Consider the following 57,671-nt stretch of genomic DNA (forward strand, 5'->3'; position numbering starts at 1 on the left):
CCTGGGGCCGCGCCTCGGGCGGGCGGCTCGGCTCGGGGGATGCGGGTGACGGGGGAGTCCCCACCCTCCTGCCCACTTTCGACGGCGGTGACGACGCGGCCCGGGTGGTGGACATCGCCGCCGGGGCGCGGAGTTCGTACGCCGTGACCGCCGACGGCAGGGTCTGGGCGTGGGGCCGCGACGACCACGGCCTGGGCAACGGCAGCACGCGTAGCGACCATCCTGCGGCCTTCGACCTGCCGGAGCCCGCCGCGCAGATCTCGGCCGGTCACCACACGACGGGCGCGGTCACCACCGGCGGCAACGTCTACGCCTGGGGTGAGAACACCCACGGGCAGGTGGGTGACGGCACGACCGCGGACCGGGACACGCCCGTCGCGGTGGACGTGTCGGGGGTCGAGCAGCTGTCGATGGGGCATCGCGCGGGTGCGGCGATCACCGGCGACGGTGGACTCCACACGTGGGGTTCGGACGGCCACGGACTTCTCGGCGACGGCACGGATTCCCACGGCGACACCGCGAACCCGCCGACGAGGGTCGACCCCCGTGGCGCCGGGTACAGCATGGTCTCGATGGGCAGGCTGCACGCGTTGGCGATCACCGGTGAGGGCGTGGTCCACGGCTGGGGTCACGACGGCGCGCACCGCATCGGCGGCAGCGGTGACCGGGACGAACCGACCGCACTGGGACTGGACGAGTACGGACCGGCCAGGCACGTGACGGCAGGCTACGACCGGTCCTGGGTGACGTTGAGCGACGGCCGCCTGGTGACGGCGGGCGCGAACGAGCACGGGGAGCTGTTCACGGGAGCCGGGTCGGCGCACGGTTTCGACACGGCGACCGACGTGCACGCCAACTCCGTCGTGATGGCGGCGGGCGGCCGCGACAGCGCCCACGTGCTGCCGGTGGACGGCCACGTGTACTCGGTCGGCCGGAACGACCACCATCAGCTCGGCGACGGCACGACGACGTCGACGACGAAGTCCGTGAAATGGGGGTTCGACCCGCCCTCGGTGCCGTGACCCGTGCGTGCTCCCTCCTGCGCATTGGACACGGTCGTTTCCGCAGGTGGCGAAGCACTTCTCGGCGTCGTGAGCCCTTGACGCGCCGTGGGGCGCGGCGCATGCTGACAGCACGCAGTTTAGTAATGCAGAACTCGTTGCGAATGACACAACCGGCATCGGTCGCCGGTGCGACTGCGTGAACGGCAACGAGGCGGCGGGCGTTCGCCCATTCTCACGACATGCATCGGACGGGTCGGAGAACCGAGGTGGCCCTCATGACGGATGTACTCAACACCGCCGCCCGGCCGGACATCGCGGGGGACTCGCCCGCGATCGTGGACCGGCCCGCGGTGATGCTCTACACGCGGCTGCGGAAGTCGCCGTATTTCTGGAAATCCCGGGCCTGCGGCGCTGCGGTCTACAGCGTGTACAACCACACCTACCACCCGCGCCACTACGGCGACCCGGTCGGCGAGTACTGGGCGCTGCTCGACGGCGTCACGATCTGGGACGTCGGCGTCGAACGCCAGCTCGAGATCTCGGGCCCGGACGCATTCGACTTCACCAACATGCTCGTGCCACGGGACCTGACCAAGTGCGAGGTCGGGCAGTGCAAGTACGTGTTCGTCACCGCGCCCGACGGCGGGATCGTCAACGATCCGGTCCTGTTGCGACTCGAGGAGAACCGTTTCTGGCTGTCGCTGGCCGATTCGGACGTCGGACTGTGGGCCATGGGCCTGGCACACGCGGGCGGCTGGAACGTCCACATCGCCGAGGCCGATGTCGCACCGCTCCAGGTGCAGGGGCCGCGGTCCAGGGAGGTGCTGCGCGACCTGTTCGGCGACGCCGTGCTCGACGTGCCGTACTACCGGATGCGTGAGTTCACCGTGGACGGCATGCGGGTCGTCGTCAGCCGCACCGGGTACTCCGGCGAGCTGGGCTACGAGCTGTACCTGTACGACGCGTCCCGTGACGCCGAACGCCTGTGGGACGCGGTGTGGGAGGCGGGCAGGCCGTACGGCATGCGCCCGATCGGGCCGTGCCACATGCGCCGTATCGAGGCGGGCATGCTCGCCTACGGCTGTGACATCACGCTCGACACCAATCCACTGGAGGTCGGCTACGACTACCGGTGGATGGTCGATCTCGACCAGGAGGCCGACTTCATCGGCAAGTCGGCGCTCGCGCGGGCTCGGTCCGAGGGGATCTCCCGCCTCATGGTCGGACTCGAGATCTCCGGCGAACCCCTCGGCACCTACAACGACGGGTCGATGATCGAGCCGTTCACCGTCCACGACGGATCGCACGCGCCGGTGGGCCGCGTGACCAGTGCCTGCCGCTCGCCGCGACTGGAACGCAACATCGGGCTCGCGATGGTGCCGATCGAACTCAGCGAGGTCGGCACGACGCTCCAGGTCCGCACGCCGGACGGCGTGCGCGAGGCCACGGTCGTCGAGAAGCCGTTCGTCGATCCGCGGAAGGAGACCCCGAAACGATGAAGCGCAGGCGGGAGTCCGGGAAGGCGGCCGTGCCGGCAGCGGCGCGGGCCGGCATCCTGGCGCGCCCGCGCTTCGAGGTGCTGCCGCTGCGCGGGGTGCTCGAGGAAACAGGCGGGCTGCCCGAGCACACGGTCGTCACGGTGACGGCCTCCCCGCGCCGCGGGACCGGCGCGACCGTCGAGCTGTGCGAGAAGCTCGCGGCACAGCGCCTGCGCCCGGTGCCGCATCTCGCGGCCCGGCAGCTGACCGGTCGCGGCGAGCTGATCGACGTGCTCGACCGGCTCGCCGGCGCCGGAGTGGCCGACGTCTTCGTCGTCGGAGGCGACACGGCCTCGCCTGCGGGGCCGTACCCCGACGGGGAGGCGCTGCTGCGGGAGATGGCCGACCTCGGCAGGCTGCCCGCGGAGGTCGGCGTGCCGTCGTACCCGGAGGGTCATCCGTCGATCGACGACGCGGCGCTGTGGGCGTCGTTGCGGTCCAAACAGGACCTGGCGACCTACACGGTGACACAACTGTGCTTCGACCTCACCGCGATCCGCGACTTCCTGCGGCGTGCCGGTGAGGAAGGGATCGTGCTTCCGGTCGTGGTCGGCGTACCGGGCGCCGTCGACGTCGCGACGCTGGCAAGGGTCGGTGCCCGCATCGGGGTCGGCGACTCGTTGCGGTTCGTCACGTCCCACCGGTCGCTCGTCGGACGGCTGCTGCGTCCTCGGCGCGGCCGCGACGCCGTCCTGCGTGGAGTGGCCGACCTCGGCTCGCGGCCCGGTGAACCCGGTCCCGCGGGTGTGCACTGCTACACGTTCAACAAGGTGCGGGCGACCGCCCGCATGCTCGCCGAGTTGCCCGCCGCGACCCGCGGTGGGGGCGGATCGGCGGGACAGCCACGAGGGGAGGGGTGAGCCATGCCGTCGATGCCGTCGGACCTGGAGATCTCCCGCGCGACGCTGCGCAAGCCGCTGGCGGACGTGGCAGCGGACATGGGGATCGAATCGCGGTTGTTCGAGCCGTACGGACACGCCGCGGGCAAGATCTCCCTGGAGGCGGTCGACGAGTTCGCCGATCGCCCGCGGGCGAAGTACGTCGTGGTCACGTCGATCACCCCGACCCCGCTGGGCGAGGGGAAGACCACCACGACGGTCGGCCTGGGCCAGGCGTTCGGGCACATCGGCAAACGCGGCGTGATCGCGGTCCGGCAGGCGTCGATGGGGCCCACGTTCGGCATCAAAGGCGGCGCGGCGGGCGGCGGCTACTCGCAGGTGGTGCCGATGGAGGCGGTCAACCTGCATCTGACCGGCGACCTGCACGCTGTCACTTCGGCGCACAACCTGCTCGCTGCGATGGTCGACAACCACCTCCACAAGGGCAACGAACTCGACATCGACCCGCTCGCCGTGGCGTGGCGCCGTGTCCTGGACGTCAACGACCGTGACCTGCGGCAGATCGTCACCGGCCTGGGTGGGCGGCAGGACGGGCTGCCTCGGCAGACCGGCTTCGACATCACGGCCGCCAGCGAGGTGATGGCGGTGCTGGCGCTGTCGTCGTCGCTGTCGGACCTGCGCGCACGGCTGTGTCGCATGGTCGTGGCCTACGACCGGCGGGGCGAGCCGGTGACCGCCGAGGACCTGCACGCCGCGGGCGCGATGTGTGTGCAGTTGCGCGAGGCGCTGAAACCCAACCTGCTGCAGACGACCGAGCAGACGCCGGCCCTCGTCCACTGCGGACCGTTCGGCAACATCGCCCACGGCAACTCCTCGGTCGTGGCCGACCTGATCGGCATCCGCTGCGGCGACTACCTCGTCACCGAGGCCGGGTTCGGCGCCGACATGGGCGCGGAACGGTTCTTCAACATCAAGTGCCGTACGTCCGGACTGACCCCGGACGCGGCGGTGGTGGTGGCGACGGTCCGCGGACTGAAGGCGCACACCGGGCGCTACCGGGTCGTCGCGGGCAAGCCGCTGCCGGAGGAGATGCTCGCCGAGAGTCCCGACGACGTCCGGGACGGTGCGGCGAACCTGCGCAAGCAGATCGCGAACGTGCGCGCGCACGGCGTGACCCCCGTCGTGGCCGTCAACGCGTTCCCCGGCGACCACGACAGCGAGAAACAGGCCATTCTGGACGTGGCGGCGGAGGAGGGGGCGCGGGCCGCCGTCACGACGCATGCCGCCCGCGGCGGCAAGGGCGCGGCCGAGCTGGCCGAAGCGGTCGTCGAGGCCTGTGCCGAACCGGCCGCGTTCGCACACCTGTACCCGGACGGCGCCTCGCTCACCGAGAAGATCGAGACGATCGCGCGGCGCATGTACGGCGCCGACGGCGTCGAGCTCAGCGCCACCGCGCGCAGGCAGCTCGACGACTACGAGCGGCACGGATTCGCCCGCCTGCCGGTGTGCGTGGCGAAGACGCACCTGTCGCTGTCGGCCGATCCGTCGCGCAAGGGTGCACCGGTCGGCTGGACGTTGCCGGTGCGCGAGGTGCGCCTGTCCGCGGGCGCGGGGTTCATCTACCCGATCTGCGGCGACATGCGCACCATGCCCGGTCTGTCGTCGCAACCGGCGGCGGAGCACATCGACATCGACGAAGCGGGTCAGGTCGTGGGGCTGTCGTAGAGGAAGTGATCGAGATGACCGAGATTCCCGAACGCGCCGACGTCGTCGTCATCGGAGCCGGCATCGTGGGCAACGCGGTGTGCCACCACCTCGCCGAACTGGGGTGGCGCGACATCGTGCTGATCGAGAAGGGGCCGCTGCCGGACCCGGGCGGGTCGACGGGACATGCGTCGAACTTCATCTTCCCCGTCGACCACTCCCGCGAGATCACCGCGCTGACGACGGACTCCATGCGCCAGTACGAGAAACTGGGCACCCTCATCACCTCCGGCGGTGTCGAGGTGGCGAGGCAGCCGCAACGGGTCGAGGAGCTCAAACGGCGCATGGCCTCGGCGCGTGCGTGGGGCGTGGACGCCGAGCTGATCACGCCGCGCCGGGTGGCCGAGCTCGTCCCGTTCGTCGATCCGGACATTCTGCTCGCCGGGTTCTGGACCCCGTCGGTGGCCGTCGTCGATCCGCTGCGGGCGGGGGCGCTGATGCGGGAGCAGGCGATCGCCGACGGCGCGCTGACCGTGTCGGCCAACACCGCGGTGACCGGTATCCGCACCGACCGGGGACGGGTGCAGGCCGTGTGCACCGACGCCGGGGACGTCGAGACGCCGGTCGTCGTCGTCGCCTGCGGGGTGTGGAGCCCGCGGATCGCGCGGCTGGCGGGCGCGGAGATCCCGTTGACGCCCGCGGTGCACCAGATGATGGACGTCGGGCCGATTCCCGAGCTCGAGGCGACCGGCACGGCCATCGCCTATCCGATCGTGCGGGACATGGACGCGCTCATGTACGAGCGGCAGAGCGGTGCCGACCTGGAGATCGGCTCCTACGCGCACCGGCCGATCCTGCACGAGCCCGACGACATCCCGTCGCTGGAGTCGGCGGCGCTCTCGCCCACCCAGCTGCCGTTCACCTCCGAGGACTTCGACCCGCAGCTGGAGCAGGCGCTCGAACTGTTCGGCAGCATCCTCGACCGGCCCGATGCCGGCGTGCGGCACGCCATCAACGGCCTGCTGTCCATGACCCCCGACGGCGCGCCGGTGCTGGGGCCGTGTCCCGAGGTGGCCGGGCTGTGGTCCGCGGCGGCCGTGTGGATCAAGGAGGGTCCGAGTGTCGGGCGGATGCTGGCCGAGTGGCTCACCCATGGCGACTGCGAGTTCGACATGCACGGCGCCGACATCGCCCGATTCTACCCGCACCAGCGCACCCGCGAACACGTGCGGGCCCGCGCGAACGAGGGCTTCAACAAGACGTACGGCATCGTGCACCCGCGCGAGCAGTGGGAGTCCTCGCGCGGCCGGAAACTCTCGCCGTTCCACACCCGCGAACGCGAGGCCGACGCGGTGTTCTTCGAGGTCGGCGGCTGGGAACGGCCGCACTGGTACGAGTCCAACCGCGCCCTGCTCGACGAATTCGGCGACCGGGTCACACACCGTCAACACGAGTGGGACGCCCGGTGGTGGTCGCCGATCGTCGAGGCCGAGCATCTCGCCATGCGCGAGCGCGCCGCGATGATCGACCTCACGGCGTTCGCCCAGTTCGACGTCCGGGGACCGGGCGCACTCGACTACCTGCAGCGCATGGTCGTGGCCCAGCTCGACCGGCCGGTCGGCAGGCTCTGCTACACCCCGGTGCTGACCCCGGGCGGCGGGTTCCGCAGCGACCTCACGGTCGTGCGGCTCGGCGAGGACCGCTTCCGCGTCATCACCGGCGGCGCGGACGGGGCCCGTGACCGGTCCTGGTTCGAGAGTCACCTGCCCGCCGACGGATCGGCGTCCCTGGTGGACGTGACGTCGGCCGTGTGCACGCTCGGCCTGTGGGGTCCGCGCGCCAGGGACGTCCTGGCCGCGACGACCGAGGACGACGTGTCCGGCGAGGCGTTGCCGTTCGGCACCGCCCGGTGGATCGATGTCGCGGGCATCCCGGTGCTCGCGCTGCGCGTGTCCTATGTGGGCGATCTCGGGTGGGAACTGCACGCGCCGTTCGAACACGGACAGGCGCTGTGGGACGCGATCGCCGAGGCCGGGCGGCCGCACGGGATCGTCCCCGCGGGCATCGGCGTCTACGGCACGACCGGCAGGCTCGAGAAGGGCTACCGGCTCATGGGCGCCGAGCTCGACGGCGAGTACGACCCCGTGGAGGCCGGACTCGCGCTGCCCAAGGTCAAGGCCGCGGACTTCGTCGGCAAGGACGCCTACCTGGCCGCACGTGAGGGCACGCCCGCGGCGACGCTGTGCACTCTCACGCTGGGCACCCTCACGGTCGACGACCACACCGGCACGGACGGCATCGCACGGTATCCGCAGGGCGGCGAGCCGATCGTGACGACGGCCGGGGAGCGCATCGTGGACCGCAAGGGCCGCGGCTCGGTCGTCACGAGTGCGGGGCCCGCACCGTCGCTGGGCGCCCACCTGCTGATGGCGTACCTGCCGCCGGAATTCGCCGTCGAGGGAACGTCGCTGCAGGTGGAGTACATGGCCGAGCGGTATCCGGTCACGGTGGCACGGGCGGGCCGGACGCCGCTGTTCGACCCGGAGGACACGCGCATGAAGGCGTGAGGCGGCCGGACGACCGGAGCCGGGCCGCCGGAGGGAGGCGGACGTCGTGGACATCGTGGTCTGCATCAAACGGGTGCCCGCGTTCGGAGCGCAGGTACCGCTGACCGACGACGGGAGCGCCGTCGACACGCGGCACCTCGGCTTCACCATCGGGCCGCACGAGGAATGTGCGGTGGAGGAGGCCGTACGGCTCGTGTCGGCCCACGGCGGACGTGTCACCGTCCTGACGGTCGGACCCGAGGAGGCGGGCGAACAGCTCCGCTACGCGCTCGCGATGGGAGCGCACCGTGGCGTGCTCGTCGACACCGGCACGACCGATCTCGACCCGGAGGCCACCGCGACGGCCGTGCTCGCGGGACTGGCCGACGAACCGGAACCGGACCTGCTGCTCTTCGGCGACGCCTCGGCGGACGCGGGCCACGGCCAGGTCGCAATCCGGGTGGCCCTGGCACGCGGCCTGCCCGTCGTCGGCGGGATCACGGGCATGGACGCCGACGCCGGGGGAGGGTTGCGTGCGACCCGCGAGACCCCGGCAGGCACCGAGGTGTTCCGGGTGCCGATGCCTGCGGCCGTGACGGTCAAGGAGGGCCTGAACCTGCCGCGGTATCCGACCCTGCCGGGGCGGCTGAAGGCGAAGAAGGCGGAGCTGCGGACGGTCTCGTGTGCCCCGGAGCCGGGCGGCCTGCGCACCGTCGGACTGCGCAGGCCCGCCGACGACCGTGCCGGAGCGGTTCCATTGGGCCGCGGCGCCGCCGCGGCGCCCGCTGTGGTCGACATCCTGGCCGAGCTGGGGAAGGTGTGACGACGATGAAACTGGTCGTGGTGACCGACGCGACGGTGCCGGCCGAGCTGCCCGCGGTGGCGCGCTCGCTCGCGGGCAGGGACGAACCGGTCGAGGCGGTGACGTTCGGCGGAGCAGGGACCGAGACGGGCGACCTGGCCCGCGTACTCGGCGGCCACGGGGTCGGCAGGCTCCACGTCGCGCGGCACGCACTGCTCGACGACTACGCCCCCGAAGCGTGGGGGAACGCGTTGGCGGCGGTGATCGACCGGCTCGGACCGTCCGGTGTGCTCGCATCCGCGGGTGACCGCGGCGCCGAGGTCCTGGCACATGCGGCCGCGCGTGCGGACCTGCCGCTGGCGACCGACTGCGTACGCCTCGCGGGCGACGAGGACGGCACGTGGCACGTGACCCGTACCCGCAGCGGTGGCGTGCTGCTGGAGGACGCCGAACTGAGGGCGCCGGTGACGCTGGCGACGATCGCCCCGGCGGTCGAGGTTCCGCAGGTGCCGCTCCAGCCCGCGGGCGAGTGCGAGGTCGTCGAGTCCGCAGTGGACGTTCCGCCGGAACTCGCCCGGACCCGCGTGGTCGAGCACGTCGCGAGCGAGACCGGGTTGTCACTGGCGACGGCGCCGGTCGTGGTCTCCGGCGGCCGCGGTGTCGGCGGCGCGGAGGGGTTCGCCGTGCTGGAGGAACTCGCGGAGCGGCTCGGCGGCGTCGTCGGCTGTTCGCGGGTGGCCACGAACAACGGGTGGCGCCCGCACCGTGACCAGGTGGGTCTCACCGGCACGAAGATCGCTGCCGACCTCTACATCGCCTGCGGGATCAGCGGCGCCACCCAGCACTGGGTGGGGTGCATGGACTCGGCCGTGATCCTGGCGATCAACACCGACCCCGAGGCGCCGATGATGCAGCGCGCGACGTACGCGGTCGAGGGCGACGTCCACGAGGTGTTGCCCGCGGTGCTCGCCGAGATCCGCAGGCGCGCCGAGGAACCGGCCGTGGCCGAGTCGGTCGAGCGGCAGGTGTGATCCGCCGCACCCGCGGCCTGCGGTTCTCGGACGCCGCATGCGGGCGACGACCCGACGTTCGCCCCGGTCGAGTGGCGTTTCGGCACGCGGTGTGACCGATCTGCGGGGCATTCGCTCCGTCGGGGATCGCACTTTCGGGTCATGTACGATGGGCCGCACGCCGTAAGATACGAGCCGTATCTTACGGCGGGGTGGTGACCGAGGCGCCCGCCGACGTCGCCGGCCGGGGGATCCGCCGTGGCACACGCGTGGCCGAACCGCGCTGCCCGTGTCCGGAACCGCGCTGTGGCCGTGGCCCGTCCGCGGGAGTGCCGCGCCACGTCGGGTGTTCGTCCTCCGCGGCCGGTGTCCTCGCCGGCGCGGGTGTGCGGGAACACCCGCCCCGAACCGACCGCATGCGGCAGCAGCGGGCCGATTCGTGCCGACCCGTCCGGCAACGGAGCCGGTGATCGTGCGGCACGAGCCCCAGTCCGTCACGTATCCAGGAGCCGAAACCGCGCATGGCCAAACTACTTTTCCGCCTCGGCAGGACCGCGTACCGCCGGTGGCCGTTCTTCCTGATCGCCTGGCTCGTCGTGCTCGCGGGCGTGGGCACGTTCTCCGCCACGCAGTCCCAGCCGATGTCGGATCAGTTCACGATCCCCGGCATCGAGTCGGTCGAGGCGGCGGAGACGCTGCCGGAGATCATGGACGGCCAGTCCTCACCGATGGACGAGGCGAACGTGCAGGTCGTCGTGCAGGCGCCCGAGGGTGAACAACTGGCGGCGCCGCAGCACATGCAAGCCGTCAACGAGCTGATCGCCGACCTGCGCGGCATCGACACCGTGCCGCAGGGCGAGCAGGCGATCGTCGGCCCGGTCCAGGCGGACGCGGGCCTCGAGCAGCAGGCGCTCCAGCAGGCCCAGCAGCAGGCCGAGGCGCAGGGGCAGCCGTTCGACCGCGAGGCCGCGCTGCAGCAGGTCGAACCGCAGCTGGCCGCGTCGTCGCCGCTGTCGGAGGACGGGCGCACCGGCCTGGTCGACTTCGCCCTCGACGTCGAGCAGGTCACCGACGTCGAACCCGAAACCCAGCAGCGGATCCTCGACGTCGTCGAGCAGCACGCCGAATCCTCGGATCTCGCCATGGAGGTCCGCGGCTCGGGCATGCAGGTGATGGAGATCGGCGGCGCCACGGCCGAGATCATCGGCATCGTGATGGCGCTGATCATCCTCGCGCTGACGTTCGGTTCGCTCGTGTCGGCGGGTATGCCGGTCGTGACCGCGGGCATCGGCGTCGCGATGGGCACGATGGGCATCACGGCCATGACCGTGTTCACCGACATCTCGACGACCACGCCGATCCTGGCCACCATGATCGGGCTGGCCGTGGGCATCGACTACGCGCTGTTCATTCTCGCGCGCTACCGCAGCGAACTCGACCACACCGACGACCGCTCCACCGCGCTCGGCATCGCCGTCGGCACCGCGGGCTCGGCCGTCGTGTTCGCGGGCCTCACGGTGATCATCGCGCTCGCCGCGCTGAGCGTCGTCGGCATCCCGTTCCTCACCACGATGGGCCTGGCCGCCGCGGCCACCGTGGCCATCGCGGTGCTCGTCGCGCTGACGCTGCTGCCGGCCGTGGTCGGCATGCTGAAGGGCAAGACGTTCGGGCTGACGTTCCGCAAGTACGACCCCAAGCGCGAGGACTCGGGCCTCGTGCTCAACAACGGGGTGCGCTGGTCGCGGTTCATCGGCAAGAAGCCGCTCGCCTGGACCCTGCTGGTCGTCGTCGCGCTCGGTGCGCTGGCGATCCCGTTCAAGGATCTGCGACTCGGCATGCCGAGCGACTCGACGGCCCCGTCCGACTCGTCGCGCAGGCAGGCCGCCGAGATGATCGGCGACGCCTTCGGTCCGGGCAAGCTCGACCCGCTGATGCTCGTCGTCGACGCGCGGGAGATCTCGGACGACCCGCAGGCCCAGCAGACCGCCTACCAGGAGGCCCAGCGGTGGGCCGCCGAACAGGACGGTGTTCGCCACATCGTGCCCGCGCCCGGGAACGACAAGGGCACGATGGTCATGCTGCAGCCCGAGTTCGGGCCCGACGACCCGCGTACCGCGCAGTTGCTGGAGAGCCTGCGCGCGGGCGAGGCCGGGTTCGAGGACCGCACCGGCGTGGACCTCGGCATCACCGGCACCGTCGCGATCATGGAGGACATCTCCCAGCAGCTCAACGACGCGCTCGTGCCGTACCTGGCCACCGTCGTCGGCCTGGCGTTCGTGCTGCTCGTGTTGGTGTTCCGCTCGCTGCTCGTGCCGTTGACCGCCACCCTCGGCTTCCTGCTGTCGGTGCTGGCCACGCTCGGCGTGACCGTGGCGCTGTTCCAGGAGGGCTGGTTCGGCATCTTCGAAGGCGGGCCGATCATCAGCTTCATGCCGATCATCCTGGTCGGCGTGGTGTTCGGATTGGCGATGGACTACCAGGTGTTCCTGGTGACCCGGATCCGCGAGGCGCATGTGCACGGGGCGTCGTACAAGGACGCCATCGTCGACGGCTTCCGCAACTCGGCCCGTGTCGTGACCGCCGCCGCGCTGATCATGACCTCGGTGTTCGCCGGCTTCATGCTCATGGACGACGTGATGATCAAGTCGATGGGCTTCGCGCTCGCCGTCGCGGTCGTGTTCGACGCGTTCGTGATCCGGATGCTGCTCATCCCGTCGCTGATGTACCTGATGAAGGACACGGCGTGGGCCATGCCGAAGTGGCTCGACAGGATCATCCCGAACGTCGACGTCGAAGGGGAGAAACTCGAGCGGCCCGGCGCCGCACGCGATCGCGCCGACGCGGAGCGCGAACCCGCGAACGTCTGACGCCGCGGTACGCAGAACAGGAGCCCCTCGGGCACGTCGGTGTCCGAGGGGCTCTTCCGTGTCCGGGGAGTAGCCGTATCGGGGGAGCGTCCGAGCCAAGGGATCAGACGCGGCGCGTCAGCAGGGGCAGGCAGATGCGATCGACGATGTCGGCCACGGCGGCCTCGTCGACGTGTCCGATGAAGAGCATCTCGTGGTGCCACAGCGCCAGCGGCAACATCGCGATCCGCTCCGGCAGGGGCTCCGGACCGAGCTCGCCGCGCGCGCGTGCCGCATCCAGCACCCGCTGCAGCGCCTGTTCCGCCGGGGCGGCGGCGAGCTCGGCCAACTGCGGCAGCAGGTCGTCGTCCACGTCGGCGATGAGCCGCCGCACGGTGGTGATGCCGATCTGCTCGAACCGTCTGCCGAGCGCGACGCCCAGCGCCATCAGATCGGAGCGGAGATCGCCCGCACTGTCCGAGGGCAGATCGGCGGGCGCACGCCGGATGAGTGCGTCCAGAACCATCTGCGCCCGCGTCGCGTACCGGCGGTAGATCACCGGCTTGCTCGTGTGCGCGCGGTGCGCGACGCCGTCGAAGGTGAGGCCTGCGTACCCGCGGTCGGCCAGTTCGCACAGCACGGCGTCGAGAATCGCCTCCCGCAGCTCCTCACCGCTGCGGCGGGTCGCGCGCGCCGGATCGCTGTGCTCACTCATGCCGACCCTGCACTGTACCGGGCCGCGGGCCGTGCGCGCCCCGGACGGCCCGGCGGGGCGTTGTGGCCTCCCCACCGGGCCGTCCGGGACCGCCCGGTGACGCTCACATCCGCGTCTCGCCGTCCCGGATGGCCTCGCGAATGCGCGTGTAGGTGCCGCAACGGCAGATGTTGCGGATGCCGTCGAGGTCGGCGTCGGTGATCGTCCTGCCCTCGTCGCGGACCTTCCGCACCAGCGCGACCGCGGCCATGATCTGGCCCGGCTGGCAGTAGCCGCACTGGACGACGTCCCGCTCGAGCCACGCCTCCTGCATCGGGTGCAGGCCGTGCGGCCCGCGGGCGTCCTCGGCGGTCTGCGCAGGCAGACCCTCGATGGTGGTCACCTCGTCGTCGGCGGACAGCTCGCCGACCGGTACGGCGCACGGGTTGAACGCCTTGCCGTTGATGTGCGACGTGCACGCCTTGCAGACGTTGATGCCGCAGCCGTACTTCGGGCCGGTGACGCCGAGCAGGTCGCGCAGCACCCACAGCACACGCACGTCGTCTTCGACGTCGACCGTCACCCGCTCACCGTTGACGACGAAAGTCTGTTCAGGCATCTGGGGTCTCCGTGTTTCCCATCGGTACTGGAAGGAAGGTGGTGGTCAGTAGGTGTGGTCGAGACCGTCGGTCGGCGACTGCGGCACAGGCGGGCTGTACGGCTTAGGCTCGAACGACAACGTCCGGTGGTTGATCGGGAACTCCGTCGGCATCGCGGCGGTGGCGCGGGCGTAGGCGCACGCGGCCGCGGCGGCCGACGCGGCGACGCCCGCCTCGCCGACCCCGCCCGGCGGTTCGGTGGATTCGAGCACGACGACGTCGAGTTCGGGCGGGGTGTTCCACTGCCGGGTGTAGAAGTAGTTGTCCCAGCTGGCTTCCTGGAAGTGGCCGTCGCGCAGATGGAGGCTGCTGGTCAGGGTCATCGCGATGCCGTCGTTGACGCAGCCCTGCATCTGCGCCTCGACCCCGCGCGGGTTGATCACCCTGCCGCAGTCGATCACCATCGTCGCCTTCGTGACGCGCGGTCCGGTCACGGCGTTGCGGACCTTGCGGCCCACCGTCTCCGGGCGGCAGTCGATCTCCATGATGCAGGCGGTGACGCCCTTGTACTCGACGTGCACGCCGATGCCCTGCGCCATGCCTTCCGGCAGCTCCTTGCCCCACTCGGCCTTCTCGGCCGCCGTCTCGAGCGCGGTGCGGAGTCGGCCGTTGCGCAGGTGCGCGAGCCGGAACTCGAGCGGGTCGGTGCCCATGCGCTGCGCGAGCTGGTCGACGATCAGTTCGTTCGCCGTGCGGACGTCGGGGGAGTAGATGTTGCGCATCGAACTGGTGTTGAACCGCGTGTCGGTCTCGACCAGCGACTGGCCGACGGCGCCGAAGTCGTACGGCAGGATCGTCGTCAGCTGGAAGATCACCTGGGCGAACGGCATGTTGCCCAGGCCCGCGGGCAGGTCGGCCGCCTTGGCGGTGATGATGTCGCCGAGACCGTGCCGGAAGTCGGTCTCGATACTGGTGTGCGCCTGCTGGAAGCCGAGCACGGTGTCACCCGCGTAGCAGGCGCGGATCCGGGATGTGGCGAGCGGGTGGGTCCGGCCGACCCGGGCGTCGTCGGCGCGGTGCCACATGAGTTTGACGGGCACGCCCATGGCCTGGCTGATCCGCGCCGCTTCGATCGCCGGTTCGTCGAACAGCCGCCTGCCGAACGAGCCGCCACCCTGGACCACGTGGACCGTCACGTTGTTGAGGGGAATGCCGACGGCCTCGGCGATGCGGCCCTGGGCGACGTTCGGGTTCTTCAGGCTCGCCCAGATCTCGGCGCGGCCGTCGCGCACGTCGGCGACCGCACTGTTGGTGTCCATGGCGGAGTTGCTGCGGAACCAGAACGTGAAATCGCCCGAGACGGTCTCGCCCGCGGGAAGTTCGGGCGCGGGTGCCTCGGCGGCGCGGACACCGGCGAGCGCGTCCTCGTCGGACATGCCGGCGACCGGCCCGTCGTTCCAGGACACGTCGAGCGCGCGGACCGCGTCGATGCACTGGCCGAACGTCGAGGCCCGCACCGCGACGCCGGTCGGGACGATGGCCACGTGCGTGACCCCCGGCATGTTGCGGACCTCGTCCGCGTTGTTCACCGCGTTCGGCGTGCCGTTGAGCGTCGGGGCTCGGCACACCATGGTCGGCAGCGCGTCGGCGACGTCGAGGTCGGTGGCGAACTGCTTGGTTCCGGTCACGGCGTCGAGCGCGTCGATGCGGTTGACCGGCGTCCCGACGATGCCGTGGGAGTTCTCGTCCTTGAGTTCCACCTCGACCGTTTCGGGCTGCTCGTTCGCCGCGAGGGCGGAGAGCCTGCCGTAATCCACGCGCCTGCCGTCCGGCGCCACGATGTGACCGAGGTGCGAGGTCAGCTTGTTCGCGCTGTCGCCGAGCACGGTCGCCGCGGCCTGCAGCAGTGCGCCCTTCGCGACCGCGGCGGCCACGCGGATCGGCGTGTACATCGCGTGGATCGTGTTCGACCCGCCGGTGATCTGGTTGAACAGCAACTCGGGCCTGGCGGGCGCCAGCGTCACGTGGACCTTGTCGACGGGCAGGTCGAGCTCTTCGGCGATGAGCATCGCGGCAGCCGTCGTGATGCCCTGGCCGACCTCGGTGCGGGGCAGTTCGAACGAGGCCGTGCCGTCGTCGTTGATCGTGACGGTGATCAGCTGCGACGTCGGGGCGGCGGCGAGGGTGAGCAGGTCGCTGAGATCGGCGATCTCCGCGGGCTGGGGGAGGGTCGGCAGTTCGCCGGCGTCGGCCGTGGCGCCCCGGCCGACCATTCCGAGATCGGCGGCGGCGACGACGGTCGCACCGCCGAGCAGATACCCGATGAACTTGCGTCGGTTGACCGTGTGCGGGCCGTCCGTGGTGGTCACGAGGCACGCTCCTTTGCGTGGTTTCGTGCGGCGGAGCGGTGGGTACGGGAACCGGACGCGGCGCGTGTCGGGCGCCGTCCCGTGATCCACCGTTCGTGGTACGCCTGTGTACCGGAGCGGGACGGTACACAGGCGTACCATCGAGGGGCAATGACCGTCATCCGTTAGGGGACATGAACTGTCGTCCAGCAGCGCGGCCCCCGGCGACGCGGCCGCAGTCAACGCGCCCGCACCGGGATCCGCGACATCGACCTCCGCGACGCCGACCTCTGCGACGCCGACCTCCGCGGCCACCGACGGGGCGCGGGGAACCCGCGGCGCCGGTGAGCGGCGCTCCGGTCCCGCGGACTTCCGCAGGCGGCTCCTCGACGGACTGGCGGCCGAGCTCGCGGACGGCAGTTACCGCAGTGCCACGGTCGCCGGCATCGTGCGCCGCGCCCGGACGTCGCGCCGCACCTTCTACCAGCACTTCGCCGACCGCGACGAGTGTTTCGTGACGCTCATGGCCGAGACCACGGGCGAGATGGTCCGCCACGTCGCCGAGGCCGTCGACGAGACCGCGCCGTGGTCCGAGCAGGTGCGCAGCGCCGTCGAAGCGTGGTTCACCTATGCCGAGGCCGAACCTGCGATCGTCGTCAGCTGGATCAGGGACGTGCCCGCGCTCGGAGACAAGGCGCGCCAGCTGCAGCGGATGCAGCTCGACGGATTCGTGACGCTGGCGCAGCGGCTCGGGCAGCGTGCGCAGCTCCGCGGCGCGGGCACGCCCGTGCCGCGGGAGAGTGTGATCATCCTGCTCGGCGGGCTGCGGGAACTCGTGGCGACCACCGTCGAGGACAGCGGGAGCCTCGACGCCGTGGTCGACTCCGCCGTCCACGCGGCCGTGTCGTTGCTGACTCCCCGGTGACGCCTCGTCGCGCCGGCGGCACGATGACGGCCGGAGGCGGCACGACGACGTCCGCACCATGACGCCCGTCAGGGGACACCCCGCGACGCAGACGACGAGAGGATCCGCATGCCCGGCACACAGACACCGCTCGGCCTGTTCGGCACCGAGGACCTGATCGGCGAGGACGACAGGGCCATCCGCGACACGGTGCGGGCGTTCACCGCGGATCGGATCCGCCCGCACCTGGCGGACTGGTTCGACGAGGCGTCGATCCCGGCGCGCGAGCTGGCCCGTGAACTCGGCGACCTGGGTGTGCTGGGGATGCACCTGGAGGGCTACGGCTGCGCGGGCACCACCGCCACCGCCTACGGACTGGCGTGCATGGAGCTCGAGGCGGCCGATTCGGGTCTGCGGAGCCTCGTGTCGGTGCAGGGGTCGCTGGCCATGTTCGCGATCCGGCGCTGGGGCTCGGAGGAGCAGAAGCAGGAGTGGCTGCCGCGCATGGCCGCGGGGGAGGCGATCGGCTGCTTCGGCCTCACCGAGCCGGACTTCGGGTCCAACCCGGGCGACATGCGCACGTACGCGCGGCGCGACGGGGACGACTGGGTGCTCAACGGCACCAAGATGTGGATCACCAATGGTTCGGTGGCCGACGTCGCCGTCGTGTGGGCCCAGACCGAGGACAAGATCCGCGGCTTCGTCGTCCCCACGGATTCGCCAGGGTTCTCCGCTCCGGAGATCACGAAGAAGCTGTCGCTGCGCGCCTCGGTGACCAGCGAGCTCGTGCTCGACGACGTCCGGCTTCCCGCGTCGGCGATGCTGCCCGAGGCGCGCGGGCTGTCGGGGCCGCTGTCGTGCCTGAACGAGGCCCGCTACGGGATCGTGTTCGGCGCGCTCGGCGCGGCCAGGGACTGTCTCGAGACGGCGATCGCCTACGCGCAGGAACGCGACATCTTCGGCAAGCCCCTGGCCTCGTACCAGGCCACGCAGCTGAAACTCGCCGACATGAGCCTCGAACTCGGCAAGGGCATGCTGCTGGCGCTGCACCTCGGCAGGCTCAAGGACGCGGGAACGCTCACGTCCGAGCAGGTCAGCACCGGCAAGCTGAACAACGTGCGCGAGGCGATCGCCATCGCGCGCGAATGCCGAACGATCCTCGGCGCCAACGGCATCAGCCTCGAATATCCCGTGCTGCGGCACGCCAACAACCTCGAATCGGTTCTGACCTACGAAGGCACCTCGGAGGTGCACCAGCTCGTCATCGGACAGACGCTGACGGGGCAGTCGGCCTTCCGGTGACGAGGCGGGCCCGCGGGTGAGCCGGAACCGCGTGTGAGCGAGGTCTCGACCATCGCAGGCGCCGCAGGCGGGCGCCGGTCGGCGGGGCGCGCCGCGGGCCGGGCGGTGCCGGCGGTCCACGCGGCGGTGGCCCGAGCGGGGATAGGGTGGCGGTGCTGGTGGTTCACCCGCGCGGCCCGACCGGGCCCACGGGTGAGGCAAGAGGGAACCCGGTGCGAATCCGGGACTGCCCCGCAGCGGTGAGCGGGAACGACCGCCGTCAACGGCACTGGACCGTGAGTCCGGGAAGCGACGGCCAGTAGGAACCCCCGGCCACGGCCGGGATCGCCCGCGAGTCCGAAGACCTGCCACCGGCGCGCGCACCACCCGGTGCGCGCGGGTCCGAGGTCTCGCGGGTGGACCGGGCGGACGGGCCGGGCGGCTGCCCGGCCGGACTGCGCAGCTCCCTCGAGACCGTCGGCGCCCGTGTCGACGAGCTCGCGAGGAGAGAGCATTGACCGGCAGTATCGGTTCCACCGTCCTGGGATATCCCCGCATCGGCCCCGGCAGGCAGTTGCCGCGGGCACTCGAACGCTACTGGACCCACCGCACCGGCGAGTCCGAACTCCGCGCCGTCGCCCGGGAACTGCGGGCTCGCACGTGGCGGGAGTTGTCCGCCGCGGGGCTCGACTCCGTGCCGGGCGGTACGTTCTCGTACTACGACCACGTGCTCGACACCGCCGTGATGGCGGGCGCGGTGCCGGACCGGTTCCGCGCACTGGGACTCGGCCCGCTGGACACCTACTTCGCCATGGCGCGAGGGACCGACGCGGTGGCGCCGCTGGCCACGGCACCGTGGTTCGGCACGCGGTACCACCACGTCGTGCCGGAGATCGGCCCCGAGACCCCGCTCACGGTCGCCGACAACACGCCGGTGCGGGACTTCCTCGAGGCGCTACGGCTGGGTGTGACCACCCGTCCGGTGCTGCTCGGCCCCGTGACGTTCCTGCTGTCGTGTGCCCCGGCACCGGGTTCGCCCGCGGGGTTTCGCCCCCTGGACCGACTCGGTGACCTGCTCGGCGTCTACGCCGTGATGCTCCGCGAACTGCACGCGGCCGGAGCGGAGTGGGTGCAGCTCGACGAACCCGCGTTCGCCACCGACCGGACCGGGGCCGAGTGCGACGCGTTGCGCGACGCCTACGACGTCCTCGGCGCGCGGGACCGCAGGCCCGCGATGCTGACCGCCGTGCCGTACGGCGACCCCCGCGAGGCGTTCGGCGCACTGGCCGCCACCCCGGTCGAGGGCATCGCGGTCGACCTCGTCTCGGAGACGTCCACGGCGAACACGGTCGTCGGCACACCGGGACTGTCGGACAAGACGCTCGTCGCCGGCCTGGTCGACGGGCGCAACGTGTGGCGCACCGACCTCGACACGGCGTTGGTCACGGCGGCCACACTGCTCGGCTCGGCACGGGAGGTCGCGGTGGGCACGTCCTGTTCGCTGCTGCACGTGCCCCACGACGTGGACCTGGAGCCGGCGTTGGACCCGCAGGTCGCGCCGTTGCTCGCGTTCGCCCGACAGAAGGTGCGGGAGGTCGTGACCCTCGGTGCGGCCCTACGCCGCGGTCCGGACGTCGTGGCACGGGAGTTGACCCGCGGACGCGAGGTCCTCGCCGCGCGACGGGCGTCACCGCCGACCGACCGCGGTGTGCGGGCCCGGCTGGCCACGTTGCGGCCCGCGCATCTGCGGCGGCCCGCGTACGCCACCCGGCGGGCCGCACAGGAGCGGACCGGACGGTCACCGGAGGAGCCGATCGACCCGCTGCTCGATACGGTCCACGAGTGGGCCGGCACGGGCGTGATCGACGACGAACGCTACCGGGAGCGGATGCGTGCGGGGGTGGAGGACGTCGTGCGCCTGCAGGAGGCGCTCGGGCCGCAGGCCGCGGAGCTCGCCGCGCCGTCGGTGGCCGAGCGGCGCGACGACGGACTCGTGCGCTTCGTCGCGGGTCTGTTGGAGGGCGTGGTGTCGACCCGGCACGGCTGGGTGCAGCACGGCGGCGCCCACTGTGTCCGGCCGCCGATCGTGGTGGGGGACGTGAGCAGGCCGGCCCCGATGACGGTCGAGTGGGTCACCGGGGCCCAGCGGCTCACCACCTCCGCGGTGAAGGCCGTGCTGCCCGGACCTGCGACGATGCTCGCCTGCGCGTTCCCGCGCGACGACGTCCCCGCGGTCGACACGGCGGCGCAGCTGGCACTCGCCCTGCGCGACGAGGTGCGAGACCTCGAGGCGGCGGGGATCCGCGAGATCCAGGTGGACGAGCGCGCGTGGTGGCGGCGACTGCCGCTGCGGGAACGCGCCCGGCGCGACCATCTGACGTGGGCCGCCGAGGCGTACCGCGTGGCGACCTCGGGCGTGGCTGTGTCGACGCGGATCCGCACGGACCTGGGCGATACGGGTCTCGACGAGACGCTCGAGGCGACCGCCGCGCTCGACGCCGACGTGACGAGCGGCGCCGGGACGGCAGGCGTGACCCGCACCCACGCCGACGTTCTGGAGATGTGGCGCAACGCCGTGTCGGACCCGGAGTCGGCGGACCGGCCGTCGTCGTAGCCCGGGCGGGCGTCCGGTTGCCGGCCTCGCGTGGGTGGCCGGACGTCCGCCGCTGCGGCCGTGTCCTCGGCCGTCAGCCGGGCGTGCTGCGGCGTGCGGTCGCCACGGTGGTGAGCACCGCGGCGAGCGCGAGCGCGACGACGATGCCCTGCACGGCCGGGATACCCACGTCGAGCAACGAGCCGCCCAGCGCCACCAGGGTGCCCCCGAGGTAGGCGAGCACGCCCGGCCACACGACGAGCGGCACGTCGTCGACCGCGGTACCGGGATCGCGCCGCTTCCACGAGAAGAGGAACGTGCCGATCAGTACCCCGCCCAGCGGCGGGACGAACACGCCGAGCAGCGTGAGGAACGACGTGATCGCCTCGTCGATTCCGGTCAAGGCCATGACGATGCCGACGGCGACGCCGCCCACGATGAACGGCCGCTTGTCGGGTTTGCCGAACAGTTCCGCACCCGCGACGCCGAACGCGTACGCGGTGTTGTCGTTGGTGGTCCAGAGGTTCGCGATGATGAGCAGCACCGCCAGGCCGGTCGAGCCCAGCCCGAGGAGCACGTTCGCGAAGTCCGGTTCGCCGTACCCGATGGCCCCGAGCCCGCCGAAGGCGAGGAGTCCGAACTGGACCAGCAGCATCGTCGCGGCGGTCATCGCGAATGCGAGCGTGCTGCCGGGGGCGAACCGCGTCCAGTTGCCGATCTGTGAGCCACCGCTGACGAACGTGCCGATCATCATCGTCAGCGCCGCGCCCGCGCTCATCGCACCCGTGCCCTCGTAGGCGAGCACCGCGTCCCATCCGCCCGCTTCGTCGACCGCGGAGACCGCGATCCACAGGCACAGCGCCGTCATGAGCGGCACCGACAGCCACGACAGCAGTTCGATGCCGCGGAATCCGGTGTAGGCCGTCACGGCCATCGCGATGCCGCCGACGAGCACGAGCGGCCACGTCACCGACAGGCCGAACGCGCCACCGAGCAGTGTCGCGAGTACCCCGACCGTGATGCCGTACCACCCGACCTGCGTGCCGCCGAGGAGCATGGACGCCCACTTGCCGCCGATCCGGCCCAGCGCGAGCCGCGCCAGCAGGACGGTCGTCAGGCCCGTGCGGGCGGCGGCGAGGCCGAGGGTCGCGATGTAGCAGGCGAGCACGAGCGCGGACACGAGCGCGAGCACGACGAACGTCGAGAACGGGAACGCTCCCGCCACCTGGCCGCCCGTCGCCATCGTCGGCGTGAAGAACCCGAAACCGGCGATCACCACCGCCAGCGAGGCGACGCCCTTCCTGGCGTGGGCGGGGACTCGCCCGAGCGGGTGGTCGCGGTCGACCGGCGTCGCGGTGGCCGGGGCCGGGTCCGCAGCGCCGGGTTCGGGCGGTGTCTGAGACGTCGTCACGGAGCACCTCTCGGGAGGGGACGGGGAGAGGGGAGCGCCACTCCACGGCGACGGGGAGGGTACGTGCGCCGGAGGCGGACGTTAACCCGAGAGCGTAACCGCCGTGTTTCCGGCGTCGGGCAGTGCTGTTGCGGGTCCGCTCGTCTCGGCACCGGGTCCGTGCTCGGTCGTTCGGGGGTGACCGAGCACGGACGTACGCCGGTGCCCGGCCCTGCGCCTGTCGGGCGCGGGGCCGGGCACCGGGGGAGCGGGGAGTGCGGGTGCCGGCCTCAGCGCCGCGAACGGGCGGGCGCGCGGGTGAGCGTCAGCACGATCAGGCCCAGCACGATCAACGCCGCGGCGAACACGATCATCCGGGGCAGGTCCTGCGCCGCGCCGGTCTCGGCGAGCTCGTCCGGACCACCGTCCTGTGCGGTCACGTCGCCGCCCGACTTCTGCTGCGGCTGCTGGTGCGGTTGCGGCGACTGCTGCGGAGCCTGTTCGGCGGCCCGCTTCGGCTCCTCGTGCACCGCGAGCCGGTCGGTGCCGTCCGATTCGGACGCGGCGTCGTCTCCGGATGCGGCCTCGTTCTCGGATGCCGGGTCGTTCTCGGTGCCGTCCTGGCCGCCGCCGTCGCCGTTGCCCGCGACGGCATTCGGCTGGTGCGTGGCCGTGCCGTCGTCCCCGGCCTCGGCATCGTCGGTGTCGTTGCCGCGTCCCTGGTCGCCTCCGTCGTCCTCGGCCTGCGGATCGGCCGGCTCCTCGCGGCCCGCCGAGTCGTCCTCGGCCGGGGCGTTCGGGCTGTCGGCCTGCTCCGACTCGGGAGTGGACGGTTCCGGGGCCGCGTCGGACTCGGGTTGCGGCGAGGGCTTCGGGCTGGGCTCCGGTTTCGGAGACGGTTCGGGTTCGGGCTCCGGTTCGGGCTCCGGCTTGGGCTCCGGCTCCGGCTCCGGTTTCGGTTCGGGCTCGGGCTCGGGCTCGGGCGAACGGTCCGCTTCGCCGGCCGCGAGCCGCTTGAGCTGGTCCATCGAGCCGTTGAACGTGTTCTGGTCGCCGGGCATCGGACCGTGGTCGTTGTACTGCCAGATCGTGTAGTGCCCCCAGCCGTTGGGCAGCTCGCCGACGCGCTCGTTGTAGCGGGCGATGAACAGCGGATGGTCGCTGCCGAAGCGGCCGGTGTTGCCTGTGCAGGTCTTCCACCAGCTCGTGGTCGTGTAGATCATCGGCCACCGGCCGGTCTTGGCGTGGATCCGCTCGGAGAAGTTCTCGATCCACCGGACCATGCTGCCGTGCGACCGGCCGTAGCAGGGGTCGCTGCCGTACGGGTTGTACTCCATGTCCAACAGTGGCGGCAGCGTCTTGCCGTCGGCCGACCAGCCGCCGCCGTTGGCGACGAAGTAGTCGGCCTGGGGCGCGGCGGCACCGACGTCCGGGCGCGCGAAGTGGTAGGCGCCGCGGATCATGCCGACGTCGTAGGCGCCGTTGTACTGCTGGGCGAAGTACGGGTTGATGAACCCGGTTCCTTCGGTGGCCTTGATGTAGGCGAACCGCGCGCCGGTGTTCCACGCGTGCTTCCAGTTCACGTTCTGCTGGTGCCCCGAGACGTCGATCCCGGGCACGCTCTCGGGCGCGGCGGCGGCCCGCGAGCCGCTCAGCAGCGTCAGGGAACCGAGCAGCATCGCCCCCAGCGCGGCCAGGGTCAACGAGATCCGCGAGGCGGTGCGCAGGCCGTTCGCCGGCATCGTGTTCCTCCCACGCCGCGCGCGGGCGGGCCCGGGCGCGGTATTCGGTTCGGACCGCTCTCGACATACGCGCGGCCCTGGTCTGCACAAGCGCCCCCAGGATCGGTTCACCTGGTGCCGGTGTAAACATGTGGGTCGGGTGTGGCGCATGTGACTTCTGAGGTTTACGCAGGTCAGGTGACATCCGGCGACGTCGCAGTGCAGCCGAAGTCACCTCCGTGGGGGACGCCTACGAGGGGATGGTCTGTCGTCTCGTCGGCGGTACGGGCCGGGCCGTTCCGCGGGACGGTTCTGACGGATTCGTGACATCCGGACCGGCGTGGGCGCATCGCCGGGCGGGCGCTCCTACGGTGGCGGCATGCGTGTTCTCATCACCGGTGGCGCAGGCTTCGTCGGATCGCACGTGGCGGACGTCCTGACCGAGCGTGGCCACGAGGTCCGGCTGCTCGACGCGCTCGTCGACACGGCCCACGGCGGTGACGAGCCGCCCGCCTGGGTGCGCGGGTACGACACGATGCTGGGCGACGTGCGCTCGGCAGAGGTGCTCGACTCCGTGTTGTCCGATGTGGATGTCGTGTGCCACCAGGCCGCCGTCGTCGGGCACGGGCTCGATCCGTCGGACGCGCCCCGCTACACCGGGCACAACGACCACGGCACCGCGGTCCTGCTGGCCGCGATGTACCGGGCCGGGGTTCGGCGGCTGGTGCTGGCGTCGTCGATGGTGGTCTACGGCGAGGGCCGGTACCGCTGTCCGGACCACGGCCCGACGCCGCCGGGGCCGCGGGACGCCGAGGCGGTCGCCGCGGGCCGGTTCGAACCGCCGTGCCCCCGATGCGGCGCCGACCTCGCACCCCTGCTCGTGCCGGAGGACGCCGCGCTGGACCCGCGCAGCGTGTACGCGGCGTCCAAGGTGGCGCAGGAACACCTCGCGAGCGCGTGGGCCCGGCAGACCGGCGGCGACGTGTGGGCGTTGCGGTACCACAACGTGTACGGCCCCAGGATGCCGCGCGACACCCCGTACGCGGGCGTGGCGTCGCTGTTCCGGTCCTGGCTCGAACGGGGCGAGGCTCCCGTGGTGCTGGAGGACGGCGCGCAGCGGCGGGACTTCGTCCACGTGCGGGACGTGGCGCTCGCCAACGCGCTCGCGGTGGAACGGCCGGCCGCGGCGGGCCTCACCCCGGTGAACGTGTGTTCCGGCGAACCGCACACGGTGGGCGAGCTCGCGGCGGAGCTTGCTCACGTCATGGGCGGTCCGGAGCCGCGGATCGCGGGCGGGGCGCGGCCCGGCGACGTGCGGCACGTCGTCGCGGACCCGGCGCGGGCGGAGGAACTGCTCGGCTTCGCCGCGGCCGTGTCGTTCGCGTCCGGCGTGGCGGCGTTCGCCACGGATCCGCTCCGCGCGCCGGCGGACCTTGGCCGGTCCGCGCCGCGGCGGTGAGCGGGTGCGGCTCAGGTCGCGAGCGGCAGCCGGATCTCGAACCGGCAGCCCGGACCGTGGTTGCGTACGTCGATGCGGCCGGAGTGTGCTTCCACCAGCCCCTTCGCGATGGCGAGCCCGAGTCCGGCTCCTGCGGGCTGGTCCCCGGACTCCGGCGTGCGCGCGGTGGTGCCGCGGTAGGCCACGTCGAACACCTTCGGCAGGTCGGCTTCGGTGATGCCGCCGCAGGCGTCGTCGATGGCCAGCACGCCGTGCCTCTCGTCGACACCGGCGTGCACGACGACGGTGCCGTCGTGCGGGGTGTGGCGGATGGCGTTGGACAGCAGGTTGCGCACGACACGGCCCAGTTCGGAATCGCTGCCGAGCACGACCGGCCAGACCGGCGCGTCGGTGTGGACCCGGATCCGTTTCCGCCGGGCGACCGGCCCCTCCGCGGCGAGTGCGTCCCCGACGACGTCGTGCAGCGGTACCGCCGCGAACGTGAGCCGGAGCGCGCCTGCCGTGATCCGGGACAGTTCGAACAGGTCGTCGACCATGCCGGACAGTGGGCTGCGCAGGTCGTGACTGATCCACGCCACCAGCTCGCGGCGCGACTCCTCCGCGGCGCGTTCCCGGCGGCGGGCCTCGCGTTCCCACACGCTGCGCCGGGCGATGAGGCGTCCGAACAGGACGGCCAGGGGCACGGTCACCAGCGCCACCAACAGGCAGACGAGCCACATCGTGGCGAGGGTGGCGTCGAACATGAAGCCGCTGACGCCGAGCACACCCGCGAACATGGCCGACACCGGGATCAGCACCAGCACGGTCATCGTCGTCGCCAGCGCGCGGCGGCGCACGGCGCGGAGCACGAGCGCGCCCGCGAGGACCACGGGAACCACCAGCGCGAGCGCCACCGGCAGGATGTGGAGCGCGTGCTCCAGCATCGCCGCGAAGGACTCGTCCGCCGTGATCATGCGCCGAGGCCCGCGTCGTAGCGGTAGCCGACGCCCCACACGGTGGCGATCCGGGCGGGTTCGGCGGGGACCCGCTCGATCTTCTCCCGCAGCCGTCGCACGTGGACGGTCACAGTCGACTGATCGCCGAAGTCCCAGCCCCACACCCGTTCCAGGAGCTGCTGCCTGGTGAACGCGGTGCCCGGGTGGGTGAGGAAGAACCACAGCAGGTCGAACTCCCGCGTGGTCAGCGCGAGCCCGGTGCCGCGCAGCGTGGCGGTGCGGGCGGCCGGGTCGAGCGTCAGCGGTCCGTCGGTGACCACGGACGCGGACCCGTCGGCGTCGGCCTGCGGCGCCGCCCGCCGCAGCACCGACGCCACGCGCAGCGCGAGCTCGCGCGGGCTGAACGGCTTCGTCACGTAGTCGTCCGCGCCGAGTTGCAGCCCCGCGATGCGGTTCTCCTCCTCGCCGAGAGCGGTGAGCATGACGACGGGCACGTCGGAGGCCTCGCCGCCCGCGCGGATGCGGCGGCACACCTCGAGCCCGTCGAGGTCCGGCAGCATCAGGTCGAGCACGACGAGGTCGGCAGGCCGCTCCCGGTGGGCTCGCAGCGCCTCGCTCCCCGTGCCCACCTGAGTGACGGTGTAACCGGCCAGTTCGAGATACCGGCGAACCACGTCGCGGACGGTCTCGTCGTCGTCGACCACGAGCACCGTGCCCGCGGCCCCTGCCGGCGAACCGGCGTCTGCCGGGCAGCTCCTGGTGGTGGTCATGGCACTCCTCGGTCGGGTCACGCGCGGCGGCGTCACCAGTTCGTCAGGAACAGATGATTCACCGCGAGTGCGGTCGCGGCCTGCACCGTCAGCCACCAGCGTGCGCTGCGCGCCGGGAGGAACGCCGCGGCGGCGAGCAGCCAGACGGCGAAGGGCAGCCAGATCCGTTCGACCTCGGCCTTGGACAGCCCCGACAGGTCGGCCACCACCACGGTCACGACCGCGCCGGCGACCACGGCGACGAGCCGGGGTGCGGTGCGCACGGCACCCGCGGCCCGGCGGAGCGCCGGTCCGACCGCGGGTCCGGTGGCGAGCGCGAGACAGCCCAGGTTGGCCCACACCCAGAACGAGTACGGCCGGTCCGCGGCGATGCCCTCGTAGTACCGGTCGACGACGGCATGGTAGCCGTCCAGCCACCAGAATCCGGCGAGCGCGAACACCCCGACGACGGCGAGCGCGGCGGCCACGGCCAGGCCGAGCGCCCGCCACGCGCGGGTCGCGACCACGACGGCCAGTGCGACGGCCCCCAGGGTGATCAGCCCGTACGAGAGGAAGATGCCGAAACCGAGGATCGCGCCCGCGGGCACGGCCCACGCCGTGTGGCGCACCGCGGCGAGCGCCAGCAGCGCGATTCCGGTGGCGGTCGCACCGGCGAACAGGGCATCGGCCGACACCCCGAGCCACACCGCGCCGGGCAGCAGCACCAGGAGGGGGAGGGCGACGCGGGCGCGGTCGGGATGGCCGAGCAGCGATACCGTCGCGGGGACGGCCACCGCCACGAGCGCACCCGCCAGCACGCACACGGTGGACGCGGCGACACCGCCGCCGAGTCCGATGCGGTCGAGCCAGACGAACACCAGTGTGGCGCCGGGTGGGTGCCCTGCCACGTGCACCGTCCACGAGTCCGGTTGGCCGTGGGCGATGCGGTCGGTGAACCCGGCGAGCATCGCGGGGATGTCGGTGATTCCGGGGACTTCGGCGAGGTACTCGGTGCCGGGCGTGAGCCGCTTCGCGAAGCCCGTCCGCCAGCCGTCCACGAGCGCGAGCGACGTGATCCAGCCGACCGATACGACGTACCCGAGCAGCAGCGCTCGCCGCCACGGCAGCCTGGCGGCGAGCGAGGGGCCGTAGAGGACGGCGAGGAGCGCCAGCAGGACGGCGGGGATCGTGCCCGGTCCGGTGTGCACGTACGGCGTGCCGATGATCGGCCACTCGCCGAAGTTCTCCGGCGCGCCCTTGAACGAGCTCGGTCCGAGCTGCCGTGCCGGGTTCCACCAGAGCGTGCCCACTACCGACACCCCGACCAGCGCGACGACGGCCGCGGCGGCGACGAGGTCGGCGGGTGGCACGGCCCGGCTCCGAGTGGGGGAGCCGGGCCCCTCGGCACGCGGGTCGGCGGTCATCGCCGTCGAATCTAACGGTGCGGACGCGGGCGGCCCAGTCGGCGTGGCGGGACGTCAGGACTTCGTAAGACGTCGGTCCGGCCGTGGACACGTCAGCCTTTCGTAAGCCGCCGCGTGGTTCTCACATGCCGCCCGGGCGGCCTAGCGTCGCAGAGGTGGACGACGACAGAGGTGAGACCGGCGCGCGGGGCCCGGCCGGCCCCGCGGACGCCGGCGACGGAGGTGACCGGCGCGGCGACCGGTCCGGGACCGTGGACGTGGTGCTGCCGTGCCTGAACGAGGCTGCGGCGTTGCCGCAGGTGCTGGCCCGCCTGCCTGCCGGCTACCGCGCGCTCGTGGTGGACAACGGCTCCACCGACGACTCGGCGTCGGTGGCCCGCGACCACGGCGCGACCGTCGTCACCGAGACCCGGCCCGGCTACGGCGCGGCTGTCCACACCGGACTTCTGGCGGCATCGGCGGACATCGTGTGCGTGATGGACGCCGACGGCTCGCTGGACGCCGCGCGGTTGCCCGACCTGGTGGCAGACGTGGCTCCCGACCGGCTGGTCGTGGGAGCACGACGACCGGTGACCGCGGCGGCCTGGCCCTGGCACGCGCGCGCGGGCAACCGGCTGATCGCCGCGGTGCTCCGGCGGCGCGGCGTGCCCGTCACCGACCTCGGCGCGGTCCGCGCGGCGCACCGGGAACCGCTGCTCGGGCTCGACGTGCGGGACCGGGCGTTCGGCTACCCGCTCGAGGTGCTGTTGCGCGCCGCGGAGGCGGGCTGGACGGTGGTGGAGCGGCCGGTCGACTACCACGAACGGGCCGCGGGGACCCGCAGCAAGGTGACGGGGTCGGTGCGCGGCACCTGGCGCGCGGTCCGCGACATGGCGAGGGTGCTGTGAGCGGCGGGGTCGTGCTCGTCGTCGCGAAAGCGCCGGTCGCGGGCGCGGCGAAGACGCGGCTCGCGACGTCCGCCGGTGCCGTCGCCGCGGCGCGCGTGGCGGCGGCGTCGTTGCTGGACACGCTCGACGCGGCGGTGCGCACCCCGGCCGCGACGACCGCTGTCGCGTTCACCGGAGATCTCGACGCCGCGGAGGAGCGCGCCGAGCTGACGGAGCTGTTGGACCGGTGCGAGGTCTTCGGCCAGCGCGGCTCCGGGTTCGCCGAACGGCTTGCGGCGGCCCACGCCGACGTGGCCGAGCGGCACGCGGGCGCGCCGGTGGTGCAGATCGGGATGGACAGCCCGCAGGTCACCCCGGCCCTGCTCGCCTCGGCGCTGTCACGGTTGGACGCCGCAGGTGCCGCGCTCGGCCCCGCGGCGGACGGTGGGTGGTGGGCGCTCGCGCTGCGGGATCCCCGGCACGCCGCTGTCCTCGTCGACGTCCCGATGTCCACGGCGGACACGGCGCGGGCCACCCGCGCGGCACTGGCCGGCCGCGGTCTCGACGTGGCGTCCCTGCCCATGATGTCCGATGTGGATACCGTCGACGACGCCCGCGCGGTCGCACGCACGGCGCCGGACGGCCGCTTCGCGCGTGCCGTGGCGGCCGAACTCGGAGTGCCACCGGGGGACGGGACACGGTGAACGGATTCGAGACCGGACTGCTGGGCGGACGGGCGTGGTTCGACGTGGCCGACGGCACCCGCATCCCGCTGCCCGCCGAACGCTGGCACGCGACGACGGCAGGCGGCGACGAACTGTTGCTCGCCGGGTGCTCGGGGCCGACCGTCGACGTGGGCTGCGGTCCGGGCCGGCTGAGTGCGGCGCTCGGCGACCTGGGTGTTCCGGTTCTGGGTGTGGACTCGTCCCCGGTGGCCGTCGAGCTGGCCCGGCGCCGCGGCGCGCCCGTCGTGCAGCGCAACGTCTTCGAGCGGCTGCCCGGCGAGGGCCGATGGCGGCACGCACTGTTGGCGGACGGCAACATCGGGATCGGCGGCGACCCGGTCGTCCTGCTGCGCCGGGTCGGGCGGCTACTGGCACCCGGCGGCAGCGTGCTCGTCGAGCTCGACCCACCCGGCGGTGGAGTGCGCCGCGGCCGCGCGCGGATCGCCACGGGAGGCGCCGCGCCCGGAGCGTGGTTCGACTGGGCCTGGGTCGCGGCCGACGCCGCGCCCGAGGTCGCGTCCGAGGCGAGCCTGCACCTGGACTGGGTGGTCGGCCACGCCGGCAGATGGTTCGCCGAACTGCGGAAACCCCGCCGGGATCGGCGGTGGGCGAGGAGTGTGGGACACGACCGGACACCTGACCGCCACGGGAATCCGGACTCCGACGGGGGAGTGGGCGCCCCGGCGTGAGGCGCCGGCGCGGCGCTGACGAGGCGGCCGATCGGGATGAGGGTGCCATCCAGGATTACAGGGTCCCACCGTCGCCGGCGGACTTCCCGTCACGCCGTGCGCAGCGTCGGGGCGCGGCGCGCGAGAAGGTCAACGGCCTCGTGCACGTAGGGCCAACAGGTCGTGGTCGACACCCCGAAACCCGCCGCGACCTCCGCGAACGGCTTGCCGTTACGCAGATTCACCAGCACCAGCACCAGCACCAGCACCAGCACCAGCACCAGCACCAGCACCTGCTCCGGGGGATCCAGCGCCCGCGACGGCGACCCCGGACCCCGACGGTGTGCCCTGATCAGGCGTGACACGAAAACCAGGTCGCTTCCGACAACGGCAGCGCGGCACGGTACCCGGCCGCGCACGAAAACCCTGACACCCCAACGCGTGCCGGCCGGGATGAGAACGCTCCACTGTCTCACCCTATCGTGTGTCGAGTATTCGACCACAAGTTCGATAGTATCGGTGTTGTGGATGACATGGGGGACGGCGTTGGAGCCATGATCGAGCGGGTGCGGGAGGTCCGTGCCCGGCGCGCGCGGCTCGATGCCGAGGAACTGACACTGCTGGCCGACATTGCGGCGGTGGTGGGTGATGACCGGGGGTTGGCGGAGGAGTTGACGCCGGTGCTGCGGGTCTCGACCCGTGAGGTGGAGCGGCGTATCGACGCTGGCCGGTCGGTGGCGGGGCGGATGCCGTGGTTGCTGGCTGCGATGCGGGCCGGTGAGGTGGAGTCGTATGGGGCCAGGCGGGTGTTGGCGGTGGTCGGCCCGCTCGACGACGACGCCGCCCGGACGGTGGACGCGTTGCTGGCGGAAAGGCTGGCCGATGCGCCGGAGACGGCGTGGCAGCCGGGGAACCTGGCCCAGCGGGCGCGCCGGTTGGTGGAGAAGGTCGACCCCGACGGGCAGGCCGAGCGTGCGCGGCGAGCCCGGGCGGAACGGAAGCTCGAACTCGCCCCCGGCGAGCATGTGATGTCGTCACTCGAAGCGCAGCTGCCGGCGGAGGTGGCGAGTGCGTGCTACTCCCGTGTGGATGCGATGGCGCGGTCGCTGCGCCGCAGCGGCGACGGCCGCACCCTGGACCAGCTGCGGGCGGACGTGACCGCCGACCTGCTCCTGGGACGCGACCCGGGCGTGGCGCCGTCGGAGGCGGCGGCCACGGTGTACCTGCACGTGCCGGTCGATGCGGCTCTGACGATCTCCGACCAGGGGTGCGAGCTGGACGGGTACGGGCCCATCCCGGCCGCGGTTGCGCGGGAGATCATGACCAACTCCCGCAGCGTCTGGCGGGCCGTGTTGTGTGATCCGGGCACCGGCGAACCGGTCGACCGGGGACGCACCCGGCGACGACCCAGCGCGACACCCGAGCACGTCACGCACCGAGGTGTGGCGCCCCGACCCGCGACACCCCGGCACGCGACACCCCGGCACGTGACGGCCACTCGCGCCGCGATGACGACAGGCGACGGTCCACCGCGGCGACCTCGGACACGGCGACGCCCCCGCCCGGCGTGGAGCGGTAGGCGGCGTCGTCCTGCCGTATGGGCCGGACGACGGCGACCCGGCGTCCGGCCCATACGCAGCGCAGTCCGGACGCTTGCCGTTCCCGGCGCCGTCGCCGTGAACATCGATCGCCGGCGCGGTTGCGTTCGAGTGCGCTCACACCTCTAGCGTCCTCGTTCATGGAACCGGACGAGACGTTGCGCGAAGCACTTCGGCTGGCGGTGGATCCGCCGGGCGGGGTCTCGGTCGAAGCGTTGCGTGAGCTCGCTCGTGACGACGACTCGACCGACTGGGACATCGCGACCACGGCTGCGCACCTCGGCGTGAATCCTCACACGCTGCGCTACTACGAGCGCATCGGCCTGGTCCGCGTGCCTCGCGACGGTGCCGGCCGTCGTCGCTACGACGCCGCCGCGATTCGCCGTCTCGTGTTCCTGGTACGGATGCGGACCTCCGGTATGCCGATCAGCGACCTGCGCCACTACGTGGACCTCGCCGACGCGGATCGGGACACGGTGTCCGAACGCATGGACATGTTGCTGGAGCACCGCGACACCCTGCGCACCCAGATCGCGCAGCTTCAACTCGCCCTCGCCGCCACCGAGTACAAGATCGCCACCTATCAGGAAGGTCCCCGGCCATGACGGACACCTCCGCTCGCCACCACGACATCGACAGCACCGAGCAGCTCGCTCGTCGCCGTCACGGCCAGGCGGTGCTGTCGCGGATCGACGGCCACGCCGGTGAGGCGGTGATCGACTCACTCGCCGACATCAATCCCGCGCTCGGACACCACATCGCGGCGTTCGGATTCGGCGACGTCTACGACCGTCCGGGCCTGGATCCGCGAAGTCGCCAACTCGTCACCCTCGGCACCTTGATCGCGCTCGGTGGTTGCGAGCCGCAGCTCAAGGTCCACATCGGTGCGGCACTGAACGTGGGCCTCAGCCGGGAAGAAATCACCGAGGCCATCCTGCACGCCGCCTGCTACTGCGGATTCCCCCGCGCCGTGAACGCCACCTTCGCGGCGCGTGAGGTCTTCACCGAGCGCGACACCGCTGCCGCCGACTGACACCCGGCGGGTTCGCGGGTGAGGTCGCCGGAGGGGTGGCGAAACGGCCGTCCGATGTCGCATTCTCGATCGTCGCCGCGCCCCGCCCGCAGGGCGAGGTGCGGCGACGCCGGCAGGCGACCGCCTCCCCGGCACGGTTCGAACAACGGAGTTCACATGGAACCGCAGTCCCCACTGCAGGGGGCCGCACCGGCCGGTGACCGCCGGCAGGCCCCGCGGAAGTTGACCGCCGGCGAACGGAAGGTGCTGGCCAGCACCCTCGCCGGCACCTCCATCGAATGGTTCGACTTCTTCATCTACGCCCAGGCCGCCAGCCTCGTGCTCGCGCCGCTGTTCTTCGGCCCGCTCAGCGAGGACTCGCCGGGGCTCGCGGCGGTCGTGTCGCTGGCGACGATCGGGATCAGCTTCCTGTTCCGCCCGCTCGGCGCGATCGTCGCCGGCCGCTACGGTGACCGGCTGGGCAGGAAGAAGATGCTGGTGCTGACGCTCGTCACGATGGGCGGAGCGACGTCGCTGATCGGCCTGCTGCCGACCTACTCCGAGATCGGCGTCGCGGCGCCCGTCCTGCTGATGCTGCTGCGGATCCTGCAGGGATTCTCCGCGGGCGGGGAGTGGGGCGGCGCCGCCCTGATGTCGGTCGAGCACGCACCCGTCCACCGGCGTGGGACGTTCGGCGCCTACCCGCAGATCGGTGTGCCCATCGGCCTGATCCTCGCCACCGGGATGCTGTGGGCCATCACCGCCGTGACCACCCCGGAGCAGTTCGAGACCTGGGGCTGGCGGATCCCGTTCCTGTTCTCGGTGGTGCTGGTCGTGGTCGGCTACCTGATCCGGCGGGCCGTCGAGGAGAGTCCCGTGTTCCAGGAGATGCTGGAACGGCGGAAGGAGTCGTCCGCACCGCTGCGCGATCTGATGCGCCGCAACAAACGCGAGGTGCTGCTGACCGCGCTCATCTTCGTGGGCAACAACGCGGCCGGCTACCTCGTCATCGCGTACTTCCTCAGCTACGGCACCAGCGTGCTCGGGCTGGAACGGTCCGCGATCCTGACGGTGATCGTGATCGCCTCCGTCGCGTGGCTGGCGTCCACGCTGTGGGGCGGCATGCTGTCCGACCGCATCGGCCGGGTGCGGACGTTCCAGTTCGGGTACGCGTTCATGTTCCTGTGGATGCTGCCGATGTTCCTGCTGGTCGACACCGGTGACCTGGTGCTGTTCGGTGCCGGGATCGTGATCCTGGCCCTGGGGTTGGGCTTCTCGTACGGGCCGATGTCCGCGCTGTACGCCGAGATGTTCCCGGTCAGCGTGCGCTACTCGGGCGTGTCGATCGGGTACGCGCTCGGCGCGATCCTCGGCGGGGCGTTCGCACCCACGATCGCCGAGTTGCTCGTGCAGGGCACCGGCTGGGGCGGCTCGGTGGGCCTGTACATCATGCTGCTCGCCGTCATCTCCGGCGGCGCGGTGTCGCTCGTCGCCGAGCCCAAGGGCGTCGATCTCGGCGTGGGAGCAGCCGACCGGGGCTCGGCGGACCGGGACGCAGGCGGCCGGGACTCGACCGACCGGGGCTCGGGCGGACAGGATGCCGCCGATCGGACGGGTGCCTGACGCCGGTTCCGTGCCCTGACCCCGTGTCCCCGTCCGGTGGCCGTGCCGGCCGGACGGGGACACGGGTCGCTCCGGTCAGCAGACGCCGTCGGTACGGCGCGGAACGCCGAGGCCGAACAGCGGCCGGAGCTTGATGCCGACCCACGTGCCGAACAGGGCGAACGCGCCCCACAGCCAGCCGTGGAGGCTGCCGGTCGAGATGCCGCCGAGGTAGGCGCCGATGTTGCAGCCCGCGGCGAGGCGGGCGCCGAGCCCCATCAGGATGCCGCCGAGGACGGCGGCGACGGCGGTGCGCCACGGAATCTCGGAGCGGATCTTCCACGCGCCCGCCGCGGCGGAGGCCACTGCCGCGCCGAGGATGATGCCCACGTTGGTGAGCGTGGTCTTCTCCGTCCACACCGAACTGTCGAGCATCTCGGCGAACCGCGGCTGTTGCCAGAAGTCCCAGGTCTCCGGGTGCAGGCCGATCAGCTGCAGCAGTTTGGCTCCCCACAGCGCGAACGCCGTCGTCACGCCCCAGATGCCGCCGGAGACGAGCATCACGGCGCCGGCGAGGACGCCGAGCACGACCGCGCCGACCAGCATCGGCCAGGAGCCGCGGAACACCCGGGCGATGCCGGTCGCGGTGGGTGGGGCCCCGACGGGCGGCGGATTGCGGCGGGCCTGCACGATCCGGGTCGCCACGACGATGAGCAGCAGTACGGCGATCGTGATCGCCCACGAGCCGAACCAGCCGACGTGGTCGGACAGCAGCACCCCTGGCACCGCTGGCCAGCCGTCGAGCACCGGGAAGGCGAACGTGTACAGCACCGAGCCGATGACGAAACCGCCGAGCGTGAGCACGATCGTCGACTGGCCGGAGCCGACGGCGAACAGCGTGCCCGAGGCGCACGCCCCGCCCAGTTGCATGCCGATCGCGAACAGGGTCGCGCCCACGAACAGTGCGATACCGATCGGGCCGGCGCTCGCCTCCGGGGTGGTGCCGAACAGGCCGGTGCCCGTGCCGATCACGAGCGCGATGAGCGTGGCCGCCGTGCCGAGCAGCAACGTGTGGGCACGCAGCCCCTCGCCGTTGCCGACACCGATCAGCTGCCGCCACGCGGAGGTGAAGCCGAACCGGGAGTGGAAGAGCCCGACGCCGAGGAAGAGGCCGATGACGAGCAGTGCGCCGAACTGCGCCCCGTGCACCGCCCAGACGTACCAGGCGAGGGCGACGGCCCCGATCCCGGCGATGACGAGCGGTGCCACGCGCACGGGCTCCTCCGGCTGCCGGCGGGGCGCCGTTCCGGAGGTCGGTGACGTGGTCAGGAAGTTCCGCACGCTGGTCGGGTCGGTGTCGGTGGACACGGTTGCTCCTGCTTCGCTGAGGTGGCGTGCTCGGCGGTGATCCGCAGTGGAATCCCGGGACGCCGGTGGGTGGGTCGCAGGCCCGCGACGATGCGGCGGCGGTCGAGTCCGCGGTGGACGACCACGCGGCGTTCCGGCGGCGGGATACCGCCGCGGCGGGCGCCTGCACAAGCCAGCGTACGTCCGCGCGCCGCTCGGACGAACCGTGTCCACGATCCGGGACGCGCGGGACACGACCGCGGCGGGTGGGCCGCGAGCGGCGTCACACCGGCCGGTCGCCCTCGCCCGACACCGGGTCCGCCTCGACGATCTCGGGCGGATCGAACGCGCGGACGGCGGGTACGTCGGCGCCCGCGGGTTCGATCTCGACGAGGGTCGTGCCGGACGTCGGTCCCTGTGCCAGCCGGGACGTGCCGGTGTCGCGCGTGAGCGCGTTGGGGTTGCCGTGCCGGCAGACGCCGTCGTCGTCGGGGTCGTACCAGGCGCCCGTCGCCAGGACCGCCACGCCCGGTCGCACCGCGTCGGTGAGTCGTGCCCCGGCCAGGCAGGCTCCGCGGTCGTTGTGGATCCGCACCACGTCGCCGTTCTCGATGCCGCGGCGCCGCGCGTCGTCGGGGTGCAGGTCGACGGGTTCGCGTCCGCCGACCTTCGAGTCGCGGCTGGCCCGGCCGCCGTCGTACTGCGAGTGCAGGCGGGTCTTCGGCTGGTTCGACACCAGATGCAGACCGTGCCGTTCGGCCGCCGCGGTCCCCAGCCGTTCGTAGGGCTCGAGCCACACGGGCATGCCGGGGCAGTCCGGATAGCCGAACGCGGCGACCGTCTCGCTGACCAGCTCGATCCGGCCCGAGGGGGTGGCGAGGGGAGCGGCGTCGGGGTCGGCTCGCAGGGCGGCGAACGCCCCGCCCTCGTGAGCCATGTCCTTCTCCGGCAGCTCCGCCGACCCGGTGTGCCAGAACTCGTCGAACCCCGGGAGTTCGACACCGGACTCGCGGAGGCGGGTGCGCGTGCGGTCGTACAGCTCGCGGACCCACTGCCCTTCGGAGCGGCCCTCGGTGAATCGCTCGCCGAAGCCGAGTCGGTCGGCGAGTGCGGCGAACACCGCGTGGTCGGTGCGCACGCCGGCGGGCGGCGGCACCGCACGGTGCACGGCCGTGATCGTCGAGTCGGCCGAACCGAGGGCGAGGTCGTCCCGCTCGAGCGTCGTGGCGACCGGGAAGACGATGTCCGCGCGCCGGGCGGTGGCGTTCCACCACGACTCGTGGACGACCACCGTCTCGGGACGTTGCCACGCCCGCTCGAGTCTGCCGAGGTCCTGGTGGTGGTGGAACGGGTTGCCGCCCGCCCAGTAGACGAGCCGCGTGTCGGGCAGCGTGATGCGGTCGCCGTCGTAGTCGATCGTCTCGCCGGGGGAGAGCAGCATGTCCGCGATGCGCGCCACCGGGATGCGGCCCACGGCGCCGCCCGGCACCTGTGGCAGCGCCGCGATCCGCCGGTGCCCGCGGGTGCCGTGCTCGGCGATGCCCAGCCCGCCCGCGGGCCCACCGCCCGGCAGGCCGCACGACCCGGACAGCGCCGCCAGTGCGATCCCCGCCCAGTACGGCTGTTCGCCGTGATCGTGCCGCTGGATCGACCAGGCGAGGTTGATCACCGTGCGGTGGGCGGCGATGTCCCTGGCGAGGGCCCGGATGTCGTCGGCCGCCACCCCGGTGATCCGCTCCGCCCACTCGGGGTCCTTCGCCACCCCACGGGGAACGTCCGCGTGCTCCGGCGTTCCGGTGCCGTCCGTCGCCGGACGGTCGTGGCCGAGTACGTGGGCGCGGAACCGGTCGAAGCCGGTGCAGCAGCGGGTCGCGAAGTCGGTGTCGGCGAGCCCTTCGGTGATCAGGACGTGGGCGAGCGCGAGCATCAGCGCCGCGTCGGTTCCGGGCCGCAACGGCAGCCATCGTGCGCCGAGCTCGGCCGCGGCGTCGTCGCGGACGGGGGAGACGTTGATGAACCGCACCCCGGAACGGGCCGCCGCCCGTTGCCACGACGTCTGCGTGTGCCTGCTCGGCCCGCCCGGCACCATCTGCGCGTTCTTCGCGGCCAGCCCGCCGAAGGAGACGACCAGTCCGGCGTGCTCGGTGATCTCCCGCCACGACGGACCCCGCTCGTGGAGGCTGGTCGGACCGCCGCCGATCACGTGCGGCAACACGACTTCCATCGCGGCGAAGCTGTAGGTGTTGACCGAGCCGGTGTAGCCGCCCGCCATCCCGAGGAATCGGTGGATCTGGCTCTGTGCATGGTGGAACCGTCCCGCGCTGCCCCAGCCGTACGAGCCGCCGTAGATCGCCGCGGGTCCGTGGCGTTCCCGGACCCTGGTGAGTTCGCCCGCGGCGAGGTCGAGCGCGCGCTCCCAGCTCACGGCGACGAACCGGTCGCGTCCCCGCACCGAATCGCGGTCGCCGCGGAGCCACCCCTCGCGGACCATCGGCCGCGTGATCCGGTACGGCGCGTGGTTCACCTCGCCGACACCGGCACCGATCGGCGACGGATCGGGGTCGCCGGGGTGCGGTTCCAGCGCGACGACCGTGCCGCCCGAGGACAGGACGTCGTAACGGCCCCAGTGGAACGTCGTCGGGGTGCGGGTGGGCCGTCCCGCGGAGCTGTCGCCACTCACGCTCGTGACGGTACGCGCGCGCCGTCCGGCCGACGCGCGTGTGGTGTCCCGGCGTGCCCGCGGTGTGGGACGGAGGCGAGCGCCGCGTCGCCGTCGTCGCACCGCCGGTGATCGCACTGCCGAGGCCGGTGGTCGCGAGTAATCTCCGGTTGAGCGGACGTGATCGTGTTCACGCCGACCGGGGAGTCGCCGGCGGTGCACACCCGAGGGGAGCGCAGTTCATGGCAACGATCGTGGCAGGCATCGACGGGTCGGCATCGGCGATGCACGCGGCGGTGTGGGCGGCCAGGGAGGCGTCGCGGCGCGGTGACACGGTGCGCCTCGTCCACGCCTACGTCGTCCCGACTGGTGCGTATCCGGTGTTCGTGGCGTCGGCGTCGAAGGTGCGCGAGGGCGTCGAACAGCAGGCCCAGACCGCTCTCGACGTCGCACGGACGGAGATCGCGCAGGCGGTGCCCGGTGTCGAGGTCGAGGCACAGCGGACCGAGGGGCAACCCGGCCACGTGCTGACCGGGGAATCGCGCGGTGCGAGGTGTGTGGTGATCGGGTCGCGCGGTCTCGGCGGGTTCACCGGCATGCTGGTCGGATCGGTGGCGGTGAGCCTCGCGGCGCACGCCCACAGTCACGTCGTCGTCGTGCGGGGCAAGCACCACGACGACCCGCCGCCCATGGACGGGCCGGTGGTCGTGGGCGTCGACGGGTCGGAGCACGCGGCGCAGTCGCTGGCGTACGCCTTCGACGCGGCGCAGCAGCGGGAGGCACCGCTCGTCGCCGTGCACACGTGGAACGACGTGATCGCCTCGGACGGGCCGTACGCGTACCCGTTCCCGACCGACCTCTCGGAGGTCGAGGACGCGGGGCGGAAACTCCTCGACGAGACACTCGCGTCGTGGCGGGAACGCTACCCCGACGTCGAGGTGCGCGAGGTGCTCGAACCGGGACGGCCGGTGCGCGCCCTGCTGCAGCACGCCGAGGACGCACAGCTCGTGGTCGTCGGCACCCGTGGACACGGCGGATTCGCGGGCATGCTGCTCGGGTCCACGAGCCAGGCGCTCGTGATCCACGCACCGTGCCCGGTGGTCGTGACCCGGCCGGAGGGGTCGGGAGCCTGATCCGATGGGAGCCCGCGACGCGACGACCGGTCCCGCGGACATCGCCGTGCGCGCGGGCATCCGTGCCCCGTCGCAGCACAACACGCAGCCGTGGCGGTTCCGCGTGTTCGGTGACGGTGTCGAGGTGCTGCGGGACCCGGACCGGGTGCTCGAACACGGTGACGACGACGGTCGCGGCGCGGACCTGGCGTGCGGCGCGGTGCTGTGCAACATGCGGGTGGCGCTCGCCGCGGCCGGGTACGGCTGCGGCGTCGACGTGCTGCCGGACGGACGGCGCCCCGAACTGGCGGGCGTCGTCCGGTTCACCGGACCGGCGAAACCCGGGCCCGAGGACGTCGCGCTCGGCGCCGCCGTCGGACGCCGCGCCACCAACCGCAGGCCGTTCGCCGACCGGCCCGTCCCGCCGTCGCTGCGGCATCGGCTCGCCGCCGCGGCCGAGAGTGAGGGTGCCCGCCTCGTGGTGCTGTCCCCGGCCGAGCTCGACACGTTCGCCGCGTTGCTGCGCCGCGCCGACCACGTGCTCGCCCGCGATGCCGAGTACCGCGCCGAGCTGGCGGAGTGGACGCACGACGGGGACCGGCCGGACGGCGTGCCCGCGTCGGCGGGCGGGCCGAGGCCGGAACCGGGCACGCTGCTGGCCATGCGCGACTTCGGTGCCGCTCGCCGGGTCGCCGAGGAGCCCCCGACGGCGGAGCGGGCGTTCGAACGCGACCCGTGCGTCGCGGTGCTGACCAGTACCGGCGACACCCGCAGACACCGGATCGCCGCGGGTGTCGCACTGGAACGGGTGCTGCTCGTGGCCACCTCGCGCGGGCTGAGCGCGTCGTTCCTGCCGCAGCCCCTGGAGGTCGAGTCCACCCGGCTCGAGCTCGCGACCGCGCTGGGAGGCCGTGGGCACCCGCAGACCGCGTTGCGCCTCGGCTACGGATATCCGGGCGCGACGACCCCGCGGCGGTCGGTGGAGGACGTGACCAGCTACGCCGGATGACGAGTGGCGTCCGGTGGCGTCGGAAGGAGCCTCAGGTATGGACACCGAAAACCCAGCGCTGCGGGACGGCCCGGTGGTGGTCGGGACCGACGGATCCGACGGCGCGATGCGCGCACTGGACTGGGCCGCCGACATGGCGGCGGTGAGCAACCGGCCGCTGCGGATCGTGCACGCGTTCACCTACGTGCAGGGCTTCTACGGCGGGGATCTTCCCGCGAGCCCCGAGGTGTACCGGGCGATGGAGGACGAGGGACGGAAATTCCTCGAGGACGCGCGGTCCCGGGTGACGGCGAGGGCACCCGAGCTCGCCGTCGAGACGGACATGCCGTTGCAGGGGTCGGTGCCGATGCTCGTGGACGAGTCCGAGCGGGCGAGCGTGCTGGTGGTCGGCACCTCCGGCCGCGGTGGCTTCACGGGCATGCTGGTCGGGTCGACGTCGGTGTCGCTGACCGCGCACGCGCAGTGTCCCGTGGTGGTCGTGCGGGGTGCCGGTACCGGGATGGCGCGTGAGGGTCCGGTGGTCGTCGGCGTCGACGGCAGCGGTGTCAGCACGGCCGCCGTGAATACGGCGTTCCAGGTGGCGTCGCTGCTCGGTGCCCCGCTGGTCGCCGTGCACGCCTGGGCGGACGTCGAGTACGAGTCGGGTTTGCCCGAGATGGCCGAGGGGGCGTCGCAGGAGCAGTCCGAGCAGGTGGTGCTGTCCGAGGCACTGGCGGGCATGTCGGAGCGCTGTCCGGACGTGCGGGTCGAGCGGGTCGTGGTCCCGGGCAAGCCGCGGCAGCAGCTGCTCGACCGTGCTCAGGGCGCTCGCCTGCTGGTCGCGGGCAGCCGCGGGCGCGGCGGATTCCGCGGGATGCTCCTGGGGTCGACGAGTCAGACGCTGATCCACCACGCCGCCTGCCCGGTCATGATCGTCCGGCCGCACCGGGACTGACGCGGGGACCGACGCGGGGACCGACGCGGGGACCGGCCGGGCGAGCGGCCACGCGGCGCCGACGTCACACCGGGCGAGGCCGGGGTTCGAGGGGCTGCGGCGGGTGCGTGAACTCGACCACGCGGTCGTGGCGCACCCACGTCGGCTCGATGTCGTCGGCGGCGCCGTCCGGGCGGGTGGGCAGCCAGACGACGGCGGTGTAGGGATCGGGCACGGGCGGTGCGACGACGTGCCCCTGAACGCACTGCCGCGGCGCTGTGGTGGTCTGCGGCGCTGTGGCGGTCCCCGGCAGGTAGGTGACGCGGTCTCCGATGCCGATGTCGTCCGCACGTTCGATCATGGCGACTCCCTTCGCGCGCTTCTCGTTCCGGGGCCGCGGCGCCTGCGGTCGACGCGACCGGACGTGCCGGTCGACACCACCGGTCCCGGTGCCCCTGCTGCTTCCGGGTCCTGATGTCCGTCGCCTGCTCGCCCGCGCGGGCGGGTGCGCGGCCCTCGGTGTGCACGTTTTCCCCGCACGGCAAGCTACACCCGGAACCCGGGTGCGGCACCGCTCGCGAGCGGCCGTTGTGCGTGGTCGACCCGGTGGTCGAGGGCCGAGTTGCGGACCGTCGAGCGGATCGTCGCCGGTGTTCGGTAGTCCACAGTGGACACCGTGACGCCTACCCGGCGGTCGGTGATATACGTCACACACATAGGGTTTGGTGCGTGACGGCCGCATGAACGGAGTGCTCGAAGGATTCCTGGTCATCGGATTCGTGGTCGCGGTCGGATACGTCCTCGGCCGCACCGGTGCGCTGGGCGGATCGGCCATGCAGGTGCTCTCGCGCACCGCCTTCTTCGTCGGCAGTCCGGCGCTGCTGTTCGGCACGCTCGCCCGCACCGACGTCGGATCCGTCTTCTCGACGGCGCTGCTGGTCACCGGCGTCACCAGCACGCTCGCGTGCGCGCTGTACCTGCCGTTCGGCCTGATGCGGCGCAGGGCGGCCGGTGAGCTCACCGTCGGCTCGATGGCCAGCGGCTACGTCAACGCCGGCAATCTCGGCATCCCGATCGCGACGTACGTGCTGCACGGCGTCGCCGACGTGGCGCCGGTGCTGCTGTTCCAACTCGCGGTGCTCACCCCGGTGTTCACCTCGGTGCTCGACGTGTTGTCCGAGCGTGCGGGCGGTGGCAGCCCGAACTGGCTGCGGGCCTTCAGCGCGCCACTGCGCAACCCGCTCGCGCTCGCGAGTGCGGCCGGTATCGCCTGCTCGGCGACGGGCTTCCTGCCGCCGGAGGCGGTGATGGACCCGATCGATCTGCTCGGCGACCTGGCGGTGCCTGCGATGCTGCTGGCGTTCGGCATCTCGCTGCACGCCTCGACCCTGCCCGGCCGGGACCGGGACCTGCGTCCCTCCCTGATCACGGTCGTGGCGCTGAAGAACCTGGTGCACCCCCTGCTGGCGTGGGGGCTCGCCACCGCGGTCGGTGCGGACGAGCACGCGCTGCTCGCGGCCGTGGTGTGCGCCGCACTGCCCACGGCCCAGAACGTCTTCGGTTACGCCGTGCGGTTCGATCAGGGCGTGCAACTGGCGCGCGACGCGGCGCTGATGACGACCATCGTCTCGCTGCCGATGCTGTTCGGCGTCGTCGCGCTCGTCGGGTGACCGGCACCCGCCTGCCGTGACCCCCGGCCGGGCAGTACGAAGCGCCGCGACGACGCAGCCGTGGTACAAGTGAGGCTCCGACAGGCACAGGGTTCGGCGACGGAGGGCACATGGAACTGGTGATCACGGTCGACCGAAGCGACGATGCCTTGTTCGTGCGCGCGAAGGGCGAGGTCGACCTGGGGACGGTGGCCCAGCTCGACTCGGCGCTCGACGCCGCGTGCGACGAGGTCTCGCCCCCGATGGCCGTGGTGGCCGATCTCAGCGGGGTCACGTTCCTGGCATCGTCCGGGCTGAGCGCCCTCGTCCGGGCTCACGAACGCTGCACGGCCGCAGGAACGCCGTTGCGCGTGCTCGTCGGCAACCGCGCCGTGCTGCGCGGATTCGAGGTCACCGGTCTGGACAAGGTCCTCGACCTGCGCGAGAGCGAATAGCTCGCGCGACGCATAGGGTGTCGGCCATGGCGATCTACTACGACGTACATCAGGACAATCCCCAGCCGCGGTCGATCGGCAAGGTCGTCGACCTGCTCCGCTCCGGCGGGCTGATCGCCTACCCCACCGATTCGTGCTTCGCGCTCGGTACCTCGCTGGACAACCGCGAGGGGCTCGATCGGATCCGGAGCATCCGCAAGCTCGACGACAAGCACCACTTCACACTGGTGTGCCAGGACTTCTCCCAATTGGGACAGTTCGTCCACGTCGACAACAGCGTCTTCCGCGCCATCAAGTCCGCGACCCCCGGTCAGTACACGTTCATCCTCCCCGCGACGAAGGAAGTGCCGCGGCGGTTGCTGCACCCGAAGAAGAAGACCGTCGGCGTGCGCATTCCCGACCACGTCACGACCCAGGCGCTGCTGGAGGGACTCGGCGAGCCGCTGGTGTCCAGCACGCTGCTGCTGCCGGGCGAGGACGAGCCCATGACCCAGGGGTGGGAGATCAAGGAGGCGCTCGACCACGTGCTGGACGCGGTGATCGACTCCGGTGACTGCGGGGTCGAACCGACGACGGTCGTCGACTTCTCGGGCGACGAGCCGGAGATCGTCCGCGTCGGCGCGGGCGACCCGTCACGGTTCGAGTAGACCGCACGCCCTCGGGGGCCGCGGGCGGCACCGGGTGCTCACCCGGTCGAGCGCTCGCACGGTGTCGTCGGTCGTACGGGACGGAGTCGTCATACGGGAGCGTCGAGCACGCACCGGGTGCGGCTGTAGATGCTCGGCATGCACTTGTTGCAGTGGATGCACAGCGAGCGGTGCCGCGGTTCGGCCTGCAGCCGGTTCGGCAGGTCCGGTTCGCGGAGCAGGGCCCTCGCCATGGCGACGAACGCGAACCCGCTGCGCATCGCCAGCTCCATCGTGTCACGATCGGTGATCCCGCCGAGCAGGACGAGCGGCAGGTCGAGGGCGTCCCGGAACCGGAGTGCACGGTCGAGCAGGTAGGCGTCGCGATAGGGGTAGCGGCGCAGGAACGCCGGGCCGGCCAGGCGCAGCCCGGTCCGCAACGGCCGGCCGAAGGCCCCGGCGAACTCCTGGACGGGCGCGTCGCCGGTGAACAGGTACATCGGGTTCAGCAGCGAGCTTCCCGCGGTCAGCGTGAGGGCGTCGAGCGCGCCGTCGGCTTCGAGCCATCGCGCCACCCGCAGGCCGGCGTCGGGCCGGAGTCCGCCCGGTACACCGTCGTCCATGTTGAGCTTGGCGGTGACGGCGATGCGCCCGCCGACGGCCTCACGCACCGCGGTGGCGGTCTCCCGTGCCAGCCGGGCACGCCGCTCCGGTGACCCGCCGTAGCCGTCGGAGCGGCGGTTCAGCAGCGGGCTGAGCAGCGAGCTGATCAGGTAGTTGTGTCCGAAGTGCAGTTCGACGGCGTCGAACCCGGCGGCGACGGCCACGCGTGCTGCGTCGGCGTGCGCGGTCACGATGCGCGCCAGGTCGGCCTCGGTCGCCCGGCGCATCATGCGCATGCTCAGCGGGCTCGGCAGCGCGTGGGGCGCGAGCGCGGGACGGCGGTTGGACGCGCCGTTGGCGACCGGCCCGGCATGGCCGAGTTGGGCGGCGACGGCGGCGCCTTCGGCGTGCACCGCGTCGGTGAGCCGGTGCAGATCCTCCACCGCCTCGGGGCGCATGAGGATCTGGTGACGGTCGGTGCGCCCCTCCGGTGCGACCGCGCAGTAGGCGACGGTGGTCATGCCCACGCCGCCGCGGGCCACCTCGACGTGGAAGTCGACGAGCTCGTCGGTGACCGCACCGTCCGGGGTGCGGCCTTCGAACGTCGCGGCCTTGACGATGCGGTTCCGCAGGGTAGCGGGTCCGAGCGTGGTGGGGTCGAAGACGTCGGGAACGGCGGGCACGGATCCTCCCGGTGGTGAGGTCACGGCGGCGGTGCCGACAGCCCCGCGACGGCGAACGCCCGCAGGGAGCGGAAGGCGCTGCGGCCGGGAGGGTCGGCGGGGCCGGTCGCGGACAGGGTGTGCAGGATGAGGTCGAACGCGAGCAGCAACCGGCGTGCGGCCTCGGCGCCGCCGAGCCCGGGTACCGCACCGCGCAGGAGCGCGATCCACGGCCGGAGTCCGAACCAGCCGGAGGTGAAGCCGACGTCGCGGCGCGTGAGCACCACGCGCGCCAGCAGTCGCAGCTGAAGGCGCCCGGCTTCGGTACGGGTGAGTTCGCCGAGCGGCGTCAACACGACGTCGACGAGTTCGGCCACGGCGGGGTCGTCGCCCGCGCGGCGGCGTGCCGTGAGCCGGGCGAGGCCGTCGTGCCAGTGGGGAGCCAGGCGGCGTTCGAGGAGCGCGCCGATCAGGGCATCCTTCGAGCCGAAGTGGTAGTGGACCGCCGCGGGGTTCATACCCGCGGCGGCGTTGATGGCCCGGATGGAGACCTCGTCGATGTCGCGGGCGAGCAACAGGGACTCGGCCGCGTCGAGCAGGCGGTCACGGGTTCCCGGCCGCCCCACGGCCGCGGTCGGTGGGGGAGAGTCCGAGGAGGTCGCCGTCGTTGGCATGCGGCCAGTAGAGCGCACCGGAGCCGACGCCTCAAGAGCCGTTTCAATCAGTGATGGGTTCGCCGGCGCGGGGGCCGAGCGGAGCGGGTGGCGCGGTGCCCTCCGCCGAAGGCTCGCCGGGGAGCCGGGCGAGGACTACCGTCACGGTCATGTGCCGGAACATCACCACCCTGCGGGGACTCGAACCGTCGGCGACGGCCGAGGAGATCGAGGCGGCGGCGCGGCAGTACGTGCGGAAGGTCAGCGGCGTGCAGAGCGTGTCCGACGCGACCCGGGAACCGTTCGAACAGGCCGTCGCCGAGGTCACCGCCACGACCACGCGGCTGCTGGCGCAGCTGCCCGAACGGCGGCAGCCGCCGCGGACCGTGCCACCCCTGCGTCGTCCCGAGGTCCGGGCCGGGGAAACGGCGAAACTGACCTGACGGGCGCCTGCGCGCGGCCTGTACCCGGAGCGCGGGATCAGAGGCCGAGCGTGAGCGAGCCGCCGCAGGCCCGGGAGCAGCAGGTCATCATTCGCGCGCCCGCGGAGCGTTCGGCCCGGGTGAGCACGACGTCGCGGTGGTCGACCTCGCCGTCGAGCACCGGCGCCTCACAGGTGCCGCAGAGGCCTTCCTCGCAATCGCTGGGCACGTCGATGTTGGCGGCGCGCAGAGCGGCGAGCACGGTCCGGTCGGGGGCGACCCGGACGGTGAGCCCGGAATCGGCGAGGGTGACGTCGAAGGCGCGCTCGACGGCCGGGTCGAGTTCGCGGCCCGCCGTGGTGAAGTGCTCGACACGGAGAGCGTCCTCGGGCCAGTGCGCGCTCGCCGTGTCGAGTGCCGACAGGAGCCGCTGCGGGCCGCACGCGTAGATCCGCGTGCCGTCGGCGGGTTCGGCGAGGAGCGCGTCGACGTCCAGTCGGGTACCGGCGTCGGAGACGTGCTCGTGCAGTCGGGATCCGTGGTCGCGGCGCACGCGGTCGAGCAGTGCCATCGTGTCGGCGGAGCGGCCGCAGTAGTGCAGCTCGTAGGTGCCGCCCGCGGCGCGGACGGCGTCGGCCATCGCCAGGATCGGCGTGATGCCGATGCCGCCCGCGACGAAGACGTGGTGGCGGGTGTCGGCGTCGAGGCGGAAATGGTTGCGCGGTCCGCGCACGGCCACCGGCGTCCCCGGCCGCAGCCGGTCGTGGACGTACCGCGACCCGCCGCGGCCGTCCTGCTCGCGCAGCACGGCGATGCGGTACCGGCTGCGGTCGGCCGGGTCGCCGCACAGCGAGTACTGCCGCGACACCTCCCCGAGTTCCAGTTCGATGTGCGCTCCGGGTGACCACGAGGGCAGTGGCGCACCGTCGCGCGCGGCGAGGGTGAGCTCGACGACGTCGCGGGCCACCGGGTCGACCCGCTCCACGGTGAGTGTGCGGCTGAGCGCGCGCGTCGTGGGCTCACCGATGTGTACCGGCTGCCGGGTGTCCAGCAGGCCCGGATCACCGCGCTCGGGGTTGGCGGCGGGATCCCACTGCACCCACAGGTGTTCCGGGCCCCGGAACGACGTGTTCGGGACGTAGGCGAACCGCTGCCCGGGCATCAGGTCGAGGTGCGGCAGCCTGCGGGTCAGCTCCTCCAGGAACACCTGCAGTTCCATCCGGGCGAGGTTCTTGCCCATGCACTGGTGGCTGCCGTAGCCGAACGTCAGGTGCTCGGTCGCGTTGTCCCTGCGGATGTCGACGGTGTCCGGGTCCTCGAAGTGCCGTTCGTCGCGGTTGGCCGAGGAGTTGACGATCAGCAGCTTCGACCCCGCGGGGATCGGCACGCCGCCGACCGTGGTGTCGGCGGTGACGAGCCTGCGCCATGCGGCCACCGATCCGGAATGGCGCAGGCATTCCTCGACGGCGTTCGGGATGAGGCCGGGGTCGGCGCAGAGCTCCTCCCAGACCGTGCGGTTCTCCAGCAGGAGTTTGATGGCGTTGGCCGCGGCGTTGGCGGTCGTCTCGTGGGCCGCGACGATGCCGGCCATCATCATCGAATGGAGGTAGGAGTCGGTGATGATGTCCGGGTACTCCCGCTGCTTGCGGATGCTGTAGGGCATCCAGCCCTCGCCGGAAGGGTCGCGCCGGAGCTTCTCCACGACCGTGCCCGCGAACTGCCAGAACCTGCCGACGTTCTCGGCGACCGTGAGCTGCTCCTCCGGTGAGGGCCTGCCCCAGGTGTTCACGGTGTGGGCGATCGAATACGTGCGCAGCGTCGCCATGTCCTCCTCGGGGACGCCGAGGAAGTGCAGCGCGACGGTGAGCGGGACCTCCCAGAGCATCTCGTCGACGAGGTCGGCCGTGCCGGCGTCGACGAACCGGTCGACGTACTCGCGCGTGAGCCTGCGGACCATGGGCTCGTGGTGGGCGAGCCGGTCGGGCGTGAACGGATCCATGAGCGCGCGCCTGCGTGGCATGTGCTCGGGCTCGTCCTCGTTGACCAGGGTGCGGTTCATCGCGTAGCCGTAGCGTTCGAGCGTCGCGGTCGCATCGTCGGAGACGGGCGTGATCTTCTCGAGCGCGATGGAGGGCGAGAACGTGATGTTGTCGCGGAAGACCGCCTTCACGTCGTCGTAGCGCGTCACGACCCAGTAGCCGAGTGAGGGGCTGTAGAACACCGGCTCGCCGTCACGGGACCAGCGCACGGCCTCCGGCGGATCGGCCTGGTACGCGTCGCCGAACGGGTCGAACGCCGCCGCGTTCGCGCTGACGGGACATCCGGTGACGGGATCGGCGGGGCGGGTGTGGTCGACCGGACACGACTCCGTGCTCATCGGCGCCCTCCCTGGCGGCTGCGGCCCGACGCGTGGCGGTACCAGACACGCCGGGCCACGACCTGCGGTGTTGCCAATAGCGCACAGGTCGGATCGAATAGCGAACACCCTGGAAGGTAAGCGGGGTCACAGTGGACGTCAAGGTCGGACCGTTCCGGCTCAGGCGGTGAGGAGCGCTTCGAGGCGCCGGGCGGTGCCGACGACTGCCCCGGCGGCACGGTCGGTGTCGAGGCCTTCGATCGCCACCACGCCGACCGACCGTTCGGCGTGCCCGACCGCGTGCCTGCCCTCGGGCACGCCGATACCCGCAGCGACACCGACGGCGCCGTGTTCGAGTTCGCCCCGGGTGAGGCTGTAGCCGTCCCGGCGGGCGCGGACCACGGCGTCACCGTCGTCGGGCCGTTCGGGACGCTGGGCGAGGATCGCGATACCCGCGGCCCCCTTCGACAGCGGGTGCCTGCTGCCGACCCGGTAGCCGACGGTGAGGAGCTGCGCGTCCGGCTCGGCGACCTGGAGCGCGACGCAGTCGCCGCCCTCGGCCGCGGACAGGAACGCCGTCGCGCGCGTCTCGTTGGCCAGTTCCTGCAGCAGTGGCCGGACGTCGTGGTGCAACTGCGGTTCGAAGCGGGCGGCCAGCACGGACACTCCGACGGCCAGCCGGAGCTTGCCGTCGTCGGTGCGTGCGATGAGCTGGTGGTCCTCGAGCGTGGACACGATGCGGTAGCAGATCGCGCGGTGCACCTCGAGCCTGTGTGCGAGTTCGGCGACCGACATGCCGCTCGGCGCCTGGGAGATCACGTCCAGCGCGCGCAGGCCCCGGTCGAGCGTCTGCAGCGTGCTCATCGCGTGTCCCTTCGTCGATGCCCGTGCGTTCCGGTGCGGTGGTGCCCGAGCGTAACGGCGCCGGGGCCTAGGGTGGACGGCGCAGCAGGGGGTACGGCACGTTCCGACGTCGGGGGAGCAGTATGACGGTACCGTCCACACCGGACGGCGAGTTCCGGCAGCGGCTACGCGCGGACTGCGGGCAGTGTTACGGGATCTGTTGTGTGGCACCGGGTTTCGTCGCCTCGGCCGATTTCGCGATCACCAAGCCCGCGGAGACGCCGTGCCCGAACGTCCGGGACGACTCGTGGTGCGGTGTGCACGACACGCTGCGCGAGCGCGGCTTCCCCGGCTGCACCGTCTACGACTGCTTCGGGGCGGGCCAGGCCGTCGCGGCGAGGGCGGGCGGGGACTGGCGTGGCGACCCCGCCAGGGCGCGGCGGATGTTCGACGCCTATCCCGTGCTGCGCGACCTGCACGAACTCCTCTACTACCTGCACGAGGCGCGGGGCCTGTCCGCGGCCGCGGAGGTTCACGGCGAGCTGGACGTGGCGATCGTCGCGACGGAACGTCTCGCCGCACGCGACCTCGACGAGCTGGCCGGCACGTCCCTCTCCGAGCACTGGACCACGGCGAACGGCGCGCTGACGCGGGCGAGCGAGCTGGTCAGGGCGGGCGAGGCCGGTCGTGAGCTACGAGGCGGCGACCTCGTGGGTGCGAAGCTCGCGCGGGCGAATCTGCGCGGGGCCAACCTGCGGGGCGCGATGCTGCTGGGTGCCGACCTGCGGGGCGCGGACCTCACGTCGGCCGACGTGACCGGTGCCGATCTGCGCGGGGCCGAGCTCTCCGGTGCCGACCTGGTCGACACGCTGTTCCTGACGCAGCCGCAGCTGGACGCCGCGCGCGGGGACGCCGCCACCCGGTTGCCCGGCTGGGCGAGCACCCCCGCGCACTGGCCGCGCTGAGTTCCCGGCGCGGCCGGACGGTCAGAGCACGTGCGCGGCCGACGCCGCCTCCTGGGCGGGGGCGTCCGCGTCCGCGGCGGCCGCCGCCAGCCTCCGTGGCAGGTCGGACATCGCCGCGAACCCCGGCGGGTCCAGGTGACTCGGCATCGCGCCGTCGAGCACGCGGCGGGCGAACCGGGCGACCCGTTCCGGCTCGGGAACCGGGTCGCTGCCACCGAGGTAGGACACCATGAGCAGGTCCTCACCGGAGTGGGTCTCGATCGCCACGCCCCAGCCGTGGCGTTCGTCCCAGATGAGGGCGACGTCGCGGTCCGGGAAGGTGGGCAGGTGTCCGTCGACCGCGATGTAGGCGCCCACGGGCGTGGCCGAGGCGTCGCACGTGTACTGCGCCGGGGAGTCGCCGTCGGGGGAGAGTGCGGCGGCCACCGCGGAGACGTACGCGTGCAGTGCGGGTTCCGTCGAGTGCCAACCGTAGATGTCCACTGATGATCACCTCGATTCGTCGTGCCGACGCGAGGGCGCCGGCGGTTCACACTCCGGGTGCGCCTCGAGCGTCGCCGCCCGGCCGGGGCCCGCGCTGCGCACGGGCGCGGCGCGGGCAGGGCGCATGCAATCGCGCGGTGAGGTCGGGCGGTGAGGAGGCGCCGTTCACGTATCGGCGGAGGCGCCGTCGGGTGGCTCTTCGAGCCGCCTGCGCAGCGCCGCGATCTCCCTGCGGGCCTCGTCGAGTTCGTATTCGAGCGCGAGGATGCGCTGGGCGGCGTTGAGGTTCATGCCCTCGTCGAACAGCGCTCGCATCCGACTCGCCTGACCGAGCTGGTGGCGGGAGTAGCGCCGGTGCCCGCCGCCGGACCGTTCGGGGGACACGACGCCCGCGGTGTCGAGGCTCCGCAGGAACGGCTGCTCGACGCCGAGAATGTCGGCCGCCTGCCCGGTGGTGAACGTGGGCCGGTGTTCGTCGTCCAGATCGTTCAGGGTCATGCGTTCTCGCTCCGGAAAACCTGTCTCACCGTGATCCGATCGCCTCTCCCGCGGTTCGGCGTGATGGGCGCCGTCATTCGGCTGCTACAGCAAATTTTTAGTGGGTAGTTGAGGTTTCGTCAAGTGTCTGATGCGAGGTCGTCGAGTGTCGTGCGGCCGTTCGGGCACTGCGGGCGATGGCGTCGTGATCACGTCGTCGGTAGCGTCGGGCCCGGTCGGGTGACGACGGGGTCGCCCCGATGCGGAGGAGGGCGGGGGTTATGCCCGTCGAAGACGTCGAGCCCGCCGAACACGTCGACGTCCTCATCGTGGGAGCAGGCCTGACCGGTGTCGGTGCGGCCTGCCGGCTGCGGCAGCGCCACCCGGACCGCACGGTGGCGGTACTCGAGGCACGGGGCGCGATCGGCGGCACGTGGGACCTGTTTCGCTATCCCGGCGTGCGCTCCGATTCGGACATGTTCACGCTCGGCTACGGTTTCCGCCCGTGGCGCCGCGCCGAGGCGATCGCCGACGGCCCGTCGATCCGCGAGTACATCCGCGACACCGCCCGCGCGTTCGGCATCGATGGGCTCGTCCGGTTCCACCACCGGGTCGACTCCGCGTCCTGGTCGAGCGACCGGGCACTGTGGACGGTGACCGCGCACCGGTCCGACACCGGGGAGCAGGTCACGCTGACGTGCTCGTTCCTGCACGTCTGTTCCGGCTACTACCGCTACGACGAGGGGTACACGCCGCAGCTGCCCGGCGTGGACCGGTTCGAGGGCACGCTCGTGCACCCGCAGCACTGGCCCGAGGACCTGGACCATCGCGGCCGCCGGGTCGTGGTGATCGGCAGCGGCGCCACCGCCGTGACACTCGTCCCGGCCCTGGCTCCCGGCGTCGCTCACGTGACGATGCTGCAGCGCTCGCCGAGTTACGTCATGGCGCTGCCCTCGGTCGACCCGCTCGCCCGGTTGATGAACCGCGTGCTGCCCGACCGCGTGACGTTCCCCGTCGTGCGGTGGAAGAACGCGCTGAGCATGGGCCTGTTCTTCCGCCTCAGTCGCCGCGCCCCCGGACTCGTGCGCAGACTGCTCGAACGGGGCGCGCGGTCGGCGTTGCCCGAGGGATTCGACGTCGACCGGCACTTCTCACCGGACTACCGGCCGTGGGACCAGCGGCTGTGTTTCGTCCCGGACGGTGACCTGTTCCGAACGCTGCGCCGCGGGGACGCCACGGTCGTCACCGACACCATCGACACGTTCACGCCCGACGGCATCCGGCTCGCGTCCGGCGCGGAACTGGCCGCGGACATCGTCGTCACGGCGACGGGGCTGAACCTGCTCGCGATCGGCGGTATCGCGCTGGACGTCGACGGCGATCCGGTCGACGTCGGCAAGGCCGTGACGTACAAGGGCATGATGCTCGACGGCGTGCCGAACTTCGCGATGACGATCGGCTACACGAACGCCTCGTGGACGCTGAAGGCCGACCTCGTCGCCGAGTACGTGTGCAGGCTGCTCACCCACCTCGACGCCCACGGCCTCGACACCGCCACGCCGGTGCTGCCGCCCGGTGACCGGCCTGCCGAACCGCTGATCGACCTGCAGGCGGGCTACGTGCTGCGCAGCATCGATCGGATGCCGAAGCAGGGACACGCGACTCCCTGGCGGCTGCACCAGAACTATCTCCGCGACGTGCTGCACCTGCGCCACGGCAGCGTGACCGAGGACATGGACTTCGGCGTCGGGGCAGGCAGGCGTCAGTCGCCGTCCGGTCGCGGTTCCGCGGCCGGCGGTTCCGAGCGAGGAGGGGGAGCGGAGCGGTAGGTCGGCGGCGTCGCCGACAGGCCGATCGGGTTGCGGGGCAGCCGTACCTCCGTGCCGTCGTCGCGCGGAATGCCGACGACCGGGTCGAGTCCGAGTTCGGTGGCGAGGCGGAACGCGCCCGCCACGTCGTTGACCACGCCCGCGGGCACGCGCGACTCGGTGAGCAGATCCGCCCACGCGCGGGCGTCGCGCGCCTTCAGCAGCCGGACGAGGTGTTCGCGCAGCTCCTCCCCGTGGTCGACGCGTGCGCTGTTCGTGGCGAACCGGGCGTCGGTGCCGAGCCCCGGTTCGCCCAGCCGGTCGCACAGTGCCCGGAACTGGCGGTCGTTGCCCACGGCCAGGACGAGCTCCCCCTCGCCGCAGGGCAGCACCTCGTACGGCGCGACGCTGGGGTGCGCGTTGCCCATCCGCTGTGGCACGACCCCGCCCGAGGTGTAGGCCGAACTCTGATTCACCAGGGCCGCGAGGAGCGACGAGAGCAGGTTCACCTCCACGCGCTGTCCCTCACCGGTCGCGTCGCGGTGACGCAGCGCGGCGAGCATGCCCACCGTGGCGAACTGTCCGGACAGGACGTCGACGAGCGCGACGCCGACCTTCTGCGGCTGGCCGTCGGGCTGCCCCGTGACGCTCATCAGGCCGCCGAGCGCCTGGATCAGCAGGTCGTACCCGGGCAGCTCCGCGCCGGCGCCCGAGCCGAATCCGGTGATGGAACAGTAGATCAGCCCCGGGTTCCGTGCCCGCAGGTCCTCGTAGCCGAGGCCGAGTTCGGACATCAGCCCGGGGCGGAAGTTCTCGACCACCACGTCCGCGCCGGCGGCGAGCTCCGCGGCACGGGCGATGCCCTCGTCGGTACGCAGATCCAGCGTCACCGAATCCTTGTTCCGGTTCACCGACTGGTAGTAGGTCGCCTCGCCGCGGTCGTCGTACGGCGGTCCCCACGCGCGGGTGTCGTCGCCGGTGCCGGGGCGCTCCACCTTGACGACGGTGGCGCCGAGGTCGGCCAGCAGCATCGTGGCGAACGGCCCGGCGAGTACCCGGGAGAAATCGACGATGCGCAGGTCACCGAGGGAGGAGGACATGGGTGGAACGCTCCTTCACGGGAACGGCCGGACGGTGCCTGATCCTCGCCGTGGCGGGACCGGGATGGCGGGACCGGGATGGCGGGACCGGGATGGCGGGGCGGGCTGCGGTAGTACCGGTGGGCCGTGGGTCAGGCGCCGGTGTGCTCGTCGGGTGCCGAGGCCGGCGTCGACGTGGGCCGCCGCGCCCAGAAGGTCGCCAGCAGCGCACCCGACAGGTTGTGCCACACCGAGAACAGCGCGCCGGGCAGGGCGGCAGCCGCGGTGAAATGGGTCGTCGCGAGGCTCGACGCGAGGCCCGAGTTCTGCATGCCGACTTCGACGCTGACCGCGCGCCGCGCCGATTCGTCCAGCCCGGCCAGCCTCGCCGCCCCGTAGCCGAGCGCCAGCCCCGCGGAGTTGTGGGCGACGACGGCGAGCATGAGCAGCGCTCCGCTCTCGGCGATCGTGCCGGAGTTGGCCCCGACGACCGCCGTCACGACGAGCGCGACGCCGAGAACCGACACCAACGGCAGGTACGGCAGTACGCGCTGGACGTACCGGTCGGCGAGCGCCCTGATGACGAGGCCCGCCACCACCGGCAGCAGCACGACCTGCGCGATGGACACGAACAGGTCGCCGAACCCTACGGGCAGATCGGATCCGGCGAGCAGCAGCACGAGCAACGGGGTGAGCAGCGGCGCCAACAGCGTGGACACCGATGTCAGCGTCACGGAGAGCGCGACGTCGCCCTTGGCGAGGTAGACGACGACGTTCGAGGCGGTGCCGCCGGGCGCGGAGCCGACCAGCACCATGCCGACGAGCAGTGCGCCGGACAGCCCGAACAGCTGGCCGATTCCCCACGCGGTGAGCGGCATGATCAAGAACTGCGCGATGAGACCGAACAGCACGGCGAGCGGACGCCGTGCGACGAGGGCGAAGTCGGCCCCGCGCAGCGTGAGGCCCATACCGAACATGATCACGCCGAGCAGCAGCGGTACGTGGTCGACGAGCGCCGACGCCTGGTCCGGAGCGAGCATCCCGATCGCCACTCCGAGTACGACGAGAAGCGCGAACCACCGGCTCGCCGCCTCCGCCAGCCTGCGCACTACACCGTGTCGCTGCGCCATGATCGCCTCCTGCTCGTGATCCGCAGGAACTGTAGGCGACCGTGCCGCCGCACGGGAGTAGGGACGTGACGGTGGTGTCGCGCGACACGCGTCCACTGCGAGGTGCGTCGCGATCCGGCAGGCCGTGAGCCGGTGGTGACCGGGAACGGTGATGACTGCGCTCGGTGATGACTGCGAGCGGTGGTGACAGGGCTCGGTGGTGACGACACGCAGCGGACCGGGGCCGTGGTGCGGTATGCAGGGCAGGTGCAGATTCCCACCGACACGGTCGATGCCGTGGTCGTCGGGGCGGGCCCGAACGGACTGGTCGCGGCCAACCTGCTCGCCGACGCGGGCTGGGAGGTGCTCGTCCTGGAGGCGACGCCGACTCCCGGCGGCGCCGTGCGCAGCGCCGAGGCTGTCGAACCGGGCTTCGTGACCGACCTGTTCAGTGCGTTCTACCCGATGGCGGCGGCCTCGCCCGTGCTCGCCGGACTCGGGCTGGAACGGTACGGACTGCGCTGGCGTCACGCGCCCGCGGCGTTGGCGCACGTGCTGCCGGACGACCGGGTCGCCCTCGTGTCCCGCGACCCGGAGGAGACGGCGGCGTCGTTCGAGGCGTTCGCGCCGGGCGACGGCGCGGCCTGGGAGGAGGAGGCTGCGTTGTGGCGGCGGATCCGCGACCCGTTGCTGGACGCGTTGCTGTCCCCGTTCCCGCCGTTGCGCGCGGCCGGGCGGCTGGCGCGGGCGGCGGGCTCCGCGGACGGCACACGGCTCGCGCGGATGGTGGCGATGCCGGTGACGGCGTGGGCGGGGGAGCGGTTCCGCGGTGCGGGCGCCCCGGCGGTGCACGCGGGGAACGCGCTGCACACCGATCTGGGACCGGCGCAGGCGGGTAGTGCGGTGTTCGGCTGGTTGTTGTCGATGCTCGCGCAGGATGTGGGGTTCCCGGTGCCGGAAGGCGGGTCCGGCGCCTTGACTGCGGCGTTGACGCGGCGACTCACGGCGCGGGGTGGCCGCATCGAGTGCGGCAGGCCCGTGACGAGGGTCCTCACGGCCGGCGGTCGTGCCATGGGGGTGCTCGCCGACACCCCCGTGCGGGCACGGCGGGCGGTGCTGGCGGCCGTGCCCGCACCGCTGCTGTACGGCCGCATGCTCGACGAGCGGATCCTGCCCCCTCGCCTCCGTGGCGACCTCCGCCGGTTCGACTGGGACGCCGCCACGGTCAAGGTCAACTGGACGTTGTCCGGGCCGATCCCGTGGGCCGCTCCCGAGGCGGCACGCGCGGGCACGGTGCATCTCGGTGGGGACGTCGCCGGCCTCGCCCGGTACGGCCTCGACGTCGAGTTGGGCACCGTTCCCGGCGATCCGATGCTCGTCCTCGGTCAGATGGCGGTGGCCGATCCGTCGCGGGCCCCGGACGGCTGCGAATCGGCGTGGGCTTACACGCACGTGCCGCGCGGCCTGGACTGGGACGGCGACCGGCTGCGCCGGTTCACCGACCGGATGGAGGCGCTGCTCGAACGGCACGCGCCCGGGTTCGGGGCGCGCGTCCGCGGCAGGCTGGTGCAGGGTCCGCACGAG

50 protein-coding genes and 1 riboswitch (2 of these 51 only partly in view) are annotated in these 57,671 nt (G+C 72.3%); of the genes, 29 read left to right on the top strand and 21 right to left on the bottom strand.

Features of this window, described 5'->3' with window-relative positions; translation table 11 throughout:
* From LY13_RS00525 to LY13_RS00560, 8 genes are all read left to right on the top strand, one after another.
* A protein-coding gene (locus LY13_RS00525; RefSeq protein ID WP_253826111.1) for an RCC1 domain-containing protein crosses the window boundary here: on the top strand, positions 1-1,022 show its 3' end. 1,063 nt of this gene lie to the left of the window's left edge; 1,022 of the gene's 2,085 nt are visible here — the last part of the coding sequence; its start codon lies beyond the left edge, outside the window; its stop codon occupies positions 1,020-1,022.
* 257 nt (positions 1,023-1,279) lie between these two features.
* Positions 1,280-2,503: a glycine cleavage T C-terminal barrel domain-containing protein gene (locus tag LY13_RS00530; RefSeq protein ID WP_253826112.1), complete on the top strand. Its 1,224-nt coding sequence runs from the start codon at positions 1,280-1,282 to the stop codon at positions 2,501-2,503.
* Positions 2,500-3,402, top strand: coding sequence for a methylenetetrahydrofolate reductase (locus LY13_RS00535; RefSeq protein ID WP_253826113.1), 903 nt, complete (start codon positions 2,500-2,502; stop codon positions 3,400-3,402). Before LY13_RS00530 ends, LY13_RS00535 begins: the two co-directional genes overlap by 4 nt.
* Before the next feature lie 12 nt (positions 3,403-3,414).
* Complete coding sequence (locus LY13_RS00540; RefSeq protein ID WP_253826372.1) at positions 3,415-5,106, top strand: formate--tetrahydrofolate ligase; 1,692 nt, start codon at positions 3,415-3,417, stop codon at positions 5,104-5,106.
* Between the two features lie 14 nt (positions 5,107-5,120).
* Complete coding sequence (locus LY13_RS00545; RefSeq protein WP_253826114.1) at positions 5,121-7,652, top strand: GcvT family protein; 2,532 nt, start codon at positions 5,121-5,123, stop codon at positions 7,650-7,652.
* A 46-nt stretch (positions 7,653-7,698) separates the two neighbouring features.
* The gene (locus LY13_RS00550) at positions 7,699-8,454 is read left to right on the top strand and encodes an electron transfer flavoprotein subunit beta/FixA family protein (RefSeq protein ID WP_253826115.1); all 756 of its coding nucleotides are present in this window, start codon (positions 7,699-7,701) and stop codon (positions 8,452-8,454) included.
* Positions 8,455-8,459: 5 nt separating this feature from the next.
* Positions 8,460-9,464 carry an electron transfer flavoprotein subunit alpha/FixB family protein gene (locus LY13_RS00555; protein ID WP_253826116.1) on the top strand — a complete coding sequence of 335 codons (1,005 nt, stop codon included), beginning with the start codon at positions 8,460-8,462 and terminating at the stop codon, positions 9,462-9,464.
* A 500-nt stretch (positions 9,465-9,964) separates the two neighbouring features.
* Positions 9,965-12,310, top strand: coding sequence for an MMPL family transporter (locus LY13_RS00560; RefSeq protein WP_253826117.1), 2,346 nt, complete (start codon positions 9,965-9,967; stop codon positions 12,308-12,310).
* A 103-nt stretch (positions 12,311-12,413) separates the two neighbouring features.
* On the opposite strand, the gene LY13_RS00565 is transcribed toward LY13_RS00560, so the two are convergent.
* The 3 genes from LY13_RS00565 to LY13_RS00575 all read right to left on the bottom strand — a co-directional run bounded on the left by LY13_RS00565 (position 12,414) and on the right by LY13_RS00575 (position 15,951).
* Complete coding sequence (locus LY13_RS00565) at positions 12,414-13,004, bottom strand: TetR/AcrR family transcriptional regulator (RefSeq protein WP_253826118.1); 591 nt, start codon at positions 13,002-13,004, stop codon at positions 12,414-12,416.
* Between the two features lie 103 nt (positions 13,005-13,107).
* The gene (locus LY13_RS00570) at positions 13,108-13,602 is read right to left on the bottom strand and encodes a (2Fe-2S)-binding protein (RefSeq protein WP_253826119.1); all 495 of its coding nucleotides are present in this window, start codon (positions 13,600-13,602) and stop codon (positions 13,108-13,110) included.
* Positions 13,603-13,647: 45 nt separating this feature from the next.
* Positions 13,648-15,951 (bottom strand): molybdopterin cofactor-binding domain-containing protein, encoded by a 2,304-nt coding sequence (locus LY13_RS00575; RefSeq protein ID WP_253826120.1) that lies wholly within the window; start codon positions 15,949-15,951, stop codon positions 13,648-13,650.
* Positions 15,952-16,324: 373 nt separating this feature from the next.
* On the opposite strand from LY13_RS00575, the gene LY13_RS00580 reads away from it, so the two are divergent.
* The 3 genes from LY13_RS00580 (at position 16,325) to metE (ending at position 20,729) form a co-directional block, all read left to right on the top strand.
* Entirely contained in the window at positions 16,325-16,855 is a 531-nt protein-coding gene (locus tag LY13_RS00580; RefSeq protein ID WP_253826373.1) for a TetR/AcrR family transcriptional regulator, read from the top strand.
* Positions 16,856-16,963: 108 nt separating this feature from the next.
* Positions 16,964-18,136, top strand: a complete 1,173-nt coding sequence (locus tag LY13_RS00585) for an acyl-CoA dehydrogenase family protein (protein WP_253826121.1) — start codon at positions 16,964-16,966, stop codon at positions 18,134-18,136.
* Positions 18,137-18,278: 142 nt separating this feature from the next.
* Positions 18,279-18,502: riboswitch (cobalamin riboswitch) on the top strand.
* A gap of 127 nt (positions 18,503-18,629) precedes the next feature.
* Positions 18,630-20,729, top strand: a complete 2,100-nt coding sequence (metE, locus tag LY13_RS00590) for a 5-methyltetrahydropteroyltriglutamate--homocysteine S-methyltransferase (protein ID WP_253826122.1) — start codon at positions 18,630-18,632, stop codon at positions 20,727-20,729.
* A gap of 73 nt (positions 20,730-20,802) precedes the next feature.
* On the opposite strand, the gene LY13_RS00595 is transcribed toward metE, so the two are convergent.
* Entirely contained in the window at positions 20,803-22,119 is a 1,317-nt protein-coding gene (locus LY13_RS00595; protein WP_253826123.1) for a cytosine permease, read from the bottom strand.
* 269 nt (positions 22,120-22,388) lie between these two features.
* Positions 22,389-23,840: a GH25 family lysozyme gene (locus LY13_RS25835; protein ID WP_308216239.1), complete on the bottom strand. Its 1,452-nt coding sequence runs from the start codon at positions 23,838-23,840 to the stop codon at positions 22,389-22,391.
* A gap of 358 nt (positions 23,841-24,198) precedes the next feature.
* Between LY13_RS25835 and LY13_RS00605 the strand changes: the two genes are divergently transcribed.
* A complete protein-coding gene (locus tag LY13_RS00605) occupies positions 24,199-25,278 on the top strand; it encodes an NAD-dependent epimerase/dehydratase family protein (protein ID WP_253826124.1) in 1,080 nt (359 codons plus the stop codon).
* Between the two features lie 11 nt (positions 25,279-25,289).
* Here LY13_RS00605 and LY13_RS00610 read toward each other — a convergent pair whose 3' ends face one another.
* From LY13_RS00610 to LY13_RS00620, 3 genes are read right to left on the bottom strand one after another with little or no spacing between them, the layout of a single operon-like run.
* Positions 25,290-26,231, bottom strand: coding sequence for a sensor histidine kinase (locus LY13_RS00610; protein ID WP_253826125.1), 942 nt, complete (start codon positions 26,229-26,231; stop codon positions 25,290-25,292).
* Entirely contained in the window at positions 26,228-26,983 is a 756-nt protein-coding gene (locus LY13_RS00615) for a response regulator transcription factor (RefSeq protein WP_253826126.1), read from the bottom strand. Before LY13_RS00615 ends, LY13_RS00610 begins: the two co-directional genes overlap by 4 nt.
* A gap of 32 nt (positions 26,984-27,015) precedes the next feature.
* Complete coding sequence (locus LY13_RS00620) at positions 27,016-28,386, bottom strand: hypothetical protein (RefSeq protein WP_253826127.1); 1,371 nt, start codon at positions 28,384-28,386, stop codon at positions 27,016-27,018.
* Between the two features lie 251 nt (positions 28,387-28,637).
* Between LY13_RS00620 and LY13_RS00625 the strand changes: the two genes are divergently transcribed.
* The 3 genes from LY13_RS00625 to LY13_RS00635 are packed head-to-tail and all read left to right on the top strand — an operon-like array spanning position 28,638 to position 30,666.
* Positions 28,638-29,273, top strand: a complete 636-nt coding sequence (locus LY13_RS00625) for a glycosyltransferase family 2 protein (protein WP_253826374.1) — start codon at positions 28,638-28,640, stop codon at positions 29,271-29,273.
* Positions 29,270-29,956, top strand: a complete 687-nt coding sequence (locus tag LY13_RS00630; protein WP_253826128.1) for a TIGR04282 family arsenosugar biosynthesis glycosyltransferase — start codon at positions 29,270-29,272, stop codon at positions 29,954-29,956. Before LY13_RS00625 ends, LY13_RS00630 begins: the two co-directional genes overlap by 4 nt.
* Positions 29,953-30,666, top strand: coding sequence for a methyltransferase domain-containing protein (locus tag LY13_RS00635; RefSeq protein WP_253826129.1), 714 nt, complete (start codon positions 29,953-29,955; stop codon positions 30,664-30,666). Before LY13_RS00630 ends, LY13_RS00635 begins: the two co-directional genes overlap by 4 nt.
* 89 nt (positions 30,667-30,755) lie before the next feature.
* On the opposite strand, the gene LY13_RS00640 is transcribed toward LY13_RS00635, so the two are convergent.
* Entirely contained in the window at positions 30,756-31,010 is a 255-nt protein-coding gene (locus LY13_RS00640; RefSeq protein WP_253826130.1) for a transposase family protein, read from the bottom strand.
* 168 nt (positions 31,011-31,178) lie between these two features.
* On the opposite strand from LY13_RS00640, the gene LY13_RS00645 reads away from it, so the two are divergent.
* The 4 genes from LY13_RS00645 to LY13_RS00660 all read left to right on the top strand — a co-directional run bounded on the left by LY13_RS00645 (position 31,179) and on the right by LY13_RS00660 (position 34,878).
* Complete coding sequence (locus tag LY13_RS00645; RefSeq protein WP_253826375.1) at positions 31,179-32,372, top strand: DUF222 domain-containing protein; 1,194 nt, start codon at positions 31,179-31,181, stop codon at positions 32,370-32,372.
* Between the two features lie 11 nt (positions 32,373-32,383).
* Complete coding sequence (locus LY13_RS00650; RefSeq protein ID WP_253826131.1) at positions 32,384-32,848, top strand: MerR family transcriptional regulator; 465 nt, start codon at positions 32,384-32,386, stop codon at positions 32,846-32,848.
* Positions 32,845-33,276 (top strand): carboxymuconolactone decarboxylase family protein, encoded by a 432-nt coding sequence (locus LY13_RS00655; RefSeq protein ID WP_253826132.1) that lies wholly within the window; start codon positions 32,845-32,847, stop codon positions 33,274-33,276. Before LY13_RS00650 ends, LY13_RS00655 begins: the two co-directional genes overlap by 4 nt.
* A gap of 156 nt (positions 33,277-33,432) precedes the next feature.
* A complete protein-coding gene (locus tag LY13_RS00660) occupies positions 33,433-34,878 on the top strand; it encodes an MFS transporter (protein WP_253826133.1) in 1,446 nt (481 codons plus the stop codon).
* 75 nt (positions 34,879-34,953) lie between these two features.
* Here the strand turns inward: LY13_RS00660 and LY13_RS00665 are convergent, their stop codons facing one another.
* Both LY13_RS00665 and LY13_RS25840 read right to left on the bottom strand, forming a co-directional pair.
* Positions 34,954-36,225, bottom strand: coding sequence for a YeeE/YedE family protein (locus LY13_RS00665; protein WP_253826134.1), 1,272 nt, complete (start codon positions 36,223-36,225; stop codon positions 34,954-34,956).
* 262 nt (positions 36,226-36,487) lie between these two features.
* A complete protein-coding gene (locus LY13_RS25840; protein WP_253826135.1) occupies positions 36,488-38,884 on the bottom strand; it encodes a molybdopterin-dependent oxidoreductase in 2,397 nt (798 codons plus the stop codon).
* A 221-nt stretch (positions 38,885-39,105) separates the two neighbouring features.
* Between LY13_RS25840 and LY13_RS00675 the strand changes: the two genes are divergently transcribed.
* The 3 genes from LY13_RS00675 to LY13_RS00685 are packed head-to-tail and all read left to right on the top strand — an operon-like array spanning position 39,106 to position 41,918.
* Complete coding sequence (locus LY13_RS00675; RefSeq protein WP_253826136.1) at positions 39,106-39,996, top strand: universal stress protein; 891 nt, start codon at positions 39,106-39,108, stop codon at positions 39,994-39,996.
* Positions 39,997-40,000: 4 nt separating this feature from the next.
* Positions 40,001-40,984, top strand: a complete 984-nt coding sequence (locus tag LY13_RS00680; RefSeq protein ID WP_253826137.1) for an Acg family FMN-binding oxidoreductase — start codon at positions 40,001-40,003, stop codon at positions 40,982-40,984.
* Positions 40,985-41,021: 37 nt separating this feature from the next.
* Complete coding sequence (locus LY13_RS00685; RefSeq protein ID WP_253826138.1) at positions 41,022-41,918, top strand: universal stress protein; 897 nt, start codon at positions 41,022-41,024, stop codon at positions 41,916-41,918.
* A gap of 64 nt (positions 41,919-41,982) precedes the next feature.
* On the opposite strand, the gene LY13_RS00690 is transcribed toward LY13_RS00685, so the two are convergent.
* Complete coding sequence (locus LY13_RS00690) at positions 41,983-42,258, bottom strand: hypothetical protein (RefSeq protein ID WP_253826139.1); 276 nt, start codon at positions 42,256-42,258, stop codon at positions 41,983-41,985.
* 185 nt (positions 42,259-42,443) lie between these two features.
* Positions 42,444-42,608 carry a hypothetical protein gene (locus LY13_RS00695; RefSeq protein WP_253826140.1) on the bottom strand — a complete coding sequence of 55 codons (165 nt, stop codon included), beginning with the start codon at positions 42,606-42,608 and terminating at the stop codon, positions 42,444-42,446.
* A gap of 29 nt (positions 42,609-42,637) precedes the next feature.
* Here LY13_RS00695 and LY13_RS00700 point away from each other — a divergent pair, with 29 nt between their 5' ends.
* From LY13_RS00700 to LY13_RS00710, 3 genes are all read left to right on the top strand, one after another.
* Positions 42,638-43,567, top strand: a complete 930-nt coding sequence (locus LY13_RS00700) for an AEC family transporter (RefSeq protein ID WP_253826141.1) — start codon at positions 42,638-42,640, stop codon at positions 43,565-43,567.
* A 110-nt stretch (positions 43,568-43,677) separates the two neighbouring features.
* Complete coding sequence (locus LY13_RS00705) at positions 43,678-44,001, top strand: STAS domain-containing protein (protein ID WP_253826142.1); 324 nt, start codon at positions 43,678-43,680, stop codon at positions 43,999-44,001.
* A gap of 26 nt (positions 44,002-44,027) precedes the next feature.
* Positions 44,028-44,648 (top strand): L-threonylcarbamoyladenylate synthase, encoded by a 621-nt coding sequence (locus tag LY13_RS00710; RefSeq protein ID WP_253826143.1) that lies wholly within the window; start codon positions 44,028-44,030, stop codon positions 44,646-44,648.
* 89 nt (positions 44,649-44,737) lie between these two features.
* Here the strand turns inward: LY13_RS00710 and LY13_RS00715 are convergent, their stop codons facing one another.
* Positions 44,738-45,913, bottom strand: coding sequence for an NADH:flavin oxidoreductase (locus tag LY13_RS00715; RefSeq protein WP_253826144.1), 1,176 nt, complete (start codon positions 45,911-45,913; stop codon positions 44,738-44,740).
* 20 nt (positions 45,914-45,933) lie between these two features.
* Positions 45,934-46,566 carry a TetR/AcrR family transcriptional regulator gene (locus LY13_RS00720; RefSeq protein ID WP_253826145.1) on the bottom strand — a complete coding sequence of 211 codons (633 nt, stop codon included), beginning with the start codon at positions 46,564-46,566 and terminating at the stop codon, positions 45,934-45,936.
* 149 nt (positions 46,567-46,715) lie between these two features.
* On the opposite strand from LY13_RS00720, the gene LY13_RS00725 reads away from it, so the two are divergent.
* Complete coding sequence (locus LY13_RS00725; RefSeq protein ID WP_253826146.1) at positions 46,716-46,988, top strand: DUF2277 domain-containing protein; 273 nt, start codon at positions 46,716-46,718, stop codon at positions 46,986-46,988.
* Positions 46,989-47,025: 37 nt separating this feature from the next.
* Here the strand turns inward: LY13_RS00725 and LY13_RS00730 are convergent, their stop codons facing one another.
* Together LY13_RS00730 and LY13_RS00735 are read right to left on the bottom strand one after the other, a co-directional pair.
* Positions 47,026-49,344, bottom strand: coding sequence for a cytochrome P450/oxidoreductase (locus LY13_RS00730; protein WP_253826147.1), 2,319 nt, complete (start codon positions 49,342-49,344; stop codon positions 47,026-47,028).
* 159 nt (positions 49,345-49,503) lie between these two features.
* Entirely contained in the window at positions 49,504-50,187 is a 684-nt protein-coding gene (locus tag LY13_RS00735; protein ID WP_253826148.1) for an IclR family transcriptional regulator, read from the bottom strand.
* A gap of 122 nt (positions 50,188-50,309) precedes the next feature.
* Between LY13_RS00735 and LY13_RS00740 the strand changes: the two genes are divergently transcribed.
* The gene (locus LY13_RS00740) at positions 50,310-51,131 is read left to right on the top strand and encodes a pentapeptide repeat-containing protein (protein ID WP_253826149.1); all 822 of its coding nucleotides are present in this window, start codon (positions 50,310-50,312) and stop codon (positions 51,129-51,131) included.
* A gap of 21 nt (positions 51,132-51,152) precedes the next feature.
* Here the strand turns inward: LY13_RS00740 and LY13_RS00745 are convergent, their stop codons facing one another.
* Both LY13_RS00745 and LY13_RS00750 read right to left on the bottom strand, forming a co-directional pair.
* Positions 51,153-51,614, bottom strand: coding sequence for a DUF6292 family protein (locus LY13_RS00745; RefSeq protein WP_253826150.1), 462 nt, complete (start codon positions 51,612-51,614; stop codon positions 51,153-51,155).
* 165 nt (positions 51,615-51,779) lie between these two features.
* Positions 51,780-52,112, bottom strand: coding sequence for a MerR family transcriptional regulator (locus LY13_RS00750; protein ID WP_253826151.1), 333 nt, complete (start codon positions 52,110-52,112; stop codon positions 51,780-51,782).
* A 260-nt stretch (positions 52,113-52,372) separates the two neighbouring features.
* On the opposite strand from LY13_RS00750, the gene LY13_RS00755 reads away from it, so the two are divergent.
* Positions 52,373-53,920 (top strand): flavin-containing monooxygenase, encoded by a 1,548-nt coding sequence (locus LY13_RS00755; protein ID WP_253826152.1) that lies wholly within the window; start codon positions 52,373-52,375, stop codon positions 53,918-53,920.
* Here LY13_RS00755 and LY13_RS00760 read toward each other — a convergent pair.
* Positions 53,854-54,999 (bottom strand): CaiB/BaiF CoA transferase family protein, encoded by a 1,146-nt coding sequence (locus LY13_RS00760; RefSeq protein ID WP_253826153.1) that lies wholly within the window; start codon positions 54,997-54,999, stop codon positions 53,854-53,856. The genes LY13_RS00755 and LY13_RS00760 overlap by 67 nt on opposite strands.
* 131 nt (positions 55,000-55,130) lie before the next feature.
* Entirely contained in the window at positions 55,131-56,108 is a 978-nt protein-coding gene (locus tag LY13_RS00765) for a bile acid:sodium symporter family protein (RefSeq protein ID WP_253826154.1), read from the bottom strand.
* Between the two features lie 246 nt (positions 56,109-56,354).
* On the opposite strand from LY13_RS00765, the gene LY13_RS00770 reads away from it, so the two are divergent.
* A protein-coding gene (locus LY13_RS00770) for a phytoene desaturase family protein (protein WP_253826155.1) crosses the window boundary here: on the top strand, positions 56,355-57,671 show its 5' portion. Its footprint extends 276 nt past the window's final position; 1,317 of the gene's 1,593 nt are visible here — the first part of the coding sequence; its start codon is at positions 56,355-56,357; its stop codon lies beyond the right edge, outside the window.

The sequence above is a fragment of the Prauserella aidingensis genome, from assembly GCF_024171865.1.
Lineage (GTDB): Bacteria > Actinomycetota > Actinomycetes > Mycobacteriales > Pseudonocardiaceae > Prauserella > Prauserella aidingensis.

Bases quoted from the DNA above. Each gene is read 5' to 3' on its own strand.
- LY13_RS00530 (WP_253826112.1), top strand. From the start codon at position 1,280: ATGACGGATGTACTCAACACCGCCGCCCGGCCGGACATCGCGGGGGAC.
- LY13_RS00535 (WP_253826113.1), top strand. From the start codon at position 2,500: ATGAAGCGCAGGCGGGAGTCCGGGAAGGCGGCCGTGCCGGCAGCGGCG.
- LY13_RS00540 (WP_253826372.1), top strand. From the start codon at position 3,415: ATGCCGTCGGACCTGGAGATCTCCCGCGCGACGCTGCGCAAGCCGCTG.
- LY13_RS00545 (WP_253826114.1), top strand. From the start codon at position 5,121: ATGACCGAGATTCCCGAACGCGCCGACGTCGTCGTCATCGGAGCCGGC.
- LY13_RS00555 (WP_253826116.1), top strand. From the start codon at position 8,460: ATGAAACTGGTCGTGGTGACCGACGCGACGGTGCCGGCCGAGCTGCCC.
- LY13_RS00560 (WP_253826117.1), top strand. From the start codon at position 9,965: ATGGCCAAACTACTTTTCCGCCTCGGCAGGACCGCGTACCGCCGGTGG.
- LY13_RS00565 (WP_253826118.1), bottom strand. From the start codon at position 13,004: ATGAGTGAGCACAGCGATCCGGCGCGCGCGACCCGCCGCAGCGGTGAG.
- LY13_RS00570 (WP_253826119.1), bottom strand. From the start codon at position 13,602: ATGCCTGAACAGACTTTCGTCGTCAACGGTGAGCGGGTGACGGTCGAC.
- LY13_RS00585 (WP_253826121.1), top strand. From the start codon at position 16,964: ATGCCCGGCACACAGACACCGCTCGGCCTGTTCGGCACCGAGGACCTG.
- LY13_RS25835 (WP_308216239.1), bottom strand. From the start codon at position 23,840: ATGCCGGCGAACGGCCTGCGCACCGCCTCGCGGATCTCGTTGACCCTG.
- LY13_RS00605 (WP_253826124.1), top strand. From the start codon at position 24,199: ATGCGTGTTCTCATCACCGGTGGCGCAGGCTTCGTCGGATCGCACGTG.
- LY13_RS00610 (WP_253826125.1), bottom strand. From the start codon at position 26,231: ATGATCACGGCGGACGAGTCCTTCGCGGCGATGCTGGAGCACGCGCTC.
- LY13_RS00615 (WP_253826126.1), bottom strand. From the start codon at position 26,983: ATGACCACCACCAGGAGCTGCCCGGCAGACGCCGGTTCGCCGGCAGGG.
- LY13_RS00620 (WP_253826127.1), bottom strand. From the start codon at position 28,386: ATGACCGCCGACCCGCGTGCCGAGGGGCCCGGCTCCCCCACTCGGAGC.
- LY13_RS00645 (WP_253826375.1), top strand. From the start codon at position 31,179: ATGGGGGACGGCGTTGGAGCCATGATCGAGCGGGTGCGGGAGGTCCGT.
- LY13_RS00650 (WP_253826131.1), top strand. From the start codon at position 32,384: ATGGAACCGGACGAGACGTTGCGCGAAGCACTTCGGCTGGCGGTGGAT.
- LY13_RS00655 (WP_253826132.1), top strand. From the start codon at position 32,845: ATGACGGACACCTCCGCTCGCCACCACGACATCGACAGCACCGAGCAG.
- LY13_RS00660 (WP_253826133.1), top strand. From the start codon at position 33,433: ATGGAACCGCAGTCCCCACTGCAGGGGGCCGCACCGGCCGGTGACCGC.
- LY13_RS00675 (WP_253826136.1), top strand. From the start codon at position 39,106: ATGGCAACGATCGTGGCAGGCATCGACGGGTCGGCATCGGCGATGCAC.
- LY13_RS00680 (WP_253826137.1), top strand. From the start codon at position 40,001: ATGGGAGCCCGCGACGCGACGACCGGTCCCGCGGACATCGCCGTGCGC.
- LY13_RS00685 (WP_253826138.1), top strand. From the start codon at position 41,022: ATGGACACCGAAAACCCAGCGCTGCGGGACGGCCCGGTGGTGGTCGGG.
- LY13_RS00690 (WP_253826139.1), bottom strand. From the start codon at position 42,258: ATGATCGAACGTGCGGACGACATCGGCATCGGAGACCGCGTCACCTAC.
- LY13_RS00700 (WP_253826141.1), top strand. From the start codon at position 42,638: ATGAACGGAGTGCTCGAAGGATTCCTGGTCATCGGATTCGTGGTCGCG.
- LY13_RS00705 (WP_253826142.1), top strand. From the start codon at position 43,678: ATGGAACTGGTGATCACGGTCGACCGAAGCGACGATGCCTTGTTCGTG.
- LY13_RS00710 (WP_253826143.1), top strand. From the start codon at position 44,028: ATGGCGATCTACTACGACGTACATCAGGACAATCCCCAGCCGCGGTCG.
- LY13_RS00720 (WP_253826145.1), bottom strand. From the start codon at position 46,566: ATGCCAACGACGGCGACCTCCTCGGACTCTCCCCCACCGACCGCGGCC.
- LY13_RS00725 (WP_253826146.1), top strand. From the start codon at position 46,716: ATGTGCCGGAACATCACCACCCTGCGGGGACTCGAACCGTCGGCGACG.
- LY13_RS00730 (WP_253826147.1), bottom strand. From the start codon at position 49,344: ATGAGCACGGAGTCGTGTCCGGTCGACCACACCCGCCCCGCCGATCCC.
- LY13_RS00735 (WP_253826148.1), bottom strand. From the start codon at position 50,187: ATGAGCACGCTGCAGACGCTCGACCGGGGCCTGCGCGCGCTGGACGTG.
- LY13_RS00740 (WP_253826149.1), top strand. From the start codon at position 50,310: ATGACGGTACCGTCCACACCGGACGGCGAGTTCCGGCAGCGGCTACGC.
- LY13_RS00750 (WP_253826151.1), bottom strand. From the start codon at position 52,112: ATGACCCTGAACGATCTGGACGACGAACACCGGCCCACGTTCACCACC.
- LY13_RS00755 (WP_253826152.1), top strand. From the start codon at position 52,373: ATGCCCGTCGAAGACGTCGAGCCCGCCGAACACGTCGACGTCCTCATC.
- LY13_RS00760 (WP_253826153.1), bottom strand. From the start codon at position 54,999: ATGTCCTCCTCCCTCGGTGACCTGCGCATCGTCGATTTCTCCCGGGTA.
- LY13_RS00765 (WP_253826154.1), bottom strand. From the start codon at position 56,108: ATGGCGCAGCGACACGGTGTAGTGCGCAGGCTGGCGGAGGCGGCGAGC.